Source organism: Mesorhizobium sp. M0664 (genome assembly GCF_040320565.1).
Classification (GTDB): Bacteria; Pseudomonadota; Alphaproteobacteria; order Rhizobiales; family Rhizobiaceae; genus Mesorhizobium.
Window position 1 is genome coordinate 55721 of record NZ_JAMYPW010000009.1, and the last position, 57440, is coordinate 113160.

Below are 57440 nucleotides of genomic sequence, written 5' to 3' on the forward strand. Positions count from 1 at the left end.
GTGCCTTCATCCACGCCCGCCTGAACATCGCCGCGCTGCGGCTGCGGCCAGCCGATAGCACCAAGCGCAAGGCCGCTTGCCGCATGGACATCGCGCGCAAGCGACGCAGTCAGGTGGTCCTTGCCCGCCGCGGCAAGCAAGGTGACGCTCATCGGCAGACCGTCGCTGCGGGTTCCGCTCGGCACGGCAATGCCGCACATGTCGAGCAGATTGACGAAGTTGGTGTAGGTGCCGAGCCGGCTGTTGGTGACGATCGGATCGGCCAGCACCGCTTCGACTGTGTAGTGCGTCGGCGCGGTCGGCACGCAGAAAACGTCGACCGAGGCGATGACCGGCGCAAGCTTGGCCTTATAGCCTTGCAGGGCATAGAGCCCCTTGAAAGCGTCCGCAGCGGAAAGTTTTCGCGCACCGCCGATGATCTGCCGCGTCACCGGATGCATGGCGGCCTCGTTGGCATCCATGAAGTCCCTGATCGCGGCGTAACGCTCGGCCACCCAGGCGCCTTCGTAGAGCAGAGTGGCGGTGGCGTAGAAATCACCGAACGGGATTTCGACCAGCCGGCAGCCCAGCGTCTCCAGCGAGGCAAGAGCGGCCTCGAAACCCGCCTGCATCGCCTCGTCGCCGAAGAAGGTCCAGTCCGCCCTGGCCGGCACGCCGACAGTCAGCACCGGCGGGCGCGCGGCAAGAGCCTGAATGCAGAGGTCACGCGAATAGGGATCGGCGTCGTCCTTTGCCGCCGCCGCCTCGAACACGTGATAGGCGTCATCGACGGTGAGCGCGAAGACCGAGACGCAGTCGAGCGTCTGGCAGGCCGGCACGACGCCGGCGGCTGATAGCGCGCCGACGCTCGGCTTCAGCCCGACGATGTTGTTGAGGCCGGCGGGTATGCGCCCCGAACCGGCGGTATCGGTGCCGAGCGCGAAGGAGACGATGCCGCGCGCCGTCGCCACGGCCGAGCCGCACGAGGAACCGCCCGGCACCAGTTTCGGGTCGATCGCATTCCTCGGGATTGGATAGGGCGTGCGAACGCCGACCAGGCCGGTGGCGAACTGGTCGAGATTGGTCTTGCCGACAACCAGCGCGCCGGCGGCCTTGAGCCGCGCGACGACGGTGGCGTCTTTCGCCGGCAAGTAGGCATATTCCGCACAACCCGCCGTGGTCGGCATGCCGGCAACATCGATGTTGTCCTTGACCGCGAACGGCACGCCCCACAGCGGCTTTGCCGCGGGATCGAACGGGCCGAGCTTTTCCGCCTCGGCAAGCAACTCCGCCCTGCTCGCCAGATGGATGAAGATGCCGGGGTCATCGGCCGCCGCGAGCCGCGCATGGACCACATCGATCACCTCGCGAATGCCGACGCCGGCCTGATAGGCAACGTGCAGGCTCGCTATGTCGAAGCGAATGTCACTCATTTGGCCTCGCCCGGAATGACTACCGGCAGGTTCCACTGGATGAGCACGACGCAGCCATCCTTCGTCCACACCGAATGCTCGGTTCCGACCGCGTTCAGGATCACGCTGCCCGCGGCATGATCGCCGTTCTCGTCGCTCTGCGTGCCTTCCAGCACGATGATCGTCTCCAGCCCGGCATGGCGATGACGCGGCACGCTGGCGCCAGCCCGGTAGTTCAGGATGGCGACCGACGGTTCCATCGGCCCACCCTTGAGCAGCCAATGCACTGTGATGCCTTCGCGAAAATGCTCGAATGGCAGATCACGCCAGCCCCCTTGGATGAGAGCCGCGTATGCGACGTTAGGCATTGGAAAGTCCCTCGAGCACCTGGTCCGTCGTTGCCGTCCAGCCGACGATGGCGCCCTGCGCCCTGATCATGGCAAGGGCTGCCACCTTGAACTCCGGAAAATAACTCTCAGTGGCATCCTCCGCCAGAAGGCATTCATAGCCGCGGTCGTTGGCCTCGCGCATCGTCGTCTGCACGCAGACCTCCGTCGTCACCCCGGCAAAGACTAGCTGCTGTGTGCCGAGCCGCTTGAGGTCGTCGCCGAAGCTGGTGGCATAGAACGCGCCCTTGCCGGGTTTTTCGATGACGATCTCGCCAGGCAGTGGGGCAAGTTCATCGAGGATCGCCGTTCCCGGCTCGCCGATGATCAGCACACGACCCATTGGCCCGACATCGCCGATCCTGATCGACGGATTGCCGCGATTGCGCTTGGCCGGCGGCAGATCCGAAAGGTCTGCCTTGTGGCACTCCATCGTGTGGATCACCGGCAGGCCAGCGGCGCGGAACCCCTCGATCAATCTCTTCACCGTCGGCACAATCGCCACCACCCGGCTGACGTCGTTGCCGAGGCTGGCGCCGAAGCCGCCGGGTTCAGCGAAATCGCGCTGCATGTCGATGACGACCAGCGCCATCGCCTCAGGCTTGAAGGCGAACGGAAACGGCAGCGCCTCGATCTCCGCCATCAGTGATGTCCCGCCATGTGCTCGCCGATCGTCTGCACGCTCGCCTGCGCGATCGGCGTCTCGTAGACCAGCGCGCCGTCCGACATGACGAAGATGCGGTCCGAGAGCTCGAGCAGCTCATCAAGGTCCTCCGACATCAAAAGCACGGCGGCACCGGCGTTGCGCGCCTTCATGATGCGGGCCCGTATTTCGGCGACGGCGGAGAAGTCGAGGCCGAAGCAGGGATTCGACACGATGAGCAAATCGACCTCGCCGGTCAGCTCGCGCGCCAGCACGGCGCGCTGCACATTGCCGCCTGACAGCGACGAAATCGGCGAAGCGAGCGAGGCCGTCTTGACCTTGAACTGTTCGATCAGGCGGGCCGCGTAGTCACTGATCGCACTCATCCTGATCCAGTTGACCGGCTTGCCGGCCTCGTTGAGGTCGAAGGTCCGGAAGGCCATGTTTTCCGCCACCGTCATCTTCGGTGCGCAGGCATTGCGCAACGGCTCCTCCGGAATGAAGCGGACATTGAGCGTGCGCGCCTCGCTGCGGCTGGCGCCATAGGGCGAGCCTTTCACCAGAACGTCGCCGCCATTGCGCGCCCGCTGTCCGGCAAGGACTTCGAGAAACTCCTTCTGGCCGTTGCCGGAGATGCCGGCAATGCCGACGATCTCACCCGACTTCACATCGAGTTCGCCGATGTCGATGGTTTTCAAGCCGGTGCGGTCGGGCGCCTTCAGCGACTTTACCGTCAGCACCTGTCTGGCGCCGGCCGGCACCGGGGCGCGGCTGTCGAGTGCGGCGATCGGTTGGTCGCCGATCATCATCGCCGCCATCTGCTTGTGGGAAAGTTCGGAGACCTTTCCGGTTCCGGTCAGCCTGCCCTTGCGCAGCACGGTGATATCGTCGGCAAAGGCCGTCACCTCGTGGAATTTATGCGAGATCATCAGCACGGTAAGGTCGCCGGTCCTGGTCATGTCGCGCACCAGGCCAAGCACTTCCTGCGCCTCGCCGGGAGTAAGCACCGAAGTCGGCTCGTCGAGCACCAGGAAACTGCGGCCGAGATAGAGCTGCTTGATGATTTCGAGCTTCTGCTTCTCGCCGGCCGCAAGTTCCGCCACCTTGACGTCGAGCGGCAGCTTGAACGGCATACGCTGCATGAATTGCGCAAGTGCGGCGCGCTCCTTGCGCCAGTCGATGACGCCCGGCACCTTCTCGCGCGAAATGACCAGGTTCTCCGCGCCGGTCAGCGACGGAACGAGCGTGAAATGCTGATAAACCATGCCGAGCCCGAGCGCCGACGCGTCCTTGGGACTGGCGATCGCGACCTCGCGGCCATCGACCAGCATGTCGCCGGCGGTCGGATGGTAAAAACCCATCATGCATTTGACCAGCGTCGACTTGCCGGCGCCGTTTTCGCCGAGCAGCGCGTGGAACGATCCCGCCGGCACCTTGATCGAGACATCGTCCAGCGCGGTGAAAGCGCCGAAGCGCATGGTCATGCCGATGGTCTCGACGCCGACGGCCTTCTTCCCAGTGCTTCCGCTCAAGATCGCCTCCTCACGGCAGTTGCGCGACGAAGGATGCCGAATTCGACACCGCGCCGAACACGCCGCCCTGCATCTTGATCATCTTGATCGCGGCGAGATGATTGCCGTAGTCGGTTGCCCCGCAGCAATCCTCCAGCATCACGCATTCGAAGCCGCGATCGTTGGCCTCGCGCATCGTCGTGTGGACGCAGACGTCGGTGGTGATGCCGGTCAGCACGATGTTTTCGATGGCGCGCTGGCGCAGGATCAGCTCGAGGTCGGTGGCGCAGAACGAGCCCTTGCCGGGCTTGTCGATGATCGGCTCGCCCGCCGCCGGATAGAGGTCGGGGATGATTTCCCAGCCGGGTTCGCCGCGCACCAGGATGCGCCCGCAAGGTCCGGGGTCGCCGATGCCGGCATTGATGCGGCGCGAGCGCCAGCGCTTGTTGGCCGGCAGGTCGGCGAGATCGGGCCGATGGCCCTCGCGCGTGTGGATGATGGTGTAACCCTTGGCCCGCATGGCTGAGAGCACCGACTTGATCGGCTCGATCGGCGCCCGCACCAGCGAAAGATCGTAGCCCATATGATCGACATAGCCGCCCGGCCCGCAGAAATCGGTCTGCATGTCGATGATGATCAGTGCCGTATTGTCCGGCCGCAGCTCGCCATTATAAGGCCATGGATAAGGGTCGGCATCGATATAGCGCTGGGTGATCTCGGCTCTGGCGTTCATCGGAAAAAACTCCAGTCATTTGGTGATCGACAATTCGCCCGGCGCGCCGGCAAGCGAGCGGCTCGGCGACGAGGTGGCGATCATGATGATGAGCGTGAGGATGTAAGGCGCGGCGTAGAAGAGGTAGTAGCCCTGCGTGACCCCGACCGATTGCAACGCCGGGCCTAGCGCGCCCGCACCGCCGAACAATAGTGCCGCGGCAAAGCAGCCGAGCGGATTCCAGCGCGCGAAGATGACCAGCGCCACCGCCATCAGGCCCTGCCCCGACGAGATGCGTTCGGTCCAGCTGCCGGGATAATAGAGCGACAGATAGGCGCCGCCGATGCCGGCGAGCGCACCGCCGACACCTGTCGCAAGCAGGCGCACGGTGTTGGGATTGAGGCCCATGGCGCGCGCCGCATCGGAGCTGTCGCCGACGACGCGCACGATCAGGCCGGCGCGCGTATTGCGGAACGCCCACCATAGGAACACGGCAAGTGCGGCACCAATCAGGAACAGGATGTTGACGTTGAGCGCCGCCTGCACCTGCGGGATATCCGACCAGCCACCGAAGGCGATGGCCGGCAGGTCTGGTGCCGAGGGCTGGATGAACGGCTTGCCGAAGAAGAAGGCGAGACCGGAGCCGAACAGCATCAGCGCGATGCCGATGGCGATGTCGTTCACCCCGCGGAATTTGCAGATCCAGCCGTGGAACAGGCCGAAGCAAAGTCCGGCACCGGCGGCAGCCAGCACGCCGAGCCATGGCGAGCCGGTCATCACCGCGACGGCGTAGGCAGTCATCGCACCGAAGACCAGCGTGCCTTCGAGGCCAAGATTGATGCGGCCGGAGCGTTCGGTGATGGCTTCGCCGAGCGAGACGAAGATGAAGGGCGTCGAAACGCGGATGGCGCCGCCGAGAATGGCGAGCGGCACGCCCCACAGGCCGATCTCGGTCGCGTCCATCAGGAGCCTCTCTTCCACAGATCGGGATTGAAGACCTTGAAGCGGCCGTAAAAGGTTTCGCTGAACAGGATGACGACGAAGAGCATGCCTTGCAGCACCAGCACGGTGGCGTCGGGCAGGTCCATGCGGCGCTGGATCAGCCCGCCGGAAGCGCCGATACCGCCGAGCAGGAAAGCGACCGGGATGATGGCGAGCGGATTGTGGCGAGCGAGGAAGGCGACGAGGATGCCGGTATAGCCATAGCCGGCGGCGAGCGAGGCGTTGGCGCTGCCTTGCACGGCGCCGACCTCCAGCATGCCGGCCAGCCCGGCGAAGCCGCCGGCCAGCCCGGTGAAGCCGACGATCAGCGGCCCGACGGCAAGCCCTTGCACCTGAGCTGCCCTGACATTGCCGCCGGCAATGCGGGCGGCAAACCCCCAGCGCGTCTTTTCGATCAACAGCCAGGACAGGAGGCAGGCGAGAATGCCGACGACCAGGCCCCAGTGCACGTCCATGCCTGGAATGTTGCCGATGCGGTAGGCATCCGCCAGCGGCTCGGTCGAGGGTTTGTTGAGCGAAGCCGGATCGCGCAGCGGCCCTTCGACCAGATGGTTCATCAGCGCGATGGCGATATAGGCCATCAGCAGGCTGGAGATAGTTTCGTTGACGGCGCGGTAGTGGCGGAGTGCGCCGACGGCACCGATCCAGATGCCGCCGGCGACCGCGCCCGCCACGCCCATCAGCAGGATGACCAGAAAAGCCGGCGCGCCATTCGCCGCGACGCAGATGGCGGCGGCGGCAACGCCGCCCAGCACGATCGCGCCTTCGCCGCCGATGACGACGAGGCCGAGTCGTGCCGGCAGCGCCACGCAGAGCGCTGCCAGTAAAAGCGGTGCTGCCCGCGACAGTGAGTTCTGGATCGAGAACCACGAGCCGAAGCCGCCGCGCCACATCGTCTCGTAGAGTTGCACCGGCGATTTGCCGACCAGCGCGATAAACACGCTGAACAGCGCCATGCCGACGAGCAGCGCCGCGAGCGGTATGACGAAGGCTTCCGCCCGCCGCGCCGTCCATTCGAGCGCCGCCGGATAATTCCTGGCGCCAAACAGCGCTGGTGCGCCCGCAGTGCTGACAGTGTCTGCCATGACCCCGTCTCCGATCCGGTTCAGGCGGTCGAACCGACGACGCCCTCGACCAGGTAGTCCATGCTTTCGAGTTCGAGCGCGGTCTCGGCGAAGGCCTGGCCTTCGGTCGCGACGACGACGCCCTTGTTGCTCTTCAGCGGACCCTTGATGACGGAAAAGCCGCCTTTCATCATGTCGGCCAGCGCGCCGTCGAACTGCTTGCGGGCGGCCTCGCCGACAGCGGGGCCGAGCGGGCTCATCTTGACGAAGCCGTCGGCCAGGCCACCGCGCGTGAAATTGGGCAGCGGCGTGCCGGCCACCAGCTCGTCGACGAACATCTTGTAGACCTTGGCCCAGTTCCATTCCGCGCCGGTCAGGTATTTTTCCGGCGCCAGCGGGCTCTGGTTGGCATGATAGCCGCAGACGAAGGCGCCACGCCCGGCCGCCGTCTCGACCACCACCTTGGGGCTATCGACATGGCAGGTGATGACGTCGGCACCCTGGTCGACCAGCGCATTGGTGGCCTCCGCCTCCTTGACCGCTAGCGACCACTCGCCGGTGAAGATCACCTGGCAGGTGATGGTCGGGTCGACCGAGCGCGCGCCGAGCAGGAAGGAATTGATGTTGAGCAACACCTGCGGGATCGGCTTTGCCGCGACGAAGCCGAGCTTCTTGGTTTTGCTGGTGTGACCGGCGACGACGCCGTTCAGATACTGGCCAATGCCGATATAGCCGAAATAGGAACCGGCATTCATCGGATGCTTGTCCTTGTTCCACATGCCACCGCAATGGCGGAACTGCACGTCGGGGAATTTCGCGCACATGGCGAGCATGTGCGGATCGAAATAGCCGAACGAGGTCGGGAAGATCAGCGACGCACCATCGAGATTGATCATCGATTCCATCGTCTTCTGCACGTCGACCGTCTCCGGCACGTTCTCCTCTTCGACGACGGAAATTCCTTCGATCCCCTTCAGCGTGGCGGCGCCTTCGGCATGCGCCTGGTTGTAGCCGTAATCGTCCTTTGGCCCGACATAGATGAAGCCGACGGTGGCCGTCGCGGCGAAGGCCCTGCTGATCGGAAACGATGCGGACGCAAGGCCGAGCGCCGCTCCGGCGGCGGAGGTCTTGAGCAGGTCGCGGCGGCTAAGCATGAATCTCTCGGACATTGAATGCTCCCTCTGTGGGGCCCTTGGGGCCGGTTAACACCTCAATGAAAAAAGTGTATGCAATCAGCATGCCAGTTTCAGAAATGAGATTTATTCTGCAATATCAATGAGTGTGCCGATGTGGGCTGCACAAAGCCGGAGCAATTGCATACACTTTTTGCCTCCAAAATCGCCAATTTGACATGAAGGCTAAAACATAGGCATACAGAGATGCAGAGGAATCGAAGCCGGTGAGTGGCTTACGGCTCTAGCGAAAAGACTGGACGGAGGAGACGTGTCGGGAAAGCGCAATTTGATCAGGTCGGGCACGACCGTCGATCAGATGGTGAGGGCGATCAGCGACCGGATCGTCACCGGTTTCCTGCGCCCGGGCGAAAAGCTCGACGAGGCCTCGCTAGCCGCCCGCTTCGACGTCTCACGCACGCCGATCAGGGAAGCGCTCAGCCGGCTCAGCGCCATGGGGCTGGTCGAAAGGCGGCCGAACCGCGGCGCCACCGTCGCCGTGGTGACGCAGGAGCACCTCGCCTCGATGTTCGAAAGCATGGCCGAGCTTGAAGCGATCTGCGCGCGGTTCTCGGCCGAGCGCATGACCGCTGGCGAGCGCCGCACGCTGGAGGCCGAGCACCAGGCGTCGGCGCGCTTCGTGCAGCTCGGTGCCGAAGAAGAGTATGAGCTCTTCAACACCGAATTCCACACCCGGCTCTATCGCGGCGCCCACAGCAAGCACATTTATGAACTGACCGTCATGACCCGTGGCCGCCTGGCGCCGTTCCGGCGCGCGCAATTCATGCTGCCCGGCCGGCTGGCCCAGTCATGGCAGGAGCATGACGCCATCGTGACAGCAATCATGCGCGGCGACAGTGCGGCGGCCGGAACAGCCGCCAAGGATCATGTCTCGATCGTCAGCGAGGCGAGCGCCGTCTTTGCCATCGGCGATCGCCCCAAAGGCAGGACCGAGCCGTTCCCGACATCGGCTTCCTAACCGTCAATCGACCAGCACGGCGACCACGGCAGCGCAGTCGCCGGCCTTGACCAGCCCCGGAAAATGCCGCGCCGCCAACAGACCGGACATTTTGGCCCGGATCTCCTGCGGAGCGCCGCCGGTGCGGCCTATGGAATGGATACGTGCCAGCACCTGGTTCTCTGCCACCGCCTCGCCGAGATCGATCATGGTTTCGATCATCCCGTCGTCCTCGGCGAACGAGAAGCAATCGCCCGATGGCATATCGAGCCAGCGGGTTGGCTGCATCTCGACCGCGCCGGCGACGATGCCGGCATGGCGCAGCACATTGAGCACGCCGCGACGTGCGATCCGCACCGTTTCCGCGCGCGAAGTCCCGCCGCCGCCGAGCTCTGTGGTGATGAACAGCTTGCCCATCTCTTCGGCGGCAGTGTCGAACATGCCGACCGCGTCGATCTCCAGCATTTTCATCGACCATGGTGCGGAGAAGGCTTCAACCGCAGCGAAACCCTTCGCTTCCAGCACCTTGTCGGGCCGGATGTGGGCGGCGCAGAACGGCACGAAGTCGAGCGTCTTGCCGCCGGAGTGGAAGTCGAGCGCGATGTCTGTACGGGGCAGAAGCTCGCGCTGGAAATAATCAGCGATCTTCTCGGTCACCGTGCCGTCGGGCCGGCCGGGAAAGCTGCGGTTGAGATTGCCCTTGTCGATCGGCGAGGTGCGCGTGCCGGCGCGGAACGCCGGATAGTTCATCGCCGGCACGATGATGATCGTGCCGCTGACTTGCTTCGGGTCGAGCGTACGGGCGAGGTCATAGAGCGCCAGCGGCCCCTCGTACTCGTCGCCATGATTGCCGCCGGTGAGCAATGCGCTCGGCCCCTTGCCGTTGCGGATGACGCAGATCGGGATCATCACCGATCCCCAGGCGGAATCGTCGCGGCTGTAAGGCAGGCGCAGGAAACCGTGCTGCACGCCGTCGCGCTCGAAATCGACGGTCGGCGTGATCGGTGACGGGCGAAGGCTGGACATCGGGCTCAATTCTTCACCACCAGTTTGCGCGGCACATTCGCCAGGCACTCGACGCCCGTCTCGGTGATCAGGATGGATTCGGTGATTTCCAGCCCCATCGTCTCAAGCCACAAGCCGGTCATGAAATGGAAGGTCATACCGGGCTTCAACTCGGTGCGGTCGCCTGGACGCAGGCTCATCGTGCGCTCGCCCCAGTCAGGCGGATAGGAAAGCCCGATCGGGTACCCGGTGCGGTTGTCCTTGACGATGCCGTACCGCTTCAGCACCGCGAAGAAGGCGTTGGCGATGTCCTCGCATGTGTTGCCGGGCTTGGCGGCGGCAAGTCCCGCCTCCATGCCTTCCAGCGTCGCCTTTTCGGCATCGAGGAATTCCTGAGTCGGTTTACCAAGGAACACGGTCCGCGACAGCGGGCAGTGATAGCGGTTGTAGCAGCCTGCGATCTCGAAGAAGGTGCCCTCGCCCGATTTCATCGGCCGGTCGTCCCAGGTCAGATGCGGCGCCGATGCGTCGGCGCCCGACGGCAGCAGCGGCACGATCGCCGGATAGTCGCCGCCGATGCCGTCGACGCCGCGCGTGCCGGCATCGTAGATCTCGGCGACCAGGTCGCATTTGCGCATACCGACCTCGATCTTGTCGACGATGCGCTGGTGCATCGCTTCCACGATGCGGGCGGCCTTACGCATGTAGTCGATTTCGGTCGGGCTCTTCACCGCGCGCTGCCAGTTGACGAGTGCCGTGGCGTCGACGAAGCGGGCATTGGGTAAGTGCTTCTGCAGCGCTGCGAAGGCAGCGGCCGAGAACCAGTAATTGTCCATCTCGACGCCGATGCTGAGCTTGCCCCAGCCGCGATCGGAGAGCACGCTGGACAGAAAATCCATCGGATGGCGCTCGGTCGACTGCACATAGTGGTCGGCATAGCCGACGATGTTGTCGTGCGCGAGATAGGCGGTGCGCTTGGCGCCGTTGGCGTCCTGGCCGCGCCCGTACCACACCGGCTCGCCCGACGGCGGCACGATGACAGCCTGATGCACATAGAACGACCAGCCGTCATAGCCGGTCAGCCAAGCCATGTTGGACGGATCGCTGACGACGAGCAGATCGACGCCCTTGGCCTCCATGACCTTCCGCGTCTTGGCGAGGCGCTCCGCATATTCGCCGCGCGAGAATTTCAAATTGGGCTGCATTGTTCTTGGTCCTCGTTTGTTGGGCCTTGCGGCCAGCATCAGCTTTCGAAAATCGTACCGGTCTTGGCTGCACGCGCACGGTCGCGGGCGAGCGTGGCGATCGCCGTGTCCTGCACGCCGGTGCCGGTCAGGTCGGCAATGGTGATGTCGCTGTCCGAGCGCCGGCCATGCCTTTCGCCGGCGATGATGTGGCCAAGCTCGGTGATTTCGGCATCGGACGCCATCACGCCCGCCGCGATAGCATGGTGCAGTTCGCCCAGCCGGCGCGTCTGTTTGGCGCTATCGGCGACGTAGAGATCGGCCATGCGCAGGATCGCCGGCGCGATCTCGTTCTTGTGCTCGGCATCCGAGCCCATGGCAGTGATATGCTGGCCGGCGGAGACGAAGCCGGCCTTGATCAGCGGCTCGGTCGACGGCGTCGTGGTGACGATGACGTCGGCATCGGCCGCAGCCTTTGCCGCGTCGGGCTCGGCGTGAACGGCGATGTGCAGTTTCTCGGACAATGCGTCGGCCGCGGCCTCGGCCTTGGCGGCATCCCTTGCCCAGATGCGGGCTTCCGTGATTGGCCGCACCAGCATCAGCGCTTCGAGCTGCAGTCCGGCCTGAACACCGGCGCCGAAGATCGCGGCAACGGAGGAACCCGCCCGCGACAGATGTTTGGCGGCGACCGCACCGGCGGCGGCCGTGCGGATGTCGGTGAGATAGCCATTGTCGAGCAGCAGCGCCTCGACCAGACCGGTTTTCGCCGACAGCAGCACCACCATGCCGTTGACGCTGGGCAAGCCGAGCTTCGGATTGTCGAAAAAGCCGGGGCTGATCTTGATCGCAAAACCGTCGATGCCCGGTACATAGGCGGTCTTGACGTCGACCTCGCCGCGATGCTCGGGAATGTCGAGCCGAAGGATTGGCGGCATCGCCACCGGCAAGGTGGCGAGCGCGCGAAACGCGTTCTCGACGCAGGCAACGGCATCGAGATCAAGCTCCACGATCTTGCGCAATTCACCTTCGGTGAGGATCGTCATCCGGCTCATGCTGCGCTCTCCGCAATTGCTTCGCCGCAGATGATCTTGCGGTGCAGTGTCATATCGATGTTGCGGCCGGACAGCACGAGCACCGTCGGGCCGCTCGCCCTGATCTTGCCGGCAAGCACGGCTGCGATGCCGACCGCGCCGGCGCCTTCGACGATCTCGCGCTCCTGCTCATAGGCATGCCGGATGCCGGCGGCGATCTCGTCCTCGCTGAGCAGGATCACATCGTCGAGCAGGTCGCGGCACATGGAAAAGGTCAGCCGGTTGTCGAGGCCAATGCCGCCGCCGAGGGAATCGGCCAGCGTCGGCAGTTCTTCGACCAAAACCGGATGTCCGGCGTCGAGGCTCGCCTTCATCGCCGCACCGCGCGCCATTGAAACGCCCACCACCTTCGTCGCCGGGCTGACGCCCTTGACGGCAGCGGCAACGCCAGCCGCCAGCCCACCGCCGGAAAGCGGCACCAGCACAAGGGCGGCATCAGGAACCTGTTCGATGATCTCCAGCCCGAGCGTGCCTTGCCCGGCGACAATGGCGGGATGGTCGAAAGGCGGCAGCATGACCAGCCCCTCTTCCGCGACCAGCCGTTCGACCTCTCGCTGCGCATCGTCCTGGCTGTTGCCGACGATGCGGATCCCGGCGCCGAGCCGGCGGATCTCGTCGAGCTTGTTCTGCGGCACCAGCCGCGACATGCAGATCGTCGCGTGGATGCCTTGCAATTGAGCAGCATAGGCAAGTGCCCGGCCGTGGTTGCCGGTCGAGGCCGCGACGACGCCGCGCGCCTTCTCCTCTTCTGTCAGCGAAGCGATAGCGTTCGAGGCACCGCGCAGCTTGAAGGCGCCGGTGGTCTGCCGGTGTTCGAGCTTGAGATAAACAGGAGCGTCCAAGTGCTGGGAAAGACTCCGGGAAGGAACGGTCGGCGTACGCTCGACCTTGCCTGCGATGCGCTCGCGCGCGGCGTGGATTTCGGACAGGCTTATCCTGGACGTGGTCATGGCTCATCAATCAGTTCAGCGGCAGCGTCATCAGACGGCCGAATTCAGGGCGCGGCTCGTCGTCGTCGCAAAGCCGCAGGCAATTCCAGGCCGTCGCCTGGTTGCTGGTGACGACAGGACGGCCGATGGCTTCTTCCATACCGACAACTGCCGCCGCGGACCGCAGTGCCGTGCAGGAGACAAACAGCGCGTCCGAGTGTTCGGCCGTCGCCTCGCGAGCCAGATCGACCAAGGATTTCGGCGCAATCCGCGCCATCTCGCGATCATCCTCGAAGCCGAGGCAAGTGAAGCTGGCGATTTCGAAACCATGCTCGGTGAAATAGGTCGCCATCGGCCGGCTGGTCTCGACCGTATAAGGGGTAAGAATGCTGATCGTCCTGGCGCCCAGCGCCTTCAGGCCGCGCACCCCGGCCATCGGCGGCGTAACCACCGGCGCACCGGGTTTCGCGGCCTGCACCGCCGCCTCGATTTCGGCATCGCCGATCACGACGGAAGCTGAGGTGCAGGAATAGCAGATCGCATCGAGCGGCTCGTCGGGCAGGATCAGGGCCGCGGCCGCCGTCAGTGACGGCTGCATCTTGCGCAAATTGTCCGGCGTCGTCGGGTTGGCGTAGGGGATGCGTGCGACATAGACCCCGATGCGGTCGCTTGCCACCATGCGGTGAAAATCCGGTTCGCTCGTATGGTCGGTGGCAAGGATGATCAGGCCGACCCGCTTTTCCAGCGGACGCGCATCGAGCGCCGGCCGGGCCGAATGCAGGCGGATTTCGGGTGCAGCGCTCATCGTTCGATCCGCCCATAACGGTGTTCCAGCCAGCGCAGCAGCACCACCGAGAACAGGCTGATGGCGAGGAAGAAGGCGCCGACCAACGTGATCGGTTCGATATACCGATAATAGGTATTGGCGACGCTCTTGGCCTGGTTCATCAGTTCCAGCACGGTGATCGCCGACAGCAGCGGCGTCTCTTTGAACATGGCGATGAAATAATTGGCAAGCGCCGGGATCATCGGCGGGATCGCCTGCGGAATGATGATGTGCGTCCAGGTCTGGGTGGCGTTCAGATTGCAGGCCTTGGCCGCTTCCCACTGGCCGCGCGGAACATTATCGATGCCGGCGCGGTAGACCTCGGCCGTGTAAGTGCCGTAATGCAGCCCGAGACCGATGACGCCCGCGACCAGCGGCGGCAACAGGACGCCAAAATCCGGCAGCACGTAGAAGATGAAATAGAGCTGCACCAACAGCGGTGTGCCACGGATGAACTCGGCAAGGAAACCGACGGTGCGCGACAGAGCCCTGTTCGGCGACCGGCGCGCCAACGCGATGCCCAGCCCGACGATCGCCGCCAGTACCGAGCCGAGCAGCGTCGCCAGGATGGTGATCTTCACCCCCTCGATCAGCGTCGGCAGGATCTGCCGGACAAAATCCCAATCCCATTCCATTATCAGGCCCGATCCATCATACGCGCACCCCGTCGAGGCCACGAGCCATGCGGCGTTCCAGCGACCGCACGCCCCACGAGATGAGCAGCGCCAGGACGAAATAGATGACGAGGATGGTGCTGAACGGCACCAGAGTATTGCCGGTCTGCGAGCGCACCACCTGCGCCTGGAAGGTCAGGTCGGCGAGCGAGATCAGCGAAACGACGGCGGTGGCCTTGAGCAATTCAATGGCGTTGTTGCCGAAGGTCGGCAGCATCACCAGAAGCGCCTGCGGCAGGATGATATGGCGCATGGCTTGCCAGCGGCCGAGATTGAGGGCGGTACAGGCCTCATATTGTTCGCGGCCGATAGACTTGATGGCGCCACGCACCACTTCCGCCGCATAGGCGCCGACATTGAGGCCCAGCGCCAGCACCCCGGCCTGCAGCGGCGTCAGCGAAATGCCGGCAAAGGGCAGCACGAAATAGGCCCAGAACAGCTGCACAAAAATCGAGGTGCCGCGGAAGAACTCGATATAGGCGGTGGCCAGCGCCCGCAGCACGAAAAACCGCGACAGCCGCCCCAGCCCGGCGAGAAAAGCCATGATCAAGGCCAGCACCGACCCCATCAGCGTCAGCTCGATGGTGACAAGCGCTCCTTGCAATATCAGGCCGAAATAGCCGGACCATTGGGTCATTAGGGCTAAGCGTTTCCTCGCTTGGTGATCATTACAGAACGCCGGCGCCGCCCCTCATCCGCCTGCCGGCACCTTCTCCCCGTTATAGGGACGGGGAGAAGGGTGAAGCTCCAGCGTTGGCGCCCCCCTCTCCCCGTTTTTGACGGGGAGAAGCTAGGGTGAGCGGCACTTTTTACTTCGCCGAGCAGAGCTTGTCGCGGCTCGTCGACATTGCCGCCGCCGCCGAGAAGCCGTAAGGCTCGATGATCTTGGCGAACTCGCCGGACTTCTTCAGTTTCGCCAGCTCGACATCATAGGCGTCGCGCAGCGCTTCGTCGCCCTTCTTGAAGGCCGCGCCGTCGCAATAGACCGGCGCACCGACCACCGGCGCGATGACTTCGAGGTTCGGATCATTGGCTTTCTTGACCAGGTCGTTGATCGACAGCACGGGCAGCGAATAAGCATCGATGCGGCCGTCCTGCAGCATCTTCAGGCCGCTCTGGCCGTCCGGCACGACGATGACGCGCTCGCGCGGCACACCTGCGGTGAGCGCCAGCTTCTCTTCAGTGCCGCCACCCGGCGCGCCGATCGTGGCGCTCGCGTCCTTCGCGACGTCCTCGTAGCTCTTGAAGCCCTTCGGGTTGCCCTTCTTCACCAGCATCGCCTCGGCGTCGCACAGCACCGGTTCCGAATAGGCGACCGCAGCACAACGTTCCGGCTTCATGAACAATCCGGCGGTGACGACGTCGAAACGGCCGGCCTGCAAGCCGGGGATCATGGCGCCATATTCCGAGATCGAGGCGACGATATCGTTGACGCCAAGGCGTTTGAAGATTTCACGGGCAACGTCAGGCGCCGCACCCGAAACCTTGCCGTCGGCAGCGACCGCCGTATAGGGCGGCTCGTTGGCGATGGCGACGCGGGCAAAGCCTTGCGCCTTAAGCTCTTCGAGCTTGCTGTCGTCGGCCGAGCCGGCCGTCGAGGCGGCCAGCACCGCCGTCAGCGCAATACCGGCGACGCCGGCCAAAATGGCAAATTTCTTCATTGTTCCCAACTCCTTGTTTGTCTGTCTTCTTGGCTTGCTTGAGGCGTTGCCGCCTCGCATGGCAGTCAGACCCGATGTCCGGCCGCAATGATCTTCTTCAGGAAACCTTGCGTGCGCTCCTGTTTGGGATGGCGGAAAATCTCGTCGGGCTTGCCCTCCTCGACTATTCTGCCGCGATCGAAGAACAGCACCCGGTCGGCGAAGTCATGGGCGAAACCCATCTCGTGGGTGACCAGCAGCATGGTCATGTCGGTCTCGGCGGCGAGCTTGCGCATGACGTTGAGCACCTCGTCGACGAGCTCAGGGTCGAGCGCCGAGGTGACCTCGTCGAACAGCATGATCTTCGGCGACAGCGCCAGCGCCCGCGCAATCGCGACGCGCTGCTTCTGGCCGCCTGAAAGCTGCGCCGGCATCGCCTTGGCCTTGTCGACCATGCCGACCATGTCGAGCAGTTCCATCGCCCGCTTTTCGGCGGCGGCCCGCGGCACGCCTTTGGTCAGCATCGGTGCCAGCGTCACATTGTCGATGACACATTTGTGCGGAAACAGATTGAACAGTTGGAAGACCATGCCGATCTTCTGGCGCATCTTTGCCAAATGCCGTTCATCGGCCGTCAGCAGCCGGCCGTTACGCTCCATGTGGTACAACTGTTCACCGTCGACTTGGATGTGGCCGCTGTCGATACGCTCTAGCGTCATCAGGATGCGCAGAATCGTCGTCTTGCCCGAACCCGATGGACCGATCAGTGCCAGCTTCTCGCCGGGCATGACTTGCATCGAGAGGCCGTCCAGCACCTTGAAGGTGCCGAAGCTTTTCGAAATACCGTCGATCTTGATGATGGGCGCCGACAATGAATTTCCCGTGCTGGAGAAGCTATGCCTTTAACGATGCGGATCGCGGCAAATCATGTCAATCAAGAAAATAATATCATGACAATATTTCGAACTCCGCACAATTCCCCGCCATTTGTTCCCTAGATGGCAAGCAGGAGATGCTCGGGATCGCCGAGCAGAAGCTTGGTGACAACGCCGAGACCGGCACGCAGTTCCCCCTCCGTGGTCGAGCCCAGCGAAATCCGTACGGCTGGATGCCAAGGCATCTGCGAAATGCGAAACGACGTACCGGGCGCAATCGCCACGCCCTGCAGGCGCGCCTGGGACACAAAGCTTTCCTCGCCGCGATCCTCGGGCAGCCGCAGCCAGACATGCAGCCCGTCGCGATGAGCCCGATAGTCCACTCCGGCAAGCACCTCGGCGGCGATGTCCAGACGCCGCCGCAAAGCCAGGCGCTGCCATCGAACGAGTTCCATCGCGGTGCCGTCGGTCACCCATTTGGTGGCGATCTCGGCCACCAGCGGCGTCGCCATCCAGTTCGAGACGAGATGGCGATTGGCGACCGCGGCGACATAACGATCGGGCGCCGCGAGATAGCCGATGCGCAGGCCCGGCACCACGATCTTGGTAAAGGAGGTGACGTAGAGCGTGCGCTCAGGCGCGAAGGCGGCTACCGGCGGCGGCCTGTCCTCGACCAACGGGCCGAGGACGTCGTTTTCGATAATGGCGATGTCATGCCTGCGCGCAACGGCGGCAATCTGTTCGCGCCGGCCGGCATCCATCAGGGTGGCCGTCGGGTTGATCACCGACGGCTGCACGAACACGGCGCGGATGTCCGACAGCCGGCAGGCCTCGTCCAGCGCTTCCGGGATCAGCCCATTGTCGTCGATCGGCAAACCCTCAAGGTTGAAGCCGAGATAACGCGCCAGCGGGATCAGCGTGTGGTGACCGATCGCCTCAGTGGCGACGGTCGAGCCGGGCGGCGCCACGCTCATCAGCGCCACTGTCATCCCTGCGGTGGCGCCGTTGGTCAGGCTGATGTTCTGCGGCGACGCGTCGAGGCCACAGAGGCGCAGCCACTCGACACCCACCGCGCGGTGGCGCGGGAACACCATGTTCGGCCTGAACGACAGCGCCGAGCTCGACGGCAGGTTTTCGGCGAGCCAGCCCAGCGCCTGCCTCAGCCGCTCCAGATGCATCGGTTCGCAGACCGGCTTCAGGATGGAGAGATCGATGAGCTCGCCCAGCCGCTCGGGCAGATAGGGCGGCTCCGGCTCGCGGCGCTGCGTCTGCACGAAGCTGCCGCGGCCGACCTCGCCGGACACCAGCCCGCGGCGAATCAATTCCTCGTAGGCGCGGCTGACCGTCTGCACGGAAAGTTGCAGATCGTCGGCCAGTTGCCGGTGCGTCGGCAAGCGCGCGCCATTGGCCAGGCGCCCGTCGTGGATGGCGCGCGCGAACTGGTCGGCGAGCGATTGATAAGCCGGCCGCCGGATAAGAGCGGGATCTGGTCGCCAAAATGTCATGACTTATTAGAGATCGAAATCAGTGCAATTGACAATCGAAATAATGCGCCGTCATGGTGTCCGGCACTGGAAGTGGGCGATCATGGCTGCAGCGAAACTCGATCCGATCGATCTGAAAATCCTCGACGCCATCCAGCGCGACGGGCGCATCACCAAGCTGGCGCTGGCCGAGAAAGTCGGCCTGTCGCCGACGCCGTGCTGGATGCGGCTGCGCAAGCTGGAAAAGGCCGGCATCGTCTCGGGCTACCATGCCAGGATCGCCATGCGCGCCATCGCGCCGGTCGCTACCGTGCTGATGGAGGTGACGCTTGCCAGCCATCGCCAGGCCGATTTCGACCGTTTCGAGCGCGTCATCCGCGACATCCCCGAGATCGTCGCCTGCTGGTCTGTCGGCGGCGGCGTCGATTACCTGCTGAAGGTGATGGCGCGCGACATCGACGCCTATCAGCGGCTGGTCGACACTCTGCTCGAGCGGGAGATCGGCATCGACCGCTATTTCACATATATCGTCACCAAGACGGTGAAGGAGGAGAGTGTGCTGCCGGTGGCGGACCTGTTGCCGACATCTTCCTGATATCGGAGAGATCGTCTGCGCGCTCGGTGCAATAGAGACAATCTCTCTACGTGCAGGCACGCAAACAGCTTCTCTGTTTGCGCGGCAGAGATAGTCTTGCGGCATCACCCGAACCGGGAGCCCGATGATGTCCGCACATTTTGCCCGCTCGCGGCGCCATGAAGCACTTGACCGCCTCGCCGACCGACGGCTGCTGCGCGAACTCGCCTATGTCGCTGGCCACTGGACGGCGAGCGAGACCGCGGAGAGTTTCGAGGTGACCGATCCGGCCACCGGATCCACCGTCGCTTTCGTTGCCGCGCTCGATGCCCGGCAGACGACATTGGCGATCGATGCGGCATCGCGCGCCTTTCCTGCCTGGCGCGCATTGCTGCCGCAGGAACGGTCGAAAATCTTGCGAAAATGGTTCGATCTGATCGTCGCCGCCAAAAATGACCTGGCCCTGCTGATGACGCTCGAACAAGGCAAGCCGCTGAAGGAATCGCGCGGCGAGATCGACTACGCAGCCTCTTTTGTCGAGTGGTATGCCGAGGAGGCCAAACGTCTCAACGCCGAAAGCGTCACCAGCCATTTGCCAAATGCCGAGATGGTGGTGCGACGCGAACCGCTCGGTGTCGTCGGCGTCGTCACGCCGTGGAATTTTCCAGCGGCCATGCTGACCCGCAAGGCGGCGGCCGCGCTTGCCGCCGGCTGCACCATCGTCGCGCATCCTTCCTCGGAAACGCCGCTGTCGGCACTGGCGCTGGCCGAGCTTGGCGAACGTGCCGGCCTGCCGGCTGGCGTGTTCAACGTCCTCACCGGCAGGGCTTCGACCATCGTCGGGCGGATGTGCGAAGACCCGCGCGTTCGCGCCATGAGCTTCACCGGCTCGACCGAGGTCGGCAGGTTGATCGCCGCGCAGAGTGCGCCGACGATGAAGCGTCTGGTGATGGAACTTGGCGGGCATGCGCCGCTGATCGTCTTTGCCGACGCCGATCTCGACAAGGCGGTGACCATCGCCGTCGACGCCAAATTTGCGACCTCCGGCCAGGACTGCCTCGCCGCCAACCGCATCTATGTCCAGCGTCCGCTCTACGATCGGTTCTGCGCTGCTTTCGCCAAACGCGTCGAGGCATTGCGGACCGGCAATGGCCTCGCTGACGACACCGAAATCGGACCCTTGATGCACGACCGCGCCGTCAAGAAGGTCGAGGAGCAGGTGGCCGATGCGCTCGCCAAAGGCGCGCGTTGCCTGACCGGCGGCAAGCGCCATCCTGCCGGGCCGCTGTTCTACCAGCCGACGCTGCTGGCCGATGTTGACGACGACGCCCTGATCATGCGCGAGGAGACCTTCGGTCCGGTTGCGGCCGTGACGCCCTTCGACAGCGAAGAGGAAGTCGCCGCCCGCGCCAATGCCACCGAGTACGGCCTGGTCGCCTATGTCGTCACTGAAAACGGCGGCCGGCAATTGCGCATGGGCCGCGCGCTCGACTATGGCATGGTCGCCATCAATCGCGTCAGGATCACCGGCGCGCCGATCCCGTTCGGCGGCGTCAAGCAGTCCGGCATCGGCCGGGAGGGCTCGCGTCACGGGCTCGAAGCCTTTACCGATCTCAAATATCTCTGCCTGGACGTGGCCTAGAACCGCGCCCGACACTTTTCCTCAGGAGTAAAAAGATGCTCGACCAGTCAAACGAACTCGCCGCCTGGGACCGCGATCACTTCTTCCATCCCTCGACCCATATGGGCACGCATGCACGGGGTGAATCGCCGACCCGCATCATCGCCGGCGGCGAAGGCGTCACCATCTGGGACAATAACGGTCGCAAGAGCATCGATGCTTTCGCCGGCCTCTACTGCGTCAATGTCGGCTATGGCCGTCAGAAGATCGCCGACGCCATCGCCGCACAGGCCAAGAACCTCGCCTATTATCACGCCTATGTCGGGCACGGCACCGAGGCATCGATCACGCTTTCCAAGATGATCATCGACCGTGCGCCCGAGGGCATGTCGAGGGTCTATTTCGGGCTCTCCGGTTCCGACGCCAACGAAACCAATATCAAGCTGATCTGGTACTACAACAACGTGCTCGGCCGGCCGGAGAAGAAGAAAATCATCTCGCGCTGGCGCGGTTATCACGGCTCCGGCATCATGACCGGATCGCTGACCGGCCTCGACCTGTTCCACAACGCCTTCGACCTGCCGCGTGCGCCGGTCCTGCACACCGAGGCGCCCTACTACTTCCGCCGTGCCGACCGCTCGCTGAGCGAGGAGCAGTTTTCGCAACACTGTGCCGACAAGCTCGAGGAGATGATTCTCGCCGAAGGGCCGGAGACGGTCGCCGCGTTCATCGGTGAGCCTATCCTCGGCACCGGCGGCATCGTGCCGCCGCCGGCCGGCTACTGGGAGAAGATCCAGGCGGTGCTGAAGAAATACGACGTGCTTCTGGTTGCCGACGAGGTCGTCACCGGCTTCGGCCGGCTGGGCACCATGTTCGGCTCCGACCACTACGGCATCAAGCCCGACCTGATCACGATCGCCAAGGGCCTGACCTCGGCCTATGCGCCGCTGTCGGGCGTCATCGTGTCAGACAAGGTCTGGCAGGTGCTGGTGCAGGGTTCAGACAAGCTCGGCTCGCTCGGTCATGGCTGGACCTATTCGGCGCATCCGATCTGCGTCGCCGCCGGCGTCGCCAACCTGGAACTGATCGACGAGATGGACCTGGTGCGGAACGCCGGCGAGACCGGCGCCTATTTCCGCGCCGAGCTGACGAAAGCTGTCGGCGGCCACAAAAACGTCGGCGAGGTGCGCGGCGACGGCATGCTGGCGGCGATCGAGTTCGTCGCCGACAAGAACGATCGCGTATTCTTCGACGCCTCGCATAAAATCGGGCCGCAGGTCGCGACCACCCTTGCGGCAAGCGGCGTCATCGGCCGGGCCATGCCGCAGGGCGACATTCTCGGTTTCGCGCCGCCGCTCTGCCTGACGCGGCAAGAGGCCGATATCGTCGTGTCGAGGACGGCCGACGCGGTGAAGAGCGTGTTTGCAAATATCTGAAGAGCCGACATGAATGCCATGCCCAAGACCCTCCCCGCCACCATGGCCGCCGTGCAACTGATCGGGCACGGCGGACCGGAAAAGCTCGTCTACCGCACCGACGTGAAAGTGCCCTCGCCCGCCCGGGGCGAGGTGCTGGTCAAGGTCACCGCTTGCGGCATGAACAACACCGATGTCTGGGTGCGCCAGGGCGCCTATGGCACGGAGGAGGATGCCGCCGCTGTGTCGACCTGGCGTCGTCAGGGCAATACGCTGAGCTTCCCGCGCATCCAGGGCACCGACACGGTCGGCAACATCATTGCCGTCGGCGACGGCGTGTCGCCGGCCCGCATCGGCGAGCGGGTGATGGTCGATTTCTCCATCTACAATCGCGACGACGATTCACTCGCCGACATCGACTATATGGGCCATGGCCGCGACGGCGGCTATGCTGAATACCAGGCAGTACCGTCCGAAAACGCCCATGTCGTCGACACCGATCTGAGCGATGTCGAGCTTGCCACTTTCTGCTGCGCCTATCTCACCGGCGAGCAGATGCTGGAACGCGCCGCATTGAAAGCCGGCGAGCGTGTGCTTGTCACCGGCGCCTCTGGCGGCGTCGGCTCCGGCATCGTGCAGCTGGCGCGGGCGCGCGGCGCCATTCCCTATGCGGTTGCCGGCAAGGGCAAGGAACAGGCCGTGCGTGAGATCGGCGCCGAGGCGGTGATCACCCGTGGCGTTGCCGATCTGCCGGCCGCCGTCAGCGCGGCGACCGGCGGGCGGCCAATCGACGTGGTCGCCGATCTGGTCGGCGGCGCCATCTTCAATGACCTCTTGCGCATCTTGAGGCCCGAAGGCCGCTACACCACGGCCGGCGCGATCGCCGGCCCGGTCGTCCAGCTCGACCTGCGCACCATGTACCTGAAACAGCTCCAACTGCATGGCTCGAGCCAAGGCACGCGGGCGGATTTCCGCCGCATCGTGCGTTACATCGAGGACAAGAAAATCCGGCCGCTGGTCGGCGGCGTCTACCGGCTCTCCGATTTCCACCGTGCACAGGCGGATTTCATCGGCAAGGATTTCGTCGGCAAGCTGGTGGTCGTACCGGATGCGGCCGCCAAATAGCGCGTCGACCACAAACGCCTATGACAGGCTCGGGCCGTTCGCGGACGCGGTGAGGTCGAGCGCCACATCCAAGCAGCGTTTTCGTGATGGCTTTGTTTATCTGAATGAGCAAAACCCATTCTGATTTGGCTGCACGCCGGCAACAAGGATTCCTGACCCTCTCCTGCGTTATAAGATTTTCGCGATTTTCTTATAACCTCGCTTGCGTCCCTTGAGGTCATGCCGCTATAAGAGAACCGCATTTTTCTTATAACCGGAGCCGCCCGACATGAAGACGGTCGACCTCGTTTACCGCACGATGTATGCGGAACTCGTCCAGCGATCCTTGGACGCAGCCTTCGAAACGGATTTCCCTACGACGGGCAATCTCGTCAAGGTGCCCGTCAAGGGCAAGGTATACTGGTATTTCGAGGAAACGCAGCCGACGAAGACGCGACGGTATGTCGGGCCTGACAGCGATCCCGAGATTGCAAAACGCGTCGAATCCTTCCGTCAGATCAAGGACGACCTCCGCGCCCGCAGGAAGCTGGTATCCACGCTCGTGCGCGAGGCAGGGCTAACAGAGCCCGAAAGGTTCACCGGGGATGTCGTCGAGGCGCTGGGGAAGGCTGACATCTTCCGCTTGCGCGGCGTCCTGGTCGGCACAGTCGCCTTTCAGTCCTACGCTGGCTATCTGGGCGTGAAGCTGCCCGGTGCAGCGTTGCAGACGGGCGATGCAGACTTCGCCCTATTCCATTCCGCGTCGGCCGCGGTCGAGGACAGCCTGCCGCCCATCCTCGAAATCTTGAGGGAGATCGACCCAACCTTCAGGGAAATCCCTCACAGATCAGATCCCGGACACGCGACGCAATTCGAGAACGCAGTCCGATACAAGGTCGAGTTCCTTACACCGAATACGGGCAGCGATGACTACGCCGATCATGCAACCTCGATGCCGTCTTTGGGCGGTGCATCCGCGCAGCCTCTTCGGTTTCTCGATTTCCTGATCCACGAACCAATCAGAACTGTGCTGCTGCATCGATCGGGAGTGCCTGTCGTGGTACCGTCGCCCGGACGATATGCGGTTCACAAGCTGATCGTTGCCTCGCGCCGACAGAACAACGCAAACGGCGTGGGCAAGCGGGAAAAGGATGTCCACCAGGCAGCACTTCTGGTCGAGGCACTGGAAGCTACCCGTCGCCAGGACGATCTCGCCATCGCGTTTTCGGAAGCGTGGGACAGGGGGAAACATTGGCGTGAAGCGATACAAAAAGGACTTGGCTTGATTCCCCAGAAACAGCGTGGCGACATCGAGGCGACGATCGTCAACGCACTTTCAGGAATCGGCGAAGAACTGGAAGGATTTAGCGGCTCATCTGCGAAAACAAAGCACGGAGACTAAAAGTAACGGTGTGGAGGGTAACCTTCTGCCAGCCGTCGCCGAGGCGTTTTTGTTTTCAGGTTTCAAAATCGACTTTGCCTATTCAGCTCTGCGATCGGACCTGCTTGGCGGCAGCCTCGAGCGACCGTTCAAACGCGTCGATCAACTGGTCGACCTGCGGCTCGGTGATGATCAGCGGCGGGCAGAAAGCCAGCGCATCGCCCATATTGCGCGAGATGACGCCGTTCTGCTGCATGAAACCGTTGACGAGTCCGCCCAAGGCACCAACCGTGCCCCACGGCGCCTTGTTTGCCTTGTCGCCGACCAGTTCGACCGCCGAAATCAGGCCGATGCCGCGCACCTCGCCGACAAGCGGGTGCGAAGCGAGCGTGCGCAGCCGCTTCTGCATATGCGCGCCGACCGCACGCGCATTGCCGACAAGGTCGCGCTCCTCGATCAGCTTCAGGTTCTCGAGCGCGACCGCTGCCGCAACGGGATGGCCGCCGCCGGTGAAACCGTGGCCGAAGGTGCCGATACGGTTGCTTTCGTCGGCGATCGGCTCGAATACCTTGTCATTGATCAGCAGGGCCGAGATCGGCAGGTAGGACGAAGAGATCTGTTTCGATAACACCATGATGTCGGGCCTGATGCCGAAGGTCTGCGAGCCGAACATCTCACCTGTTCGGCCAAAGCCGCAGATCACCTCGTCGGCGATGAGCAGGATGTCGTATCTCGATAGCACCGCCTGTATCTTCTCCCAGTAGCCGGCCGGCGGAACGATGACGCCGCCGGCGCCCATGATCGGTTCGCCGAAAAAGGCGGCGATGGTTTCCGGTCCTTCGGCCAGGATCAGCTTTTCCAGCTCGTCGGCAAGCCGCGTCGAAAACAGCTCTTCGCTTTCACCCGGCAGCGCCTCGCGCCAATGGTGCGGCGTCGAGGTGTGCAGCACATTGGCGATCGGCAGATCGAACGAAGTGTGGTTGTTGGGCAGTCCGGTCAGGCTCGCCGAGGCGATAGTGACGCCGTGATAGCCCTTCTTGCGGCTGATGATCTTCTTGCGCGCCGGCTGGCCGAGCGCATTCGACCGGTACCAGATCATCTTCATGGCCGTATCGTTGGCCTCGGAGCCGGAATTGGTGAAATACGCCTTGCTCATCGGCACCGGCGCCATCTGCACCAGTCTCTCGGCGAGATCGATCAGCGGCGAATGCGATTTGGAGCCGAAATCGTGATAGTAAGGCAGCTTCGACATTTGCCGTACTGCCGCATCGACCAGCCGCTTCTCCGAAAAGCCGACCGCGACGCTCCAGAGCCCCGCCATCGCCTCGATATAGCGGTTGCCGGCAAGGTCCTCGACATAGATGCCGTCGCCCTTCTCGATGACGAGCGGCCCCGACTCCTGATGCTTGCGCGCATTCGTATAGCCATGCATGTGAAAGCTTATGTCGCGGGCTTCGGGTGAATTCGGTCGTGCGTCCATGACGGCTCCTGATGCTGACGCGGAACAATCCTGCCGCCGGTCCGGCTCGGCAGGTCCCCGTGCGTTATGCCGTTTGATGCATCTTTCTCGAACGGTATAGTGTCAAGCGCTTTCGGCAGGGCCAGCGGATGGATGGACGCATGCAGAACTTCGGCTTGACCTAACCGTGGACCATGTCGACTGCATTGTCGCCGGCGCCGGCGTTGTTGGCCTGGCGATCACGCGAGAGATGGCGCAGCGCGGCATCGATACGCTGGTCCTGGAAGCCGAGAACGCTATCGGCACCGGGACAAGCTCGCGCAATTCCGAGGTCATCCATGCCGGCCTCCACTATCCGGTTGGATCGCTGAAAGCCCGGTTCTGCGTGGCCGGCCGGGAAAGACTCTATCGCTATTGCGAGGAGCGGGCGGTCCCACACGCGCGCTGCGGCAAGCTCATCGTTGCCACAAGTGCCGAACAGGAGCCGGTGCTCGCCTCAATCCGGGCCAATGCACGCGCTTGCGGCGCCGGCGACCTGTTGCGCTTGAGCGAAGCCGAGGCGCATACGCTGGAGCCCAGCCTTAAGTGCACGGCGGCGCTGCTGTCGCCCGCCACCGGCATCATCGACAGCCATGCCCTGATGCTCGCCCTGTTGGGCGACGCCGAGGAGCACGGGGCGGCACTTAGTCTCAACACGCGCATCGCCTCCGGCCGCATCGAAGCAGGCCGCGTCGTGCTCGAGACGGTGGACGCTGCCGGCGGCGAGCGCTTCGAGATCGCCACTCCGCGTTTCGTCAATGCCGCCGGGCTTGGCGCCGCAGCACTTGCCGGTTCGCTTGAAGGGCTCAATCAGCAATTGGTGCCAAAGCTCCATTATGCCAAGGGCAATTATTTTTCGGCGGCCGGACGGGCGCCGTTCTCGCGATTGGTCTATCCGGTGCCCGAACCCGGCGGGCTCGGTGTTCATCTGACACTCGACCTTGATGGCGTCGCCCGCTTCGGGCCGGACGTCGAATGGATCGATCAACTCGACTACCGCGTCGACCCGGCTCGTGGCGAGCGCTTCTACAGCGAGATCCGCAAATACTGGCCGGACCTGGCCGATGGCAGCCTGCAACCCGCTTACAGCGGCATCCGGCCAAAACTGTCCGGTCCCGGTGAGGCCAATGCCGACTTCGTCGTCCAGGACGTGGCGGTGCACGGCGTGGATAGCCTGGTCAACCTGTTCGGCATCGAAAGCCCCGGCCTGACCTCCTGCCTGACGATTGCCGACCACGTCGCGCAGTGCCTCGCGCCGAAGTTGTAGCGTGCGGCGCCCCGCGCCGCGATCTGCACTGTATCAAGGCGCATTGCGTGAACTTTCAGACGCAAGTCGCCTATGAGGCACATCGCGCACTTGCAGCCCGCTCCGCGCTCTGATTCCCTGCATTCTGGGGCTGTCCTGATTCGCACTGCCCGGTTCAGAGTTTTCGCAGTGCGCCCGGGACAAGCTTCCAGCGACCACTCGGCGTATCCAGGGAGAACGGCAATGAACACCGCGACGAGGCCGGTAATCTCGGAGATGAGGCCCAAGATCACCGTCGTCGGGGTCGGCGGCGGCGGCGGCAACGCCGTCAACAACATGATCGCCGAAGGCCTGCAGGGCGCGGAATTCATCGTCGCCAACACCGATGCCCAGGCCCTTGCCATGTCGAAGGCAACGAGGCTGATCCAGTTGGGCGCTCATATCACCGAAGGTCTCGGCGCCGGGTCCCTGCCCGAGGTCGGCCGTGCCGCGGCCGTGGAATCCATCGACGAGATCATGGATCACCTTGCTGGAACGCACATGTGCTTCGTGACCGCCGGCATGGGAGGCGGAACCGGCACTGGTGCCGCGCCTGTTATAGCACAGGCAGCGCGGGCAGCCGGAATACTGACCGTTGCCGTCGTCACCAAGCCATTCGTCTTCGAAGGCAGGCGCCGCATGTACGCTGCCGATGAGGGCATCGAGCGCCTGCGCGAAAGCGCCGATACCGTCATCGTCATTCCCAACCAGAACCTGTTCAGGATCGCCGACGCCAGAACCACGTTCGCCGACGCCTTCGCCATGGCCGACCGGGTCCTCTATGCGGGTGTCGGCTGCATCACCGATCTGATCGTCAAGGAAGGCCTGATCAATCTCGACTTCGCCGATGTGAAGTCAGTGATGCGCGACATGGGCCGCGCCATGATGGGAACCGGCGAAGCCGCCGGAGAAGGCCGTGCCAAGAAGGCAGCGGAAGCGGCAATCGCCAACCCGCTGCTCGACGAAGCTTCGATGATGGGCGCCAAGGGCGTCCTTGTCTCGATATCGGGCGGCATGGACATGACGCTGTTCGAGGTCGACGAAGCCGCTACCCGCATCCGCGAGGAGGTCGACAACGATGCCGACATCATCGTCGGCGCCATCTTCGACAAGGCACTCGCCGGAAAATTCAGGGTATCGGTCGTGGCGACCGGCTTGCGGCGTGGCCTGGAGATTCCACTGCTTGCCGAACCGGAAGTTCGCATGAACTGAACAGCGTTATCGCGTGCGGTTCGCTCAGCTGATTGCCAGCCTCGCGTCACCACGGCCGCGCGCCGTCGATGACTTCCATGGCGCGTGCAGCAAAACGGCCGGCCAGGGGTGCCACGTCGGCCGCATCGGCCGCAACCGCGCTGCCGGCCAGCACGCGGTCGGCGATGCCGACGAAGATCACGGCAAAGCGGAACATGGCAAACACCAGATGGAACCGCTGGAGCGGCGCCGTCGGCACGGCGTGGGCGAAGTAATGATCGAGGAATTCGCGCTGTGTCGGAATCCCGAGGGCTGCCTGATCAAGGCCGAGGATGCCGCCATATTCGTCCGATGAGGAATGCCAGGGCATCGAGCAGAAGCCGAGATCAGCAAGCGGATGGCCGAGGGTCGATAACTCCCAGTCGAGTATGCCGATCACCTCGGGCCGCTCGGGATGGAAGATGAGATTGCCGAGACGGAAATCGCCATGCGCGATCGAAACGTGGCCGTCATCTGGCGGAAGATGTCGCGGCAGCCATTCGGCGACGGCTTCGAGCGCGGTAATGCGCTCACTCGGCGATTCCCGCAACTGTCTGGTCCAGCGCGCGATCTGTCGCTCAAAATAGTTCCCGGGACGGCCATAGTCGCCGAGCCCAACCTCTTCCGGCCGGACTGCGTGCAGCTTTGCCAGCGCCTCGGCCATGCCGAAATAGATGCCGCGCCGCTCGTCCGGCGCCAGTCCCGGCAACGCGCCATCGTGGAACACCCGGCCGTCGAGCCGCGGCATCAGATAGAACGGCGTGCCGAGCGGCTCGTCGCCGTCGTGATAGAGCACCGGCCGCGGCACCGGCACCTTTGTCGATGCTAGCGCCTCGATCACCCGGTACTCGCGATCGACCGCATGAGCGCCGCGCAGGATCGGTCCCGGAGGTTTCTTGCGCAGAACCATGCGGCGGCCGCCATAGTCGACGAAGTAGGTCGGGTTGGATTGGCCGCCGACGATCCGCTCAAGCGACATTTGGCCATCGCCAAAATGCGCTCTCAGAAAATCCTCCAGGCGTACCGGATCGAAATCCATCCTCATTGCCGGCTCAGCGGTTCCCGCCGCGACCTGTTTCGTCTTGTCTGCCGGCTTCGACATGCCAGCGCCAGAAGCCCACACCTTCCTCGTTGAGAAAGCGGTTGAGCACCATCTTGTGGACCTCGTCGGCGCCGTCGACCAGGCGAGCCTGGCGGGCGTAGCGGTAGATCCATTCGAGTACAGTGTCTTTCGAATAGCCGCGGACGCCGTTGATCTGGATCGCCACGTCGGCGGCGTCATGCAGCACGTTGGCGACCTGGATCTTGGCCATGGAGACCTCCTTGCGGGCAAAGCCACCGCGATCGAGCTCCCAGGCCGCCTTCATCACCAGCAGCCGCCCGATCTCGATGCGCATGGCAAGGTCGCCGAGCAACAGCTGGATACTCTCACGGTCGGCCAAAAGCTGCCCGAAACCGCTACGCTCGGCGGCATAGGCGCGCGCGATCTCGATGCAGCGCTTGGCAAGACCGAGCCAGCGCATGCAATGGGTGAGCCGCGCCGGACCGAGCCGGACCTGGGTAACCCGGAGGCCGCTGCCTTCGCCGGCAAGCACGTCCTCGACCGGGACTTCCAGGCCGTCGAACTCCAGCTCGCAATGGCCGCCATGTTCTTCCGGTCCCATGATTTCGATGCGCCGCACGATCCGCCAGCCCGGCTGGTCCTTGTGGAACAGCAAGGCCGAAAGGCCGTGACGCGGATCGTCCGAAGTGCGCGCAATGAGAATGAAGTGGCTCGCCTCTTGCGCGCCGGTGATGAACCATTTGCGGCCTGTGACGACATATCTGTCGCCACGCCGTTCGGCTCTGGTCATGATCATCGACGGGTCGGAGCCGCCGCCCGGGTGCGGTTCCGTCATTGCAAAGGCCGAGCGCACCTTGCCCTCGACGATCGGTTTCAGCCATCTTTGCTTCTGCTCAGGCGTTCCCAACCGTTCCAGCATCATCATATTGCCATCGTCGGGGGCCGCGGAATTGAACACGACCGGACCGAAGATCGAGCGGTTCATCTCTTCATAGCAGACGGCCATATCCACCTTGGAAAGGCCGGCCCCGCCGGTCTCGGGTTTGAGCTGCAGGCACCACAGGCCGGCTGCTTTCGCCTTGCCGCGCAGCGTTTCAAGCAGCGGCAGTGCAATATTGCCATGGCCGTCATAGCAAGCCTTGTCAGCCTCGAGCGGCAGGATTTCGCGCTCGACGAAATCGGCGATCCGGCTGCGGAAGGCCTCGGTTCGGACGGAAATGTCGAAATTCATGGCGCTCACAAGGATGAAACGAGATGCCGCCATCGGCTCCGATGGTCGCGCCGGTAGTGTAACTGCCGTCGTTGAATGGGAGCAACAGCAGTTCGCCGGCCGTTCCTTGCGCACGTCAAAGCGCCGGTTCGATATGGATCGATGCCGGCGTGCTGCCGATGCCGGTCGAATTCCAGGATCAAAGAGTGCTCAGGTTTCGTATCGCTAACGTCCGCGACAATGCTCAGATCAATTCGAGGACAGCGCAGCCATAGCCGTCCAGCGTCAACACTCCGGAGACAGGTCCTTGGCTATCGAGCAGGTTGCTGCCGAAGGGAACGCCGGTTACGGCAACGGGCGTGTCTTTGATGTTTTGCACGAACAGCAGCCGGCGTTCGTCATTCTCGCGCATCGTGACCTCGACGCCGTCCGGCAGATCCGGAACCAGAGGCTCCACATTCGCATCCACGAAAGTGCGCTTAGCGAGTTGAGCTGTCAGCTCCGGGGTTAGATAAGTGCCGACATAGAGCACACGGCCCTTGCCGACGGCGCGGGAGGTAATTGCAGGCGTTCCTGCCGCGTAGCGGTTCGACCAAACCCCTACAATTTCGACTTCCGGTTCGACTGCGAGGTTCTCATAGAAATAACCGGCATCGAACTCGTGGTTTCCGACGGTAAAACGACGGATACGGCGGCTGGATTCGGCCGGTCTGTCGGGAGGAATGACGAGCCCGCCGGAGCGCGACATCGTATTGAACAGGCCATTGGCCCCAGGTGCCGCCAGCCGCCCGAAATCCTCGACGCGAACGCCGGTCAACTTCGACAGCGACCGGCCCGGCGCTGTCTCGCGGATGACGTGGTTGTTTTCGTCGCGGGTTCCAGTGCGCGCGCCGATGATGACGGTACCGCCATTTTCGGCAAAGACTTGCAGCCGCTCGGTCCAGCTGTCCTTCCAGATCACCCAATGCGGCACGTAGAACACCTTGAGCTTCGACAGATCGTCTTCCGGGTGGATGAAGCCGCAGGCGATGCCGCGGTCATAGCAATACTGATGCAGCAAGATTGCATCATCCTGCGGACTTGGCAGGCCGATGGGGAAGGTCTTGTGGGCTTCCTGATTGTCGAAGTCCGAGCCGGCGATGCCGACATCCATCCGCACATGGGTGCCCAGGATCTTGTCTTTAAGCGCCGTCATCTCGGTGGCGAACTGCCTGGCTTCGTCATAGCGGCGGCGAGCGACATCATCATGGTCTATGATGCCCATCCAGTATATCTCGGCGCCGAAATGTGCGGGACGCCAGCGGAAGAACATGATCCCATCGGCGCCACGCGCAACCGACGACATCGCCATGCGTCGCATTTCGCCTGGCTCCGGCGTCAGCGTGCAGAAGCCCGGCTGGGCGCCAAAACCCGACTGTTGTTCCGGCACTATGTAGTTGCCGGAAAATCCCCTGCAGATGTCGAGATGCAGCGCCTGGATCTTGGCGTGATTGCCGAGGCGAAAGAACTCGTCATAGAGGAACGGATAGATGTCGTAGCCGACGAAGTCGAGATCGGTGGAGAATTGGCCGCGAAAGTCGATGTCACGCAATCCGCCGAGATTGTGGAAGATGAACCAACTGGCATTCGCTTTTCTCAGGATCTCGACCTGGTCGTGCTGGAACCGTGCTGTCGAAAAGGCGAGAAAACGGTGGTAGTCCTGGAGGTGACCGGGACCGGGAAAGGACGGGGAAAAATCCAGCGGGAAGACAATTTCGCGGAAATCGCCGTAAGCCGTCGCCCAGAAATCGCCACCCCAGGCGAAGTTCAGCCTGTCTATCGTCTGGTAGGTTTCCTGGAGGTAAGCCTGGAATTCCTTCAATGCCGACGGCGAATAGGATTCCGGCATGCTGGTGTTGAGTTCGTTGTCGGTCTGCCAGCCAATGACATTTGCGTTGTCGCGGTAGTGGTCCGCCATCGCGTTGGTGATCCTGCGGCTATAGTCGCGAAACACCGGGCTGCTGGTGTCGGCATACTGGCGCGAGCCGTGGCCCATCGACCGGCCATTTCCATCAAGCCGCAGGATTTCCGGATGCTTTGCGGTCAGCCAGCGCGGCGGGGTGGCGGTCGGCGTGCACAGGATCGTGTTGACGCCGTGACGCGCGAGGCCCTCGATTGCCCGGTCGAACAGGTCGAAATCGAAGGTGCCTTCACGCGGTTCGAAAATGTGCCAGGCGAATTCGCCGAGGCGGGCGACGTTGAAGCCGGCCTCGGCCATGCGCCTGGCGTCATTGTCCCAGTAACTCTCGTCCACATGCTCGGGGTAATGCGGCGCGCCGACCAGAAAGCGGTCGGTCTGGATCGTGCGCCAGACCGACAGGGCGCGGCCTCTTGAAGTCTTGTTCACGAAGGATACTCCTGCAGATCAGTCGGTGATGGTGGGTTTGCGGGCACTGATTGTCCGCTCATCGACAGAGGAAAAGAGATAGACGTCACGCGGCTCGACCTTGAAGCCGACGGTCGCATCGGCAGCGACGGCGCTCGCATGGCCGATCTGGACGGTGACGTTGCCGCTGCCGCTTTCAGAACTGACGCATTGCAGCGGGCCGGCGTCGGCATAGAGGATGGTCTCGCGGCCGAGATGCTCGACCAGCCGCACCCGTCCTGCAAAACTCGCTGTCCCTTCCGCGGCCAAGCTGATGCTCTCCGGCCGAATCCCCATCGTCACCCTATCGCCGACCTGTACGGATGCCGCTTCCGTCAGTTCGACAGTCAAAGGAGAAAGACCGGCGGTCGACAGCGTGGCGGCGCCGCCGGAGACAGCGGCGACGGTCACTTCGAAAAAATTCATCCGGGGTGCGCCGAGGAAGCCCGCGACGAAAAGGTTGGCCGGATTGCGATAGAGTTCGAGCGGAGCGCCCACCTGCTCGACCGAGCCGCGATTGAGCACGACGATACGGCTCGCCATTGTCATCGCCTCGGTCTGGTCGTGCGTGACATAGACCATGGTGGCGCCGAGCCTGGCGTGCAGATCGGAAAGCTCGACGCGCATCTGCGTGCGCAGCGCTGCGTCAAGGTTGGATAGCGGTTCGTCGAACAGGAACACGTCGGGCGAGCGGGTTATGGCACGGCCGATGGCCACACGCTGACGCTGGCCGCCGGAAAGCTGTTTCGGCCGCTTGTCGAGCTGGTCGGTAATGCGAAGGATCTTGGCGGCTCGCAGCACGGCGGCATCGATCTCGGCCTTGGGGCGATGCGCCATGCGCAGGCCGAAACCCATGTTCTCGGCGACGGTCATATGCGGGTAAAGCGCATAGGACTGGAAGACCATGGCAATGCCGCGCTCACCCGGCTCGGTGGTGGTGAGATCACGGCCGTTGATCAAAATCTTACCGGTCGAGACGGTTTCAAGCCCGGCGATGATCTTCAACAGCGTTGACTTGCCACAGCCGGACGGCCCGACGGTGACAATGAACTCGCCCTGTTCGACGCTGAGATCGATGCCGCGCAGCGCGTGGTAGCTGCCATAATTCTTTTGTATCTGCCGGAGTTCAAGACTGGTCATGGAGCCCTGCTTGCGAAATCAGTTTCGGGTCGGGTGGGCGACGCCTTGAAGCCATGGTCGCTCATCCCTTGACCGCTCCCATGGTGAGGCCGGTGATGAAGTGCTTCTGCATTAGGAAGAACATGGCAACCGGCGGCAAAGCCACGACTATGGTGCCAGCCGAGATCAGGTTCCAGGCCGAGACCCATTCGCCGCGCAGGTTGGCGAGGCCGGCGGTTACCGGTTTGACGGTATCGCTGATGGTGAGCACGACCGCCCAGAAATAATCGTTCCAGATAAAGGTGAAGAGCAGGATGGCCAGCGCCGCGAGAGCCGGCCGCACCAATGGGACCACGACATGTACCAATGTCTGAAACGGCGTCGCGCCCTCGGCCCTGGCGGCCTGAAACAGTTCTCCCGGCAAGGCGGCGATGAAGTTGCGCATGAACAGTGTCGCAAACCCGGTCTGGAAGGCGATGTGGAAGATGATCAGGGCCGCCATCGTGTCGTAGAGGTTGAGCCGCACCATGAGATCGCGCACCGGGATCATCATGATCTGGTGCGGCAGGAAGTTTCCGCCGACGAACAGGGCGAAGACGAGCATGTTGCCGCGAAACCGGTAACGGGCGAGCACGAACCCGGCGAGCGTGCTCAAGATGAGAACGCCGATCACCGAGGGAATGGTGATCGTCAGGCTGTTGAGGAAGTAGCGGGCCATCGGTGTCTGGGTGAAGACCGCCGTGTAGTTGTCGACCAGGCCGAATTGGGTCGGCCAGCCCCACAGATTGCCGCCCATTACATCCTGCGTAGAGCGGAACGAGGTAAGGATGATGGCAAAGAGCGGCGCCAGCCAGACAATCAGGATGCCGACCACCAGCACGACATAGAGGCCGCGCTGCCAAATAGCAGTCTCGGGAATCGGGCGGGGAAACATCAGCCGCCTCTTTCATCGGCGCGGATCATCCGCGCCAGGTACCAGGCGATGAAGACCGCCATGATCACGAACAGCACCGAGGCAATGGCCGCGCCATAGCCGAAGCGGTAGGAAAATATGGACTGCTCGAACATCTGATAGGCAAGCACCTCGGACGAACCGAAGGGGCCGCCGCTGGTCATCACCGAGACCATGTCGAAGGAACGCAGTGCGCCGACGACGGTGACGGCGATGGCGATAAAGGTGACCTGCGTCAGCTGCGGCAACACGATGTGGCGCAGCATGTTCCAGCCCCTGGCGCCGTCGACCCGCCCGGCGCCGATCAGGTCCTCGCTGAGATTGTTGAGGCCGGCGAGATAGAGCACCATGCAGAAGGCGATCTGCGGCCACAACGCTGCGATCACGACGGCGAAGGTGACGAAGTTTTCATCCGACAGCACTGCCGGGGCGGTCGCGCCGAAGGTGCGGAAGATCAGGGCGAGAAGTCCGAATTCCGGCGTATAGACCCAGGTGAAGACAACGCCGACGGCAACCGAAGCCAGCACCAGCGGAATGAAGAACAGCGATTTGAGCAGGCGCATGCCGCGGATTTTCTGGTTGACGAGCAGCGCGATGGCGAGGCCGAGCGGCGGCGCCAGCATGAACATCACCAACCAGATCAGATTGTTCTTCAGCGAAACATAGAACTGCGGGTCGGCAAACAGTTCGCGGTAGTTGCCGAGGCCGATCCAGACCATCGGGCTGAAGCCGTCCCATTCGTGCAGGCTGATCCACAGGCTCTCGACCGCAGATGCCAGAATGACGACGGAAAACAGCACAGCGGCTGGCAGGATCAGAAGTGTCGGTGTCAGCCACCAGCGATGGCGGCGCCAAAGCTTCGTCATTTTGGGAGACCTCATTCACGGAAAGCATCAGGGAGCAGAGTACGAACCCCGCTCCCCTCCGCTGGGAGGCGCTAGATCTTGAAGATCCGGCGACGGGTTCCCTCGAGACGCTGAAGAATGGCGTCCCGGCGCTCCGGCTTGGCCATGAATTCCTGGAAGCCGACCAGGCCGGCCTGGGCCATGTCGGGATCGGTGTCACGGTCGTAATATTGCGACGTGCCGGCCACCGTCTTCAGGCTTTCCACAGCCGCGTTGACCAGCGGGTCCTTGCTGGCCGGAAGGTCGTTGCGCGGCGGAACGTTGCCGCCGGGTTCCAGATAAGGGCCGAAATTTTCCGGCTGGTAGAAGAACTCGAGGAACTCGCGGGCACCCGCCTTGTTCTTGGCGTTGGCCGGGATGTGGACCGAATTGACCGAGAATTCTTCGTAGCGGTCGAGGGCGCCGTCAATCTTCGGGAAAGGGGCGAATGTCAGCTGCTCGAGATCCTGCTCAGGGAAAGTAGCTTTCACGAAGGCACCGAGGTTCATCATGCCGGCCTTCTTCTGGGCGAGGAAGGCGCCGGCCTCCTGCCAGCCGAACGACGTCTGATCCGGTGTGAAGAAACCCTGCTTGATCAGCTCTTCCCAGTGGTCGAAAACAGGCGTCAGCGCCGGGTCGGTGTAAGCCATCTTGCCATTCATCAAGGCAAAGTGCTTGTCGAGACCGTTGATCCGCAGGTTCATCTGGTCGAACCATCCGGCCGCCGGCCAGAGTTCCTTGGTGCCGATGCTGACGGGAATAAGGCCGGCAGCCTTGGACTTCTGGCCGTAAGCAAGGAATTCGTCCCAGGTCGCCGGCACCGTCAGTCCGTGCTCGGCAAAGACGTCCTTGCGATAGAACATGCCCCACATCGTGCCGCCAGTCGGCAGGCCATACTGCTTGCCGTCGACAGTGACGGCACCGGTCGTGGCACCCAGCACGTCCTTGTACTTTTCCTTCTCGAACAGATCCGAAATGTCGTCGAACAGGCCGCGAGTGACGAAGGCGCGCATGCGGTTTCCGGAGAACCAGAAGCAGACATCCGGCGCGCCGGCGACAAGGTAGTTGCGGATCGCGGTCTTGTGGGCCTCGTGATCCATATTGTTGATCACAACCTTGGTGCCGGACTGCTTCTCGAAGTCGGCCGCGATGCGCCGCAAGATCCGCAGGGCATCGGCATTGTTTTCGTCGGAAATGATGGTGACTTCGCTCGACTGGCTGAGTGCCGGCATCGGGAAGCCCGCGAGGGCTCCAGCGGAAATCCCCCCAGCTCCCTTCAGGAAATTGCGCCGCGTCGACGGCTTTTCAATCCACTTGAACGTCATTGTTACTCCTCCCGTGTTGTCAATTCTCTACTGGCACACCGGCCGGCGCGGTTGTTCTTCTCAACGGCACGGCTCACCTCCCGGGCAAGGGAATATGTTTGCCCGCTCCTTCAGAGCGCGGTGACATTGCTAACCGGATTAATTTCGCTGACCCCCGGTTCGGGTGTTGAACAGTCGGGCAAACTTATGCATATGTTTTCTCGAGAGGCAATAATTAATTTACAAAATTAAGAAAGCGGATCCGTGAAGCTCAAGGGTGACCCGAGCACGACTCGGGCGATGAACCGCAGACTGATCCTCAATCTCTTGCGGCAGGAAGGAGCGCGCAGCCGGGCCGACATTGCGTCAGTTACCGGCCTTAGTCCGGCAGCGGTCACCTTCGTCGTGGCCGACCTCATCGAGGATGGCCTGCTGATCGAAGGCAAGACAGTCGTGGGCTCGGCTGGGCGCCGCCCTATCCCGGTGGATATCAACTATGCCAACGGCCTTGCCATAGGTTTCAAGCTGATGGTCGGATCGGTCGAATGCGTGGTCACCGATCTTGCGACCAATCCGCTGGGCTCTCTGCGCGTCAAGCTCTCGGACAGCGATCCCGACCACATCATAGCGACCTTGGCCAAGGCGGTACCGGAGCTGATTTCCATTGTCGATCGGCCCGCTGCCAAGCTTGCCGGGATCGGCATTTCAATGCCTGGCGTCATAGACAACCAGAAGGCTGTGTGTATCCGCAGCAATCGCTACAACTGGGACAACGTTCCCCTTGGCCCGATGCTGGCCGAACTGGTAGACGTCCCCGTGTGGCTTGAGGACGACACCAATGCCTATGCCATTGCCCAGCAACTCTTCGGCCTGGGACGCCAGCACCGCAATATGGCTGTGCTGGCGATCGGCGTCGGAATCGGCTGCGCGCTCGTCTTCGATGGCAAACTCTATCGCGGCGCGAACGGTGCCGCCGGCAAGTTCGGCCACACCTCATATGAGGAGAACGGCCGCCTTTGCGAGTGCGGAAAGCGCGGCTGCTTGATGGCCTATTACGCCGAGCCGGCGATCCTGCGCACCTGGCGCGAAGCCACGGGGCACAACGAAACGGATAGCAAAGTCAGCCTTATGGCAGCCTTGGCAGACCGCGAACCGCGAGCCGTCGCCATTCTCGAGGAAGCGGGACATGGCATCGGCCGGCATCTCGCCAATCTTGTCAACATCACCGACCCGGAGGTCATTGTCGTCGGTGGTGAAGCCGTGTCGTTTGGCGATGCGCTGTTTGGCCCAATGCGGCTGACGCTTGGGAAAAATACCTTTCGCGCGGCACCACCAATGCTGCTGGACTGGGAGGACAATTCCTGGGCAAGAGGGGCGGCTGCACTCGTGACGCAGAAGCTCTTTGATTTCGAAACATCTGCCGGCAACGCCGCTCCGCTTTCAAAGCCGGCCCTATGGTCGGCATAGGCGAGTGAAATAGACAGCCCTGCGCCTCAGGCTGCCCGAACGCTGCGCGCTCCACGCGCCCATGCCGGCAACCAGTCGCCATGCGCAACCAGCAAATCATCGACCAGCGACCATATCTGGTCGAGGTCGAGCTCGGCCGCCGTGTGCGGGTCCATCATCGCCGCGTGATAGATGTGCTCGCGGTTCTCGGTCATCAGCGCCTGGACCGTCAGCTCCTGGACGTTGATATTGGTGCGGATCAGCGCGGTGAGCTGCACCGGCAGGTCGCCAATGAACGTGGGTTGAATGCCGGAGGCGTCGACGAGGCATGGCACCTCGGCCGCGCAATTATACGGCAATGACGTGATGCAGCCATTGTTGCGGATGTTGCCGTAGATCACCGACGGCTCGCCGGTCCAGACCGAGTTCATGATCGAGGACGCATATTCCTTCGACTGCTCCACTTCGATCTTGTCAGCCGAGCGATAGGCTTCCGCTTGCCCCTTCCAGCGATCGATCTGCTCGATGCAGCGCTTCGGGTATTCGTCGAGCGGGATACCGAACTTCTCGATCAGATCCTCGCGCCCGTCCTTGATGAAATAGGGCGTGTATTCCGCGAAATGTTCGGAGCTCTCGGTGACGAAGTAACCGAGGCGCTTCAGCATCTCGTAGCGCACCTTGTTCGGGCAGCGCGGATTCCATCCCGGCTTCGGCGCCCGCCCTTCGCTGTAGGCGCGCAGCAGATCCGGATAGAGATTGCGGTAGGAGCCGTCCGGCTGGCGATGCTCGAACTTCAGGTAGAAGGCCATGTGATTGATGCCGGCCGAGCGGTAGCGAATCTCCTCGTAGGGAATATCGAGATCATGCGCCAGTTCCATCGCCGTACCTTGCACCGAATGGCAGAGGCCGACCTGCTTGATGTCGGGGTATTTCTCCGCGATCGCCCAGGTGTTGATCGCCATCGGGTTGACATATTGCAGCATGATCGCCTGCGGGCAGACCGCGAGCATGTCCTCGCAGATCTTCCAGAGATGCGGCACGGTTCTCAAGCCTCGCATGATGCCGCCAACACCGAGCGTATCGGCGATGGTCTGGCGCAGCCCGTATTTCTTCGGAACTTCGAAATCGGTTACCGTGCAGGGCTCGTAGCCGCCGATCTGGAAGGCGACGACGACGAAATCGGCGCCCGCCAGCGCCTTGCGCTGGTCCGAATAGGTTTCGGCTTTGGCCTTTACGCCAAGCGTCGAGATCAGCTTGCCGACGACGATTGCGCTTTCCTCGAGCCGTTGCGGATTGATGTCCATCAGCGCGATCGTCGAGCCGGATAAAGCCGGACGCTGCAATATGTCGCCGACGATGTTCCTCATGAACACCGTCGAGCCAGCTCCGATGAAAGCGACCTTGGGATTTCTTGCCACAACAACCTCCGGCATAAGCAATTAGGCTACCTCGAAAGCGGCTTTGACCAGCCGTTCGGTGTAAGCGGTCTTGGGATGGGACAGGACTTCGTCGACCGGCCCCTCTTCGACGATCTTGCCGTGCTGCATGACGATGACGCGGTGGCACAGCGCCCGCACGACCTTGAGGTCGTGCGAGATGAAGATGTAGCTCAGGCCCCGTTCGCGCTGCAGCTTGCGCAGCAATTCGATGATCTGCGCCTGGACCGAGAGATCCAGCGCCGATGTTGGCTCGTCGAGTACGATGAATTCCGGTTCGAGCGCGACGGCGCGGGCAATCGCAATACGCTGGCGCTGGCCGCCGGAAAACTCGTGCGGGAAGCGCGAGAGGATATCGCCGGGCATGCCGGCGCTGATCAGCGCCTCGCGCACCCGCTCGATCCGATCGTTCCTGGTGGCGCCCATGCGGTTGACGACCAGCCCTTCCTCGATGATCTGGCCGATCGTCATGCGCGGGTTGAGCGACGAGAACGGATCCTGGAAGACGACCTGCATGCGCGACCGCAACGGCCGCATCTGCGCCCGCGAGCAGCCATGGATCGGCTGGCCATCGAAATAGATCTCGCCGCTGTCGGTGGTGTTGAGCCTGAGCAACGCCTCGCCGAAGGTGGTCTTGCCCGATCCGGATTCCCCAACGAGACCCAGCGTCTCGTGCCGTCGAAGGGTCAGGCTGAGGCTGTCGACGGCAACGAGTTCGCGCAGGTCCGGCCTCATGAACGTGCCATGCCGCAGCATGAAGGAGACGCGCACATTCCTAGCTTCAAGAATAACGTCGGCGCCTTCCGGCAACGGATTTGCCTGGCCGCGCGGCTCGGAGGCAAGCAGGTGACAGGTGTAGGGATGCTGCGGATTGGCGAACAGCTTCTCCGTCACATTGTGCTCGCGCATCTCCCCATGCTGCATGACGTAGACATAGTCGGAGAACTGCCGCACCACGGTCAGGTCATGCGTGATCAGGATCACCGCCATGCGCAGTTTCTTCTGCAGGTTTCGGATGAGATTGAGGATCTGCGCCTGAACCGTGACGTCGAGCGCCGTCGTCGGCTCATCGGCGATCAGCACATCGGGATCGTTGGCCAGCGCCATGGCGATCATCACACGCTGGCGTTGGCCGCCGGAAAGCTGGTGCGGGTATTGTTTCAGCCGCGCCTGGGGCTCAGGAATCTGTACCTGCTGCAGCAGCTCGAGCGCTCTTGCTTCGGCCTGCCTGCGGCTCATCTTGCGATGCACCCGTATCGCCTCGACGATCTGGCTTCCGATCGTGTAGATCGGGTTAAGCGAACTCATCGGCTCCTGAAAGATCATCGAGATGCGGTCGCCGCGCAGTTTGCGCCGCGCACGCTCGGAAAATTTCAGGATGTTGGCCCCGTTGTATTCGACAGTCGATTTCGGCGACACGACTGCGCGCTTCGACAACAGTCCCATGACGGTGCGCGCCGTCACCGACTTGCCCGATCCCGACTCGCCGACAATGGCGATCGTCTCGCCGCGATAGAGCTGGAAGGAGATGTCCTTGACGGCTTCGATCATGCCGTGTTCGACCTTGAAATCGACGGCGATGTTGCGGGCATCAATGACCGGGTTTTCCGAACGGCCGTCATGGTCGAGCCGGACAGGCGGTGCGAAGGATTTGACGAGCGCGTGTTGCATCATCTCATGCTCAATAAGGATCGACCGCATCGCGCAGTCCATCGCCAAGCGCGTTGAACGCGAAGACGGTGACAAGCACGAAGCCGACCGGTGAGAGGATCCAGGGATAGGTGCCGATGACCGAATACGTCGCGGTGTCTTGCAGCATCAGGCCCCAGGAGATCAGCGGCGGCTTCACCGCGAAGCCGAGAAAACCGAGGAAGGATTCGAGCAGAACCACGCTGGGGATTGCCAACGTGACCGCAACGATCACGTGGCTCATCACGTTTGGAAAAATGTGTTGCATGATGATGCGGCCATCTGTGGCGCCGACCGCCATCGCCGCACGAACGTAATCAATCCGCGCCAGTGCCAGGGTCTTGCCGCGCACTTCGCGCGACATCTGCGCCCAGCCGAGTGCCGACATGACAACGATCACGAAGGCCAGGAAGACATTCGTCGGCGCCGTCACCGGAACCAGCGAGGTCAGCGCCAGATAAAGCGGCAATTGCGGAAACGCGAGCACCAGTTCGACGAAGCGCTGGACCCAGACGTCGAATGTGCCGCCGAAATAGCCCGACACCATGCCGACCGTCGTGCCGATCACGGTGACGATGAAGACCACGGTCAATGCGATCATCAACGAGATGCGCGAACCATAGATCGCACGAGCCAGCACATCGCGACCGAATTTGTCGGTGCCAAGGAAGTGCACCGGCTGGCCGTCGGTCGAGCCGAAGAAGTGCCGGTTCGCGGGAAGCAGGCCGAGCAGTCTGTACTCCGCTCCCTTGACGAAGAAGCCGAGCAGCCGCGGATGGTCGTAGTCCGGCCCGACGACGGGTTGGAAGGTGACCGGGTCGAGGTCTTCCGAATCCGCCAGGGCATAGACGCGTGGCTGGAAGACGAAGTTGCCGTCCTTGTCATGGAAGCTCATCATCTGCGGCGGGGCGAAGCCGACATCGGTCACCTTGGGATCCATCGGTGCGAAGAAGTCGGCAAACACCGCCAGCAGCACCAGAAACGCGACCAGGATGAGCCCGGCCATGCCGGTCCAGGACCGTTTCAGGCGGCGCCAGACGAGTGCGATGTAACTCTCATTGCCGCGCGGCTTGATCTTGGCCGGTTCCTCGGCAAGTGGCGGCAGCGAGGGCTCGAAAGCAAGCATCTCAGGACCCTGCATATTGGCGCACACGCGGATCGAGCATGACGAGCAGCATGTCGGCGATGATGTTGCCGACGATCAGCGTCGCCGACAGCACCATCATGAATGTCGCCGTGACATAGACGTCGCCGACCGCCATCGAGCCAACGATCGCCGGGCCGACGGTCGGCAGGGCAAAGATGATCGCGGTCTCGATCTCGCCGGTCAGCATATAGGGCAGCACCACGCCCTGATACATGACCAGCGGATGCAGCGCATTGGGCACCGCATGGCGCATCACGACCGCACCGCCGCTAAGGCCCTTGGCGCGAGCGGTTTCGACATATTGCGCGTTCAGCGTGTCGAGCAGATTGCCGCGCATCACCCGCATGTTGTAGGCGAGCCCGCCGAAGGTGGCGATGGCGACAACCGGCCAGACATGCCGGACGAGATCGACGAACTTCGCCCAGGACCACGGCGCCCCGCCAAATTGCGGCGAAAAGAAGCTGCCGATCTCGGAAACGTTGAACTGGAAGACCAGCAGATAGACGATGATCAGCGCCATCAGGAAGCGCGGCACCGTCATGCCGAGGAAGGAAATCGCTGACAGCGTACTGTCGATCCAGCTGTACTGCCTGGTCGCCGCCCATATGCCGAAGGTGATACCGAGGACCGAGGCCAGCAGATGGCACACCAGCGCCAGCAGCAGCGTGCGCGGCAGCCGCTCGCCCACCACATCGGCCACCGGCTTGTTGTAATAGAGGCTGTAGCCGAAATCGCCGCGGGTGATGATGCCGCCGATCCAGTTGAAATACTGGACGGGCAGCGGCTTATCGAGACCGTGTTCTATCCGATAGGCCTTGGCCTGCGCGTCGGCCTCGGCGAATGAGGCCCCGCCCTGATTGATCAACTGCGAGCGGATGTAGTCGGCATAGTCGCCCGGCGGCGCCTGGATGATGGCGAAGGTGACCAGGCTCAGAATGGCGAGGACCGGGATCGCCGACGCTATGCGCGTGAGCAGGAATCGCAACATCGGTCGGTCCGCTTCCTTGTCTGGCCGGTCGCTCTCTTTGAGCGTACGGAGGTTTGCTTTGTCCGGCCGCGCCAACTGGCGCGGGCGGAGTTGTCAGTCAGGGGGGGTAAACCTAGTTGATAGGGCCCTTGTCTGCGGGCTTGCCGGGAAGCTCTTCGGGGAACAGCTCGTACTTGGCCTGCTTGTCGGCAGCGACAAAGACCCGCTCGCGGACGATCGAATCCTCGGCCCAGTTGAACATGAAGATCGGCGTGCCCTGCGGGATGTTGGAGAAGCGTTTGTTGATGATCAGCGCGCCGGGATATTCCGTCAGGCCGACATTGTAGACGTGCTCGGTCGAGATCTTCTGGAACTTTCTCATCAGGCTGGCGCGCTCGTCATTGTCCGCGGACGAGACAAACTTGTTGACGATGTCGACGAGGTCCTTCTCGAAAGGCATCATATCGACCTCGCCGTTTTCCGGCGCACGATGGTCCCAGCTGGTTCGTGGACCGACCGGGGCCAGCTGATCGGTATTCTGGACGACGGAAGTCAGCTCCTGATCGTTGCGCCGTACCAGCCAGTCGAAGCGGCCGGAGTATTGCGAGGCATCGCGCTGGGTGCCGTTGAGTCCGTTCAGCACGATCCGCAGCCCTAGCTTTTCCATCTGGGCGACGACACCTTCGGCAAGGCTCTTGTCGGTGGTGTAGTCGTTGTTGACGAGCATCACGATCTCGACATTCTTGCCGCCGGCGGTACCTGCAGGAAAATTGACGAAGCCGTCGCCATCCGTGTCCTTCAGGCCTGCCTTGGCGAGTTCCGCCTTAGCGCCTTCGAGATCGAAGGGGTAGTAGACCGTCGACTTCCGGTCGTAGAAGCTCGTGCCCGAGGATAAGCCGCCCGGATAGATGGCAGTGAACGGACCCTTGACCAGCGAGTCGCCGAGCGCCTTGCGGTTGAGCGCCATGGTGACGCCTTTGCGGAAGTCCTCGTTGCGGTTCAGCTCGCGTATCGCCTGTCCGCGCTCGTCGGGGTTGCCCCAGCCATTGGCTGAGAAATTCATGCGCAGATTATAGCCGATCAGCCGCGCGCCGAACGCAAGCCGTGCCGGTGCGTCTTTTTGCGCCGCGCGCTTCAGCGAGGCGACGAAGTTCTCTGGCTGCTCCAGATTGGAGAAGTCGCCCGCCCCCGATACCGCCTGAACGTCGCGGTCGGCCCAGGTCGACAATTTGTAGTGCAGTTCATTGAGATACGGCAGCTGGTTGCCCTTCTCGTCGACCTTCCAATAGTACGGATTGCGACGCATGACGATGATGTCGTCGGGGCGGTATGCCACCGGCACCCAGGCACCCATCACCGGCATGTTCATATATTCCGGCGGGAACGCGTTCTTGAACTGCTCGTAGGTGTTCTTCGAATATTTCGGATGCTGCGGCTTGAGGATATGCGACGGTCCCGGACAAAAGGTGCCGTAAGCCATGGCGTAAAGGTATTGTTTCGGAAAGGCGTCCTTGAACGTCCACTCGACGGTGTAGTCGTCGATTTTCTTCAACGTCGTGCCGACGCCGAAGGTCTCCTGCGTCGCGCCGTTCAGCGGCGACACATTGGGGTCGATCACCTCGTCGTCCCAGTAGAACATCACATCGTCGGCGTTGAACGGAACGCCGTCCGACCATTTGGCGCCTTCGACCAGATGCATCGTCAGCGTGTGGCCGTCCTTCGACCAGTCCCAGCTCTTGGCGAGGTTCGGCAGCGGCTCCGTGTCCTTGGCCTCGACCTGGAACAGCGGCGCGGTGCGCGTCAGGCATTCGGAAAGGCCGATGTCGATACCGCCCCAGCCTTGCGTCTGGCCGGCGCCGTAGTTCCAGCCCTCCGGCCGGCCGCCGATGACATGACGCATCGTATCACCGTAGACACCGACGCCGTCCGGCATATTGCCGGTCTTGAAGACCAGCGGCTCCTTCGGCAGCCGGTCCTTGACCGGCGGCAGCTTGCCTGCCTTGACGTATTTGTCGGTGACCCAATCGGGTTCGTGGTATTCCGGAAGTGCCTTGAACTCCAGGATGGAGTCGCGCGCGACGTATTTGATCTTTCCCTCGGCGGGAAATTGCGCAGGCACCGGCGGCACGGTCGGCTCGGATGCATACGCGTTCAGCGCCGAGGCCGAGACGCTAAGCGCCAGCCCGGCGAGAATGCCAATGTTTCGAAAATTCCTCATCGTCTCTCCTCCCTGTTGTTCAGGAGCGCGTTGACGCCGCTCCATTTCTCCTCGAACGAATGTACAGACGGGTGCGGAAAAATCCTCCCGAAAGCTCGGCGCGATCCGTTCTGGCGAAATTCAGACGGCCTGCTTGAGAGCCGTTTTTTCCGCACGCAATTCCTCGATCGAACGGACGTCGCGCCTTGCCGCACCGGCCCATTCGCGGGTCTTGATCCTGGATTTCGAAAGCCGTTCCTTCGCGGCCGGCACCGCATCGGCATATTGCGGCAGCCAGCGAGCCTGGGCGACGACCATTTCGTCCACCATTTGCCAAACCTCTTCCGGCGTCGAAACCGCGCCGACCAGCGGGTCGTGCAGGACCGCGAGCTTCAGCAGGTCGATATCGCCGGAGATCGCCGCATGAACCGACATGCGCTGGACGTTGATCGAGGAAATGCAAGTGGCGGCGCAGGCCTCCGGCAGCGTGATGCCGGAGGCCATGTTGATACCGAAGCGGTCGACGAAGCCGGGCGACTCGATGATCGCGTCCTGCGGCAGGTTGGTGATGATGCCGTTGTTCTTGACGTTGAAATGGCCGCGGTAAACGCGGTTCGTCTCCAGCGCCTCGAGAATGTGGCTGGCATGCTCGTTGGAGCGTTTGGCGGGGTCTATCGGCCTGGCGGCGGATTCCAGAAATTGCGGGAACTCCGTTTCGAACCAGTTGCGTGTTTCGGTCGAATAACGAAGGTAGCCGCCGGTCTCGCCGTGAATCCAGTCGGACATGTCGATCCAGCGGGTGATTTCGTCCGGCCGCTTGCGATACCAGGGCAGGTATTCGGAAAGATGGCCGTTGCTTTCGGTCGAATAGACGCCGAAGCGCTTCAGGACATCGATGCGCAGCTTTTCCTGCTGCGAATAGACCGGATGCGCCTCGAAGGCGGCAACCAGCTCGTCCTTACCGATCTTGCGGCCGTTGAGACGCAGGTCGATGAACCAGGTCTGGTGATTGATGCCGGAGCAGACGTAGTCGAGATCGGTGCGCGACTTGGCGCCGAGCACTTCGGCGATCTGGTCGGCGCCATGCTGGACGCCGTGGCAGAGGCCGACGGTATCGACCCTGCCATATTCGATCGCCGCCCAGGTGTTCATGGCCATCGGATTGGCGTAGTTCAGGAATTTCGCCCCAGGCTCGGCGACTTCGAGGATATCCTTGCAGAAATCGAGGATCACCGGAATGTTGCGCTGGCCATAGAGGATGCCGCCGGCGCAGATCGTGTCGCCGACGCACTGGTCGATGCCATACTTCAAGGGAATGCGGATGTCGTCCGCATAGGCTTCGAGACCGCCGACGCGAACGCAGCTGATGATGTAGCGTGCGCCCTCGAGGGCAGCACGGCGGTCTGTCGTTGCCGTAACCTTGGTCGGCAGCCTGTTGAATTCAACGACCCTGTCGAGGATCGACTTGATCATCTGGAGGTTGCGCTCGCTGAGATCGGTCAATGCGAATTCGACATCCCTGAATTCAGGAACGCACAAAATGTCGGTGAAGAGCTTCTTGGTGAACCCGACGCTTCCCGCACCGATGATAGCGATCTTGAAACTCATCAGCCTCACCTCGACCTGATCGAACGCTAGGGCAAAGGCGGCGAAAAGAGGCTGGCCCGCCTGCGACGCTATGCAGGCTGGAATCCAGCACTTCCTCCCATCCGCTCTTTGACCGCGGTTTCTTTTGCTTTTCTCGAGGGATTATGCGCCTTATTCGGCACGCGACCAGAGAAGGATTATGCTTTTAGGGGTAATTTTGTGCTGCGGAACTTGATCGACATCGGGCCGGCGGGCAGGACGGTATCGCTGCCGCGCGGGCGCCAGCGCCTACACACCATGCCGACAAGCACCGGCTATGAAGTGCGCGAGAACGAGGTCTACGACTGGGATGGGCGCAAGCGCGGCCTGACGCCGTTTACCGTGCTCCAGCATACGATCAGCGGCACCGGCCGATTGCGCTACGAGAACCGGAACTACCGCCTGCAAAAGGGCGACACTTTGCTGGTTCTCGTGCCGCACAACCACCGTTACTGGCTGGCCAAGGGCGAACGCTGGGAGTTCTTCTGGATATCGATGAACGGCGAGGAGGCACTGCGCATCCACAAGTCGATCCTTGCCGCCGTCGGTCCGGTGCTGCGGCTGCAGCCCTCGACGATCGATCATCTGGCTGATTGCAGTATGCGCCTGATCACGGGCGCGGTCTCGCCGGGAGCCGCCTCGGCCGTCGCCTATGAAGCAGCCATGGCGCTCTACGACGATGTCTTCGGCTCGCATGCCGTCACCGACGACAAGAGCGCCATGCAGCCGGTCATCGATCACATCAGGGCCAATCTCGACAGGCCGCTCCGCGTTGCCGATCTCGCTGAGATCAGCGGCCTGAGCCGCGCGCATTTCTCGCGCTGCTTCGCCGAGAGCGAGGGACTTCCGCCCGCCGAATTCGTGCTGCAGCAGCGACTGCAGCGGGCGGCGAAGTTGCTGACGAAGGCCGATTTCCTGCCGGTCAAGGAAGTCGCCATCATGTGCGGCTTTGAGGATGCCAATTATTTTTCGAAGGTCTTCCGCCGCCTCTACGGCATCAACCCGACGCAGTTCCGCACCAACGGGATGTATGCCAGCCTGGGAACCGCCCGATAGCCCGATAGATTGGCACCGCGCTTGGCATCGGGTGCGGGAACGCTTTTGCTTCCCCTTGGTTTAGGACAAGAGAGCCTGCTCGCCGCTGCCGCACCCCCGCTCTGGCGGCGATCAGGCCACAGATGTCAGGGGAGTGATCGATGAACAACCCCGATCCGAACAACCCGAATCCACTGCCGGACAATCCCAATCCGGAGCCGGCCCGGCCGCCTGCCCCGCCGGAGACTCCGCCGGGAGAACCTCCAGGCGTACCCCCGCCCTCGCCGGATCCAATTCCGACGCCGGACCAGGAGCCGATCGGAGTTCCTCCCGGCACGCCTTCCGAAATTCCTTCGGAACCGACTTTTCCCGGGCCGACCGCCTGGAGGGGCGGTCGGGTGGAGGATGGCAAGGGTGATTTCGGCGAAGCGCTCGAAACGGGTCTTGCCATGGAACGTTTTGCGCTGGCGCTCATTCACCCTTCCATCATGGAAACCGGCGGCGGGCCCTGCAACCAAGGGAGGTTAAAATGAAAGTTGGCAACTGCATGACAAAGGACGTCGAGATCGCCAGTCCGCAGCAAACCCTGCGCGATGCGGCTGAAATGATGGGTCGCCTCGACGCCGGCGCAATGCCGGTGGGCGAGAACGATCGGCTTGTCGGCATGGTAACCGATCGCGACATCGCAATCCGCGGCGTCGCCCAAGGCAAGACACCTGACGCCAAGGTACGGGAAGTGATGAGCACCGAGGTCAGGTATTGCTTCGAAGACGAAGACGCAGAGGATGTTCTGCGTAACATGGCTGACCTGAAAGTGCGCCGCTTGCCGGTGCTGAACCGCGACAAGCGCCTGGTCGGCATCGTTTCGCTGGGCGACCTCGCCACCAACAGCGAGACGGCGACAGCAGGTGAAGCGCTGAGCGGCATCTCGCAACCCGGCGGCGAGCATTCGCAAACGATACACTGACGGCGCACCACCGGCCGGCCTTTGCTACGACCGAACCGCCGGCTGGATAGACGCCGGCCTGCCGGCGAAACTGTTCAGAGCGAACTGGACTGCAACCCGACGAGGAGCAAGCCATGATTACGATGAAGGCCGTCCGTATCCACGATTTTGGTGGACCGGAGGTTCTTTCGCTGGACGCGGTTCCGTTGCCTCAGCCGCATGACGACGAGGTCACGCTCAAGGTCTACGCGGCAAGCGTCAATCCCGTCGACTACAAGGTTCGCGAGGGCTCTTCGGGCGCGGATCTGCCCGTCACGCTCGGCCGCGACGTATCCGGCGTGGTGGAACTGTGCGGCACGCGGGCCCATACGCTGAAGAAGGGCGATCCGCTATATGCCATGCTCGGCAACGACCGCGGCGGCAACGCCGAATATGTCGTCGTGAAGGCAACGGAGGCGGCGGCGAAGCCGCAACGCTTAAGCCACGCCGAAGCCGCCGCCGTGCCACTTGCGGGCCTTACCGCGTGGCAAGGCCTTTTCGATCACGGCGGCCTCAAATCCGGGCAGCGGGTCCTTATCCATGGCGGCGCCGGCGGCGTCGGTCATCTGGCGGTGCAGTTCGCAAAGGCCGCGGGCGCGTTTGTCGCGACGACTGTGTCCGCGCAGGATTTCGATTTCGTCCGCGCGCTTGGCGCCGACCAGGCGGTCGATTACAAGAACCAGCGCTTCGAGGAGCTTGTCGAGGACGTCGACCTCGTCTTCGACCTGGTAGCGGGTGAAACACAGGACCGCTCGTGGGACGTGCTCAAGCCCGGCGGGACGCTCGTCTCAACGCTTTCCGAACCGTCGGCGGAGAAGGCCCGCCTGCATCGGGCTCGCGGCGTTTCCTATTTGACCAAGCCGAACGCGGCGCAGCTTGCCGAGATCAGCCGCCTCATCGACGCCGGGAAGGTCAGGCCATTCGTGCAGGCAATCTATCCTCTTGAGGAAGTCGCCAGGGCCGAGGAACAGCTCGAGAAGCAGCACACGCGCGGCAAGATTGTGCTTCAGGTAGCTGCCTGAGCACTCGCCGAACAACAGGCCGCGGGCCAGTTTGCGGAGTGCTCGGACACAGGCCGTTTTCTGCTGTCCAGAAGCCCGGCGGCCGAGAGTTTGACACAGGACGGCCCGCCGGGCCTGGCCGGCTTAGGCAGGTGCCGGCTAAGCAGCATGCGCCGGGTTTGCCGGGATGCGCAAATCAAACAAATCAAGGAGATGCAACGGATCGTGAGGCACGTCGCGACGACACCGTCGCACGGCTGCGATCAGTTAACTGCGAAGCGAAGGACACAGCGTTTACCGACAGGCGGGCCAGGTTCCTACTGGCCGCAAGCCGCAAAAACCGCTTCAAACTGTCGGAAACCGGCGATAGGTTCGAACCATGTCTCAACCCGCCAATATCTCGCGCGAAACGGCAGTCTCGCCGTGGCGCCACAACTGGTCAGGAGCGTATGATGGCAGACGAATGCAGGCACGCCGGGGACATTCGCGGCGTGACACCGAGCGCGCTCGGCTGCGAGGAATGCCTGAAGAGCGGTTCGCAGTGGGTGCATCTGCGGCTCTGCCGCACATGCGGCCATGTCGGCTGCTGCGACGACTCGCCCAACCGTCATGCCACCAAGCATTTTCGGGCAACCGGCCATCCTGTCATCGAAGGCTACGATCCGCCGGAAGGTTGGGGATGGTGCTACATCGACGAAATCTTCCTCGACCTCGGCGACCGCACCACGCCGCAAAACGGTCCGATACCGCGCTTCATTTGAGCTTTTTGCGAGCGGGCCGTTTCCGTGAAACGATGAACCGTTCTAAAGCATGTCGCGCAAAAGTGTGCAGCGGTTTTGCGATAACGACATGTTAAAACAAGAATCTAAAGCGCGTTGCATGAGGCCGATCGAACGCGACGCGCTTTAGTCCAAGGCTGCTTCGGCTTGAGCGGGCGCATCGCGTCCCTCTGGTGGTCCCGATGACCGCTCGCGCATATGCCTGACCGTCTGGAGAACACGATCGGCAAGAAATGCAAGCGCGCCCTGTGCCGTGCGCGTCCCGATGACGGATTCCAGCGTAACCGCCTGCGTTGAGAATTTGTGTTTGAACGACTCTGCGCCACAGAGGAAATCGACCATGCTCAAACCGTGATCTATCGACCACTGCACGTAATCCATCAACAGGATCACACCCGGCGACGCCCGGCCGAAATCCGGATCGAACGTCGTCACGAAGGCCATCATCACGTCGTGCTGGACGAAATTGATCGACACCGCGACCATCACGCCATTGCATTCGAGGACGAAGATATGCAGCACGCCGGCGCGCGCCAACGCACCGACGAGCGCGGCGAGTACCGGGACGCCCTCTTCGAACAGGTCTGACTCACGCATGCGCTCGGTCAGCCATTTCCGCTTCAAGGCCGCGAGGCGCTCCAGTACCGGTTGCAGCGGCTCGTCGGGGGCAAGCAGGCGAAATCTCACCTCTCCGGTTTCTTCCAGCGCCTTGATGCCGCGCCGATAGTTCTGGCGCGTCTTTTTCGACTGGCCCGCGAACCATGCCGCTCCGCTTTCCCATTGTCCGGCAACGCGATAGCTGACTTCCGTTCGGTGAAACGGACGAAGCCTGATGCCGCCGGAAGCTCCCGGCGTGAAAATTTTGCGGGCCGCCGCATCCGGCGAGAGACGACTGATCAAGGCAAGGTCGAAGCCGCCGGCATCGCAGAGTTGGGTCCATAGCTCCTGCAGCGCCGATAACGAGCATTCCGGAGCAACGAGAATATCCCCATAGTCGGTATAGCTGCCGGCCGCCCATTCGAGAAACCGCAGCCCCCTGCGCCTGCCGATCGCCAGCGGAACGACAGCAACGAGTCTCTCGCCCTTCCAGACCAGGCCGATCCGCAACGCGCGCTGGTCACGGCGTTGTACGGTACTCCACCATGCCGAAATCCAGGCATGGCTTTGAAAGATCAGCCCGTCGGTACGATGCCAAAGCTCCATCCAAGCGGCTTCGATCGCAGCCAGGCGATCCGCCGAACGGACGATTTCCAGGCGCTCCGCGCTTAGGACGTCGATGGAAACAGCGGTGTTCATGAAGGAGAACTGTCCTGTGGCTGCGCGACCACATTGGGCCGTCTGTGAAACAGTCGCATGACATGCCTTGCCATCTTCTTGAGCGGCAGGATGTAGAGCCCAAAGAGCGACTGGTAATCGCGCACATCGCGATCGACCAGGCCAAATTTCAGGTCTTCATCCGGCTCCGGGACAAATTGCGTTCCGAACAGACGATCCCAGAACGAAAAAAGCAGGCCGAAATTCTTGTCATAATGACGAGGGTCGATGCTGTGATGCACCTGGTGCCAGTGCGGACACAGGATGATGTTGTTCAACGGGCCGAACGATATCTTGAGATGCGTGTGACGAACAAAGTCCATCATCAGGATGTTACGGATGACGTAGACGTTGATGCCGAAGATAGCGACCTCTACCGGATCGAGTGCGATCAGGCTCCAGATCCCGAAGCAGATGCCCGGGATGACGCCATCCCACATACGGTTCATCAGATCGTCCAGCGGATGAACCCGGTCCTTGGTGATCCCCACCATCACCTCGGCCGAATGATGTACCTTGTGCAATTCCCACAGGAACGGGAAACGGTGCTGGGCGACGTGGTAGAGGTAGTATGAAATATCATAGGCGACCAGCATGGTTGCGGTGAAGATGACGATCGTCACCGGTCCCGCCGGGCCGCCGAGAAGCGGCGCGTGGATGTTAAGGAGCCAGCCAATTGCCTCGCGTGTGCCATAGCCCACCGCGACGACGAAGGTGACGCCGGCAGGAATAAGCAGGAAAGGCATCATCGCCCGTTTCGTGATCCAGAACATGGCGTCGGCTCGCGCCGACGGGTGCAGGATGACTTCCTGTGGGAAGGCGAAGTCGAAAAAGTCCCTGAGGGACTTATGTTCGGCAGTTCGCCAGTAGGCGATCACCGCGCTGCCCAGTGCGGTGAGGAGAAGCAGGCCGAGCGTGGTCAGATTGACGTTCGAAAGCTTTTCCACAATCGCTCTGGCAAATTCGGAAAACATTGATGCAGCGGCTCCTGGTCGTAAGAAGGCAGTCTGGGGGTCGTAAGAAGGCGATCTCGCGAATAGCAAAGCACAAAATTCCCGCCAAACTTGCTACGCCGCCTGCAACCAGTGGCTGTTGCGGGGCGCAGCGGGCAAAGCAGGCTGGATGGTGCGAGACTAGCAGATCAACGGTAACGAAACCGCTAAATGTCCAAACGTAATTAATGTCGAATACGGCTGGAACTCACGCGGCAACTCTACGTTGGCACCGGTTTTTGCTGTCGCGGCGGGTGAATTGGGGCAAGATGGATATCGATCCCGGCTTCGCCCACTTCACCGTGCCAGGCGAGGCGTTCGGCTTGCTGCCTGCTGCCAAAACGCAGTGAAACCCAACCGCCTTGGCCCGGCATGTCACCGCCGGCGCCGATATCGAGAGCAGCATCAGGAAAGCGGATGGCCAACAGTACCTCGTCGCCGCGCAATACCGCGACCGTATCTTCGTGCCGGTCGGCATGGAGGCCGGGGGCCAGTTGGAAGACGATCTCGGACTGGCGCCTGCCGCCGAGCAGTTGGTCGGTGATGAGGATGCCATCGGCCTGGCGCGCCAAAGTGCGCTGATGCACGACGCCGAAGCGGCTTCTATAGCCGTCATGCCGGGCGCTCAGCCTCCAGTGCGGTCCCGGTTCGCTCTCCACCAGCGATGCGACTGCCTTGTGCGACCAGTTGAAATTTCCAGCGATGGTGCTTTGGCTCTTGCCCTCGATGTTCAGCGTGTTGTGCGCCGGTGTGGAGCGGAACCAGTCGCGCCATGCGCCTCCCGAACCGTAGAGCCAGGTGCCGGGATCGACCAGCACCGGCTCATCGTCGATGCACAGGGTGAGCGACAGCGCGTCGGCATGGCCGTGCGCCGCTATCGAGAGATAGCCGAGCGGTCCATGGTCGAACGTCAGTTCGACATTGCGGCCATTCATTGCTCCGCGCCAGACGGAGAGCCCGCCTTGCGTGAATGTCTGCAAGCCATGCACCGCGGGCGCCGGGCCTGACGGCGCACCAAAGAAAAGCGAACGAAAATCGTCAGGCTCCGGCGCGTTGCCCGGCGTCCCCAGTAAGCCGTGGATGGCGGCCGCGACGGATCGGATATAGTTCGGCTCGTCGCCCAGCTTCAGCACATGGCCCTCATCGTCGTCGCCGAAGCGGGCGGCTTTCTGTGGCAGCCAGCCGACGAAATTGGCGAAGGCGCCCAGACGCGCTTCGGCGGCCGAGGGAAACGGCGTTCCCGCCTGGCGCGCCGCGGCGGCGCACAGCAAGATGAGTTCGGCGCTGAAGGCTGCATAGGTCGGCGTTTGCTCGGCACCGGCGCCGTCGGCAAGAATCTGCTTGTGCGTCTCATTTAAGAGGGCGCTGCGGGCAATTTCGGATTCGGCCCCGAGCGCCAGGCCAACCAGATATTCGCCAGCCAACTCTGCGACGAGATGGTTGTTGGCGGAGGAATATCGCGACGGAAACCGCGGCAGCCAATAGGCGCTTGCCGCGAGTATCTCACCGGCTTTCCGCAGCGTCGCCGGGTCAAGCCGGTCACCGATAAGGTCCAGGGTGACGATCAGGCTGATGGCTCGCAGCGCTACTTCGATGCCGGAAGCCCAGCCAATGCCTCGGTACGGCGGATTGGCGGAATGCCAACTGCCGATTGCCGCCTCAATGGCACTCCGGGATCGATTGTCCTCGCTGAGGAGCAGGTGTGCAGCCAGTACTGGCAATTGCTGCAGCCGGTTGATCTCCCAGACATATTTTATATCGCCAAGGTCGCCGCCATCGCGAAAATCGATATCGAAAGTATGAGCCTCGGCGCCAGGCCAAAGCCTGCCGGTTACCGGATCAAGACGCCAAAGCTCAGCAGGAAACAAACGATCGGGCTCACGCTTTGGCCATGTCCGCCCGAGTGCCGAAAACCGGCCATGAAGCATCTCTTGCGCGGCCGCCGCTATGGCCTGCCGTTGAGCGTCGGTCGCTGCCAGCGCAGCATGGCGAAATCCGGGCAGCACTGGGTGCAACTGCGGCGATGGATAGCGTTCCCACCCATCATCGCGGCGGCGCGACGCGATCCTTCGACGTTGCTCGCCCAGCCGGTGCAACACCTCGGCCGGTCCCATGCTGCGCAATCGGTTGATGTACCAGCCGATTCTCATGCACGCCCCGTCAACGTTTCGGTCCTTGTATACCATGCCGTCGAAAAGCTGCGGGCCGGCAATCTTCTTTCCCGTTCGTTGCGGTTAATATCTCCCGCGAGCATGCGGAGGGAGCGATGCGAAAAGCGGTGTATTTTGTTGCCTGGGTGCTCGCCTTGCTTGTGGCGGCCGAGGCAGAGCCCATCCCTCTCAAGCGCGGCGTTGGCGTGCATCAGTGGCTCAACTGGTCGCCGGTGGCGAAAGACGGAACCTACGTTTGGCCGCCCTATCGCAGCGAAAAGGAGTGGCTTGCGGAAAGCAGGCCGCTCACCGACTGGCCGGCCGGGGAGGTGTTTGCCCACATCCGATCGATGGGCTTCGACTTCGTCCGGCTGAGCGTCGATCCCGGCCCGCTGCTTGCCAGCGGGGACGCCAAGCGGCAGCAGGCGCTGGACATACTTGCCGCCGCCGTCGAGCGGATCACGTCGACCGGCCTCAAGGTGGTTTTCGACCTGCATGGCGTCACTCAGGTTCCCGACTACAGCATGGAGATGATCTATGGCGGCGCCGACAGCGAGGGCGTTGCCCGCTATCGTCACATGGTTGTGGCGGTCGCCGCCATGCTGGTCAAGATAGGCACCGACAAAGTCGCCCTCGAACCTTACAACGAGCCCGCATACTACCCTTGCGATGCGAGCGGCAGCGATCACTGGCAGCGGATCATGGCAGGGACCGTCCACGACATTCGAGCGGTCAACAGCGAACTTACCATCGTTGCAACCGGCGCCTGCGGCGGCAGCATTGCCGGATTGGTCAACCTCAGCCCCGGCTTTGATGACCCAAACCTCTATTACAGCTTCCATATGTATGAGCCGCACAGCTTCACCCACCAGCGGCCCGATGACACGATCAGCTTTGCTTCGGGACTTCCCTGGCCGGCCGACAGCAGTACACCCGAAGTGGTGACCGAAACCCTTAGAGCGCGGATGGACGCTGCCGGCTTGAGCAGGGTCGAGCAGGTCATGAACATGGCCACCGCGCGCCAAGCAATCGCGAACTATTTCGAGCAGAACTGGGGCCAGAGCCAACTGGAGGCGAGCTTTCGC

General features: G+C 62.6%; 50 protein-coding genes (2 of these 50 running past the window's edge). 15 read left to right on the forward strand and 35 right to left on the reverse strand.

Translation table 11 applies throughout. The features are described 5' to 3' along the window. The 8 genes in view from atzF to NKI39_RS12480 are tightly spaced (at most 58 nt apart) and all read right to left on the reverse strand, a layout consistent with a single transcriptional unit that may run on beyond the window. Positions 1 to 1412, reverse strand: the 5' portion of a protein-coding gene (gene atzF / locus NKI39_RS12445; protein ID WP_352832060.1) for an allophanate hydrolase. The gene continues 397 nt to the left of window position 1, outside the view; the window shows 1412 of its 1809 coding nt (coding positions 1–1412); its start codon is at positions 1410 to 1412; the stop codon falls past the left edge of the window. Then, entirely contained in the window at positions 1409 to 1759 is a 351-nt protein-coding gene (locus tag NKI39_RS12450) for a cupin domain-containing protein (RefSeq protein WP_352832062.1), read from the reverse strand. Before NKI39_RS12450 ends, atzF begins: the two co-directional genes overlap by 4 nt. Next, positions 1752 to 2420 (reverse strand): cysteine hydrolase family protein, encoded by a 669-nt coding sequence (locus NKI39_RS12455; RefSeq protein ID WP_352832065.1) that lies wholly within the window; start codon positions 2418 to 2420, stop codon positions 1752 to 1754. Before NKI39_RS12455 ends, NKI39_RS12450 begins: the two co-directional genes overlap by 8 nt. Then, positions 2420 to 3904, reverse strand: a complete 1485-nt coding sequence (locus NKI39_RS12460; protein WP_502898566.1) for an ABC transporter ATP-binding protein — start codon at positions 3902 to 3904, stop codon at positions 2420 to 2422. The genes NKI39_RS12455 and NKI39_RS12460 overlap by 1 nt, the downstream gene beginning before the upstream one ends. A gap of 58 nt (positions 3905 to 3962) precedes the next feature. Further along, entirely contained in the window at positions 3963 to 4664 is a 702-nt protein-coding gene (gene biuH, locus NKI39_RS12465) for a biuret amidohydrolase (protein ID WP_352832071.1), read from the reverse strand. A gap of 15 nt (positions 4665 to 4679) precedes the next feature. After that, a complete protein-coding gene (locus NKI39_RS12470) occupies positions 4680 to 5606 on the reverse strand; it encodes an ABC transporter permease (RefSeq protein WP_352501329.1) in 927 nt (308 codons plus the stop codon). Continuing rightward, positions 5606 to 6730 carry an ABC transporter permease gene (locus tag NKI39_RS12475; RefSeq protein WP_352832073.1) on the reverse strand — a complete coding sequence of 375 codons (1125 nt, stop codon included), beginning with the start codon at positions 6728 to 6730 and terminating at the stop codon, positions 5606 to 5608. The genes NKI39_RS12470 and NKI39_RS12475 overlap by 1 nt, the downstream gene beginning before the upstream one ends. A 20-nt stretch (positions 6731 to 6750) precedes the next feature. After that, complete coding sequence (locus NKI39_RS12480; protein WP_352832076.1) at positions 6751 to 7878, reverse strand: BMP family ABC transporter substrate-binding protein; 1128 nt, start codon at positions 7876 to 7878, stop codon at positions 6751 to 6753. 322 nt (positions 7879 to 8200) lie between these two features. Between NKI39_RS12480 and NKI39_RS12485 the strand changes: the two genes are divergently transcribed. Further along, the gene (locus NKI39_RS12485) at positions 8201 to 8860 is read left to right on the forward strand and encodes a GntR family transcriptional regulator (protein ID WP_023677208.1); all 660 of its coding nucleotides are present in this window, start codon (positions 8201 to 8203) and stop codon (positions 8858 to 8860) included. A gap of 3 nt (positions 8861 to 8863) precedes the next feature. Here the strand turns inward: NKI39_RS12485 and doeB are convergent, their stop codons facing one another. From doeB to ehuR, 10 genes are all read right to left on the reverse strand, one after another. Then, positions 8864 to 9865, reverse strand: a complete 1002-nt coding sequence (gene doeB / locus NKI39_RS12490; protein ID WP_352832079.1) for a N(2)-acetyl-L-2,4-diaminobutanoate deacetylase DoeB — start codon at positions 9863 to 9865, stop codon at positions 8864 to 8866. Positions 9866 to 9870: 5 nt separating this feature from the next. Then, positions 9871 to 11049, reverse strand: a complete 1179-nt coding sequence (gene doeA / locus NKI39_RS12495) for an ectoine hydrolase DoeA (RefSeq protein WP_352473231.1) — start codon at positions 11047 to 11049, stop codon at positions 9871 to 9873. A 38-nt stretch (positions 11050 to 11087) separates the two neighbouring features. Then, complete coding sequence (locus tag NKI39_RS12500) at positions 11088 to 12080, reverse strand: cyclodeaminase (protein WP_352473229.1); 993 nt, start codon at positions 12078 to 12080, stop codon at positions 11088 to 11090. Further along, the gene (gene eutB, locus NKI39_RS12505) at positions 12077 to 13069 is read right to left on the reverse strand and encodes a hydroxyectoine utilization dehydratase EutB (RefSeq protein WP_352473228.1); all 993 of its coding nucleotides are present in this window, start codon (positions 13067 to 13069) and stop codon (positions 12077 to 12079) included. Before eutB ends, NKI39_RS12500 begins: the two co-directional genes overlap by 4 nt. 10 nt (positions 13070 to 13079) lie before the next feature. Further along, positions 13080 to 13853, reverse strand: coding sequence for an ectoine utilization protein EutA (gene eutA, locus NKI39_RS12510; RefSeq protein WP_352832081.1), 774 nt, complete (start codon positions 13851 to 13853; stop codon positions 13080 to 13082). Then, on the reverse strand, positions 13850 to 14509 hold the full coding sequence (gene ehuD, locus NKI39_RS12515; protein ID WP_352467665.1) for an ectoine/hydroxyectoine ABC transporter permease subunit EhuD: 660 nt from the start codon (positions 14507 to 14509) through the stop codon (positions 13850 to 13852). The genes eutA and ehuD overlap by 4 nt, the downstream gene beginning before the upstream one ends. 16 nt (positions 14510 to 14525) lie before the next feature. After that, the gene (gene ehuC / locus NKI39_RS12520) at positions 14526 to 15185 is read right to left on the reverse strand and encodes an ectoine/hydroxyectoine ABC transporter permease subunit EhuC (RefSeq protein ID WP_023720654.1); all 660 of its coding nucleotides are present in this window, start codon (positions 15183 to 15185) and stop codon (positions 14526 to 14528) included. Between the two features lie 172 nt (positions 15186 to 15357). After that, entirely contained in the window at positions 15358 to 16209 is an 852-nt protein-coding gene (gene ehuB, locus NKI39_RS12525) for an ectoine/hydroxyectoine ABC transporter substrate-binding protein EhuB (protein WP_023677200.1), read from the reverse strand. 65 nt (positions 16210 to 16274) lie between these two features. Further along, a complete protein-coding gene (ehuA, locus tag NKI39_RS12530; protein ID WP_023677199.1) occupies positions 16275 to 17060 on the reverse strand; it encodes an ectoine/hydroxyectoine ABC transporter ATP-binding protein EhuA in 786 nt (261 codons plus the stop codon). 122 nt (positions 17061 to 17182) lie between these two features. Next, a complete protein-coding gene (gene ehuR, locus NKI39_RS12535; RefSeq protein ID WP_352832084.1) occupies positions 17183 to 18568 on the reverse strand; it encodes a MocR-like ectoine utilization transcription factor EhuR in 1386 nt (461 codons plus the stop codon). 82 nt (positions 18569 to 18650) lie between these two features. Between ehuR and NKI39_RS12540 the strand changes: the two genes are divergently transcribed. From NKI39_RS12540 to NKI39_RS12560, 5 genes are all read left to right on the forward strand, one after another. Beyond that, the gene (locus NKI39_RS12540) at positions 18651 to 19142 is read left to right on the forward strand and encodes an Lrp/AsnC family transcriptional regulator (protein ID WP_352832087.1); all 492 of its coding nucleotides are present in this window, start codon (positions 18651 to 18653) and stop codon (positions 19140 to 19142) included. Positions 19143 to 19269: 127 nt separating this feature from the next. Then, positions 19270 to 20763 (forward strand): NAD-dependent succinate-semialdehyde dehydrogenase, encoded by a 1494-nt coding sequence (locus NKI39_RS12545; protein ID WP_352832089.1) that lies wholly within the window; start codon positions 19270 to 19272, stop codon positions 20761 to 20763. Between the two features lie 35 nt (positions 20764 to 20798). After that, entirely contained in the window at positions 20799 to 22178 is a 1380-nt protein-coding gene (locus tag NKI39_RS12550) for an aspartate aminotransferase family protein (protein WP_352832092.1), read from the forward strand. A gap of 9 nt (positions 22179 to 22187) precedes the next feature. Then, positions 22188 to 23282: an alcohol dehydrogenase family protein gene (locus NKI39_RS12555; protein ID WP_352832093.1), complete on the forward strand. Its 1095-nt coding sequence runs from the start codon at positions 22188 to 22190 to the stop codon at positions 23280 to 23282. A gap of 268 nt (positions 23283 to 23550) precedes the next feature. Next, on the forward strand, positions 23551 to 24663 hold the full coding sequence (locus NKI39_RS12560) for a nucleotidyltransferase family protein (RefSeq protein WP_352832096.1): 1113 nt from the start codon (positions 23551 to 23553) through the stop codon (positions 24661 to 24663). A gap of 82 nt (positions 24664 to 24745) precedes the next feature. On the opposite strand, the gene NKI39_RS12565 is transcribed toward NKI39_RS12560, so the two are convergent. Further along, positions 24746 to 26122: an aspartate aminotransferase family protein gene (locus NKI39_RS12565; RefSeq protein WP_352832099.1), complete on the reverse strand. Its 1377-nt coding sequence runs from the start codon at positions 26120 to 26122 to the stop codon at positions 24746 to 24748. A gap of 166 nt (positions 26123 to 26288) precedes the next feature. Between NKI39_RS12565 and NKI39_RS12570 the strand changes: the two genes are divergently transcribed. After that, positions 26289 to 27407: an NAD(P)/FAD-dependent oxidoreductase gene (locus NKI39_RS12570; protein ID WP_352832102.1), complete on the forward strand. Its 1119-nt coding sequence runs from the start codon at positions 26289 to 26291 to the stop codon at positions 27405 to 27407. Positions 27408 to 27629: 222 nt separating this feature from the next. After that, a complete protein-coding gene (gene ftsZ, locus NKI39_RS12575; protein WP_023677189.1) occupies positions 27630 to 28637 on the forward strand; it encodes a cell division protein FtsZ in 1008 nt (335 codons plus the stop codon). Between the two features lie 46 nt (positions 28638 to 28683). On the opposite strand, the gene NKI39_RS12580 is transcribed toward ftsZ, so the two are convergent. The 7 genes from NKI39_RS12580 to NKI39_RS12610 form a co-directional block, all read right to left on the reverse strand. Then, positions 28684 to 29700: a phosphotransferase family protein gene (locus NKI39_RS12580; protein WP_352832137.1), complete on the reverse strand. Its 1017-nt coding sequence runs from the start codon at positions 29698 to 29700 to the stop codon at positions 28684 to 28686. Positions 29701 to 29707: 7 nt separating this feature from the next. Beyond that, a complete protein-coding gene (locus NKI39_RS12585) occupies positions 29708 to 30949 on the reverse strand; it encodes an acyl-CoA dehydrogenase family protein (protein WP_352832140.1) in 1242 nt (413 codons plus the stop codon). Positions 30950 to 31172: 223 nt separating this feature from the next. Continuing rightward, a complete protein-coding gene (locus tag NKI39_RS12590; RefSeq protein ID WP_352832105.1) occupies positions 31173 to 33314 on the reverse strand; it encodes a beta-galactosidase in 2142 nt (713 codons plus the stop codon). 18 nt (positions 33315 to 33332) lie between these two features. Continuing rightward, positions 33333 to 34472: an ABC transporter ATP-binding protein gene (locus NKI39_RS12595; protein ID WP_352541683.1), complete on the reverse strand. Its 1140-nt coding sequence runs from the start codon at positions 34470 to 34472 to the stop codon at positions 33333 to 33335. A 61-nt stretch (positions 34473 to 34533) separates the two neighbouring features. Next, positions 34534 to 35385 (reverse strand): carbohydrate ABC transporter permease, encoded by an 852-nt coding sequence (locus NKI39_RS12600; protein WP_352541684.1) that lies wholly within the window; start codon positions 35383 to 35385, stop codon positions 34534 to 34536. Continuing rightward, positions 35385 to 36269, reverse strand: a complete 885-nt coding sequence (locus tag NKI39_RS12605) for a carbohydrate ABC transporter permease (protein WP_352832108.1) — start codon at positions 36267 to 36269, stop codon at positions 35385 to 35387. The genes NKI39_RS12600 and NKI39_RS12605 overlap by 1 nt, the downstream gene beginning before the upstream one ends. Before the next feature lie 71 nt (positions 36270 to 36340). Continuing rightward, on the reverse strand, positions 36341 to 37612 hold the full coding sequence (locus NKI39_RS12610; protein WP_352817265.1) for an ABC transporter substrate-binding protein: 1272 nt from the start codon (positions 37610 to 37612) through the stop codon (positions 36341 to 36343). Between the two features lie 243 nt (positions 37613 to 37855). Here NKI39_RS12610 and NKI39_RS12615 point away from each other — a divergent pair, with 243 nt between their 5' ends. Then, positions 37856 to 39058: an ROK family transcriptional regulator gene (locus tag NKI39_RS12615; protein ID WP_352473205.1), complete on the forward strand. Its 1203-nt coding sequence runs from the start codon at positions 37856 to 37858 to the stop codon at positions 39056 to 39058. Between the two features lie 26 nt (positions 39059 to 39084). Here NKI39_RS12615 and NKI39_RS12620 read toward each other — a convergent pair whose 3' ends face one another. The 6 genes from NKI39_RS12620 to NKI39_RS12645 form a co-directional block, all read right to left on the reverse strand. After that, positions 39085 to 40455 (reverse strand): alpha-glucosidase/alpha-galactosidase, encoded by a 1371-nt coding sequence (locus tag NKI39_RS12620; protein ID WP_352832111.1) that lies wholly within the window; start codon positions 40453 to 40455, stop codon positions 39085 to 39087. A gap of 21 nt (positions 40456 to 40476) precedes the next feature. Then, positions 40477 to 42144 (reverse strand): ABC transporter ATP-binding protein, encoded by a 1668-nt coding sequence (locus NKI39_RS12625; RefSeq protein ID WP_352817371.1) that lies wholly within the window; start codon positions 42142 to 42144, stop codon positions 40477 to 40479. A gap of 10 nt (positions 42145 to 42154) precedes the next feature. Further along, positions 42155 to 43288: an ABC transporter permease gene (locus NKI39_RS12630; RefSeq protein WP_352467677.1), complete on the reverse strand. Its 1134-nt coding sequence runs from the start codon at positions 43286 to 43288 to the stop codon at positions 42155 to 42157. Between the two features lies 1 nt (position 43289). Further along, positions 43290 to 44297: an ABC transporter permease gene (locus NKI39_RS12635; protein WP_352452370.1), complete on the reverse strand. Its 1008-nt coding sequence runs from the start codon at positions 44295 to 44297 to the stop codon at positions 43290 to 43292. Between the two features lie 112 nt (positions 44298 to 44409). After that, complete coding sequence (locus NKI39_RS12640; RefSeq protein WP_352832114.1) at positions 44410 to 46494, reverse strand: ABC transporter substrate-binding protein; 2085 nt, start codon at positions 46492 to 46494, stop codon at positions 44410 to 44412. A gap of 120 nt (positions 46495 to 46614) precedes the next feature. Beyond that, complete coding sequence (locus NKI39_RS12645) at positions 46615 to 48081, reverse strand: alpha-glucosidase/alpha-galactosidase (protein ID WP_352472519.1); 1467 nt, start codon at positions 48079 to 48081, stop codon at positions 46615 to 46617. A 198-nt stretch (positions 48082 to 48279) separates the two neighbouring features. Between NKI39_RS12645 and NKI39_RS12650 the strand changes: the two genes are divergently transcribed. The 5 genes from NKI39_RS12650 to NKI39_RS12670 all read left to right on the forward strand — a co-directional run bounded on the left by NKI39_RS12650 (position 48280) and on the right by NKI39_RS12670 (position 51881). Then, a complete protein-coding gene (locus tag NKI39_RS12650; RefSeq protein WP_502898565.1) occupies positions 48280 to 49155 on the forward strand; it encodes an AraC family ligand binding domain-containing protein in 876 nt (291 codons plus the stop codon). A 140-nt stretch (positions 49156 to 49295) separates the two neighbouring features. Beyond that, positions 49296 to 49667 carry a hypothetical protein gene (locus tag NKI39_RS12655; protein WP_352832117.1) on the forward strand — a complete coding sequence of 124 codons (372 nt, stop codon included), beginning with the start codon at positions 49296 to 49298 and terminating at the stop codon, positions 49665 to 49667. Beyond that, positions 49664 to 50101 carry a CBS domain-containing protein gene (locus tag NKI39_RS12660; protein WP_352472517.1) on the forward strand — a complete coding sequence of 146 codons (438 nt, stop codon included), beginning with the start codon at positions 49664 to 49666 and terminating at the stop codon, positions 50099 to 50101. Before NKI39_RS12655 ends, NKI39_RS12660 begins: the two co-directional genes overlap by 4 nt. Before the next feature lie 113 nt (positions 50102 to 50214). Then, entirely contained in the window at positions 50215 to 51141 is a 927-nt protein-coding gene (locus NKI39_RS12665; RefSeq protein ID WP_352449638.1) for an NADP-dependent oxidoreductase, read from the forward strand. A gap of 428 nt (positions 51142 to 51569) precedes the next feature. After that, positions 51570 to 51881: a UBP-type zinc finger domain-containing protein gene (locus NKI39_RS12670; protein WP_352501352.1), complete on the forward strand. Its 312-nt coding sequence runs from the start codon at positions 51570 to 51572 to the stop codon at positions 51879 to 51881. A 144-nt stretch (positions 51882 to 52025) separates the two neighbouring features. On the opposite strand, the gene NKI39_RS12675 is transcribed toward NKI39_RS12670, so the two are convergent. The 3 genes from NKI39_RS12675 to NKI39_RS12685 all read right to left on the reverse strand — a co-directional run bounded on the left by NKI39_RS12675 (position 52026) and on the right by NKI39_RS12685 (position 56355). Next, entirely contained in the window at positions 52026 to 53195 is a 1170-nt protein-coding gene (locus tag NKI39_RS12675) for a GNAT family N-acetyltransferase (RefSeq protein WP_352832120.1), read from the reverse strand. After that, the gene (locus tag NKI39_RS12680; RefSeq protein WP_352683204.1) at positions 53192 to 54187 is read right to left on the reverse strand and encodes a sterol desaturase family protein; all 996 of its coding nucleotides are present in this window, start codon (positions 54185 to 54187) and stop codon (positions 53192 to 53194) included. Before NKI39_RS12680 ends, NKI39_RS12675 begins: the two co-directional genes overlap by 4 nt. 239 nt (positions 54188 to 54426) lie before the next feature. Next, positions 54427 to 56355, reverse strand: coding sequence for a heparinase II/III family protein (locus NKI39_RS12685; protein WP_352832123.1), 1929 nt, complete (start codon positions 56353 to 56355; stop codon positions 54427 to 54429). A gap of 116 nt (positions 56356 to 56471) precedes the next feature. Between NKI39_RS12685 and NKI39_RS12690 the strand changes: the two genes are divergently transcribed. Next, on the forward strand, positions 56472 to 57440 hold the 5' portion of the coding sequence (locus NKI39_RS12690; protein WP_352683201.1) for a glycoside hydrolase family 5 protein. 273 nt of this gene lie beyond the right edge of the window; only the first 969 of its 1242 coding nucleotides appear in the window; the start codon lies at positions 56472 to 56474; the stop codon falls past the right edge of the window.

Bases quoted from the DNA above. Each gene is read 5' to 3' on its own strand.
- NKI39_RS12450 (WP_352832062.1), bottom strand. From the start codon at position 1,759: ATGCCTAACGTCGCATACGCGGCTCTCATCCAAGGGGGCTGGCGTGAT.
- NKI39_RS12455 (WP_352832065.1), bottom strand. From the start codon at position 2,420: ATGGCGGAGATCGAGGCGCTGCCGTTTCCGTTCGCCTTCAAGCCTGAG.
- NKI39_RS12460 (WP_502898566.1), bottom strand. From the start codon at position 3,904: ATGACCATGCGCTTCGGCGCTTTCACCGCGCTGGACGATGTCTCGATC.
- biuH (WP_352832071.1), bottom strand. From the start codon at position 4,664: ATGAACGCCAGAGCCGAGATCACCCAGCGCTATATCGATGCCGACCCT.
- NKI39_RS12470 (WP_352501329.1), bottom strand. From the start codon at position 5,606: ATGGACGCGACCGAGATCGGCCTGTGGGGCGTGCCGCTCGCCATTCTC.
- NKI39_RS12475 (WP_352832073.1), bottom strand. From the start codon at position 6,730: ATGGCAGACACTGTCAGCACTGCGGGCGCACCAGCGCTGTTTGGCGCC.
- NKI39_RS12480 (WP_352832076.1), bottom strand. From the start codon at position 7,878: ATGTCCGAGAGATTCATGCTTAGCCGCCGCGACCTGCTCAAGACCTCC.
- NKI39_RS12485 (WP_023677208.1), top strand. From the start codon at position 8,201: ATGGTGAGGGCGATCAGCGACCGGATCGTCACCGGTTTCCTGCGCCCG.
- doeB (WP_352832079.1), bottom strand. From the start codon at position 9,865: ATGTCCAGCCTTCGCCCGTCACCGATCACGCCGACCGTCGATTTCGAG.
- doeA (WP_352473231.1), bottom strand. From the start codon at position 11,049: ATGCAGCCCAATTTGAAATTCTCGCGCGGCGAATATGCGGAGCGCCTC.
- NKI39_RS12500 (WP_352473229.1), bottom strand. From the start codon at position 12,080: ATGAGCCGGATGACGATCCTCACCGAAGGTGAATTGCGCAAGATCGTG.
- eutB (WP_352473228.1), bottom strand. From the start codon at position 13,069: ATGACCACGTCCAGGATAAGCCTGTCCGAAATCCACGCCGCGCGCGAG.
- eutA (WP_352832081.1), bottom strand. From the start codon at position 13,853: ATGAGCGCTGCACCCGAAATCCGCCTGCATTCGGCCCGGCCGGCGCTC.
- ehuD (WP_352467665.1), bottom strand. From the start codon at position 14,509: ATGGAATGGGATTGGGATTTTGTCCGGCAGATCCTGCCGACGCTGATC.
- ehuC (WP_023720654.1), bottom strand. From the start codon at position 15,185: ATGACCCAATGGTCCGGCTATTTCGGCCTGATATTGCAAGGAGCGCTT.
- ehuB (WP_023677200.1), bottom strand. From the start codon at position 16,209: ATGAAGAAATTTGCCATTTTGGCCGGCGTCGCCGGTATTGCGCTGACG.
- ehuR (WP_352832084.1), bottom strand. From the start codon at position 18,568: ATGACATTTTGGCGACCAGATCCCGCTCTTATCCGGCGGCCGGCTTAT.
- NKI39_RS12540 (WP_352832087.1), top strand. From the start codon at position 18,651: ATGGCTGCAGCGAAACTCGATCCGATCGATCTGAAAATCCTCGACGCC.
- NKI39_RS12545 (WP_352832089.1), top strand. From the start codon at position 19,270: ATGTCCGCACATTTTGCCCGCTCGCGGCGCCATGAAGCACTTGACCGC.
- NKI39_RS12550 (WP_352832092.1), top strand. From the start codon at position 20,799: ATGCTCGACCAGTCAAACGAACTCGCCGCCTGGGACCGCGATCACTTC.
- NKI39_RS12555 (WP_352832093.1), top strand. From the start codon at position 22,188: ATGAATGCCATGCCCAAGACCCTCCCCGCCACCATGGCCGCCGTGCAA.
- NKI39_RS12560 (WP_352832096.1), top strand. From the start codon at position 23,551: ATGAAGACGGTCGACCTCGTTTACCGCACGATGTATGCGGAACTCGTC.
- NKI39_RS12565 (WP_352832099.1), bottom strand. From the start codon at position 26,122: ATGGACGCACGACCGAATTCACCCGAAGCCCGCGACATAAGCTTTCAC.
- ftsZ (WP_023677189.1), top strand. From the start codon at position 27,630: ATGAACACCGCGACGAGGCCGGTAATCTCGGAGATGAGGCCCAAGATC.
- NKI39_RS12580 (WP_352832137.1), bottom strand. From the start codon at position 29,700: ATGAGGATGGATTTCGATCCGGTACGCCTGGAGGATTTTCTGAGAGCG.
- NKI39_RS12585 (WP_352832140.1), bottom strand. From the start codon at position 30,949: ATGAATTTCGACATTTCCGTCCGAACCGAGGCCTTCCGCAGCCGGATC.
- NKI39_RS12595 (WP_352541683.1), bottom strand. From the start codon at position 34,472: ATGACCAGTCTTGAACTCCGGCAGATACAAAAGAATTATGGCAGCTAC.
- NKI39_RS12600 (WP_352541684.1), bottom strand. From the start codon at position 35,385: ATGTTTCCCCGCCCGATTCCCGAGACTGCTATTTGGCAGCGCGGCCTC.
- NKI39_RS12605 (WP_352832108.1), bottom strand. From the start codon at position 36,269: ATGACGAAGCTTTGGCGCCGCCATCGCTGGTGGCTGACACCGACACTT.
- NKI39_RS12610 (WP_352817265.1), bottom strand. From the start codon at position 37,612: ATGACGTTCAAGTGGATTGAAAAGCCGTCGACGCGGCGCAATTTCCTG.
- NKI39_RS12625 (WP_352817371.1), bottom strand. From the start codon at position 42,144: ATGCAACACGCGCTCGTCAAATCCTTCGCACCGCCTGTCCGGCTCGAC.
- NKI39_RS12630 (WP_352467677.1), bottom strand. From the start codon at position 43,288: ATGCTTGCTTTCGAGCCCTCGCTGCCGCCACTTGCCGAGGAACCGGCC.
- NKI39_RS12635 (WP_352452370.1), bottom strand. From the start codon at position 44,297: ATGTTGCGATTCCTGCTCACGCGCATAGCGTCGGCGATCCCGGTCCTC.
- NKI39_RS12640 (WP_352832114.1), bottom strand. From the start codon at position 46,494: ATGAGGAATTTTCGAAACATTGGCATTCTCGCCGGGCTGGCGCTTAGC.
- NKI39_RS12645 (WP_352472519.1), bottom strand. From the start codon at position 48,081: ATGAGTTTCAAGATCGCTATCATCGGTGCGGGAAGCGTCGGGTTCACC.
- NKI39_RS12655 (WP_352832117.1), top strand. From the start codon at position 49,296: ATGAACAACCCCGATCCGAACAACCCGAATCCACTGCCGGACAATCCC.
- NKI39_RS12660 (WP_352472517.1), top strand. From the start codon at position 49,664: ATGAAAGTTGGCAACTGCATGACAAAGGACGTCGAGATCGCCAGTCCG.
- NKI39_RS12665 (WP_352449638.1), top strand. From the start codon at position 50,215: ATGATTACGATGAAGGCCGTCCGTATCCACGATTTTGGTGGACCGGAG.
- NKI39_RS12670 (WP_352501352.1), top strand. From the start codon at position 51,570: ATGATGGCAGACGAATGCAGGCACGCCGGGGACATTCGCGGCGTGACA.
- NKI39_RS12675 (WP_352832120.1), bottom strand. From the start codon at position 53,195: ATGAACACCGCTGTTTCCATCGACGTCCTAAGCGCGGAGCGCCTGGAA.
- NKI39_RS12680 (WP_352683204.1), bottom strand. From the start codon at position 54,187: ATGTTTTCCGAATTTGCCAGAGCGATTGTGGAAAAGCTTTCGAACGTC.
- NKI39_RS12685 (WP_352832123.1), bottom strand. From the start codon at position 56,355: ATGAGAATCGGCTGGTACATCAACCGATTGCGCAGCATGGGACCGGCC.